We start from the raw sequence: 41043 nt of genomic DNA on the forward strand, positions 1-41043 counted from the left end.
GATCGCGTTCCGGACGGGCGTCGCGCGCCAGGATCACCTCGCCGTTGAACTCGATGACCCCCTCGTCGAGCGGGCTGATCCTGCGGGTCGCCGCCGCGTCGGCCACCACCGGGCTGCCGATGGCGAGCTCGACCCTGAGCCGGCTGGTGGAGGCCGCGCCGGAACTGCGCACACCGTGGCCGAGGCAGGCGCTCAAGGACCTCCTGGTGATGCTGGCGGCCGGCCAGCCGGCCGTGGCCACCATCGAGGCGCTCGACCGCACCGGTCTGTGGGGGCGGCTGTTCCCCGAGTGGGGCGCGGTGCGCGACCTGCCGCCGCGCGATGTCGTCCACATCTGGACCGTCGACCGGCATCTCGTCGAGACCGTCGCGCGCGCAAGCGCTTTCACGACCCGCGTGTCGCGTCCGGATCTACTGGTGCTGGGTGCGCTGGTGCATGACATCGGCAAGGGGCGCGGCGGTGACCACAGCGTCATCGGCGCCGAACTGGCCCACCAGATCGGCAGCAGGCTGGGGCTGTGGCCGTCGGACATCAAGATCCTGTCCACCGTCGTCCGGCACCATCTGCTGCTGCCGCACACCGCCACCCGGCGCGACCTGCAGGATCCGGCCACCATCGCCGCCGTCGTGGACGCCCTCGACGGTGATCTCGTGGTCCTGGAGCTGCTGCACGTCCTCGCCGAGGCCGATTCGCTCGCGACCGGTCCCGGGGTGTGGGGTGACTGGAAGGCATCGCTGATCGGTGAACTGGTCCGCCGGTGCCGCCTGGTCATGGCCGGTGAATCGCTGCCGCATCCGGATCCGATCGACCCCCGGTTCATCGAGCTGGCCCGCGACGCCGGCGTCCACGTCGAACTGACTCCGGGCGACAACTCGCACATCTACCACGTCACGATGATCGCTCCGGACGCCCGCGGGGTGCTGTCGAAGGCTGCCGGGGTGCTCGCGCTGAACTCACTGCGGGTGCACTCGGCCTCGGTGAACGGACACGAGGGCTCGGCCATCAACACCTTCGTGGTCTCCCCGCACTTCGGCGCTCCGCCCGCGGCCGAGCTGCTGCGCCAGCAGCTGATCCTCGCCATCGACGGCGACCTCGACGTGATGGGCGCGTTGGAGAAGAAGGAAGCCGAGAGCGTGGCCACCGCCCGCGCCGGTGAGATCCGCGCCGCCGTCCCGATCCACGCCCCGGCGGCTCCGCCGAGGGTGCTGTGGCACGACGGAGCGGGCGCGGGGCAGATGGTCGCCGAGGTCCGGGCCACCGACCGCGCGGGTCTGCTGGCGGTCCTCACGCGGGTCTTCGAACGCGCCGGGGTGGACATCGCGTGGGCCAAGGTCACCACGCTCGGATCGTCGGTGGTCGACGCGTTCGGGATCGAGCTTCCGCCCGAGGATGCCGCGATGCGCCAGAGGCTGGAACGAGAACTGTTCGCCGTGCTCCCCGCGCCGCCGGCCAAGCCCGCCGAGGTGGAGGCCAGCTAGTGACCAGCAGCGGCCCGAACCCGCCGCGCCGCCCGCGATAGGCTTGGCCACGTGTTTGAATCCCTGTCCGACCGGTTGACCGGAGCCCTCACGGGCCTGCGCGGCAAGGGTCGGCTCACCGACGCCGACATCGACGCCACCGCGCGCGAGATCCGACTGGCACTGCTCGAGGCGGACGTCTCGCTGCCCGTCGTGCGCGCGTTCATCTCCCGCATCAAGGACCGCGCCAAGGGCGCGGAGGTGTCGGCGGCGCTGAACCCGGCCCAGCAGGTCGTCAAGATCGTCAACGAGGAGCTCATCGGGATCCTCGGCGGCGAGACGCGCCGGCTGGCGTTCGCGAGGAACCCACCGACGGTCGTGATGCTGGCCGGCCTGCAGGGTTCGGGTAAGACCACGCTGGCCGGCAAGCTGGCCAGATGGCTCAAGGGGCAGGGGCACACACCGCTGCTGGTGGCCTGTGACCTGCAGCGGCCCGGTGCGGTCAATCAGCTGCAGATCGTCGGCGAGCGGGCCGGGGTGAGCGTGTTCGCGCCGCACCCCGGGGTGTCCCCGGACGGCGCGACGATCGAGCAGATGGGCGCCGGGGATCCGGTGTCGGTGGCCGCCGCGGGCCTGGCCGAGGCCAGGGCCAAGCACTTCGACGTGGTCATCGTCGACACCGCGGGCCGCCTCGGCATCGACCAGGAACTGATGGCCCAGGCCGCGGCCATCCGCGACGCGGTGAACCCCGACGAGGTGCTGTTCGTGCTCGACGCGATGATCGGCCAGGATGCGGTGACCACCGCGGACGCGTTCCGCGAGGGCGTCGGGTTCACCGGTGTGGTGCTGACCAAGCTCGACGGTGACGCCCGCGGTGGTGCGGCGCTGTCGGTGCGCGAGGTCACCGGTGTGCCGATCCTGTTCGCGTCGGCGGGGGAGAAGCTCGAGGACTTCGACGTCTTCCACCCGGACCGGATGGCCAGCCGGATCCTGGGTATGGGCGATGTGCTCACCCTCATCGAACAGGCCGAGCAGCATTTCGACGCCGCGCAGGCCGAGGCGACCGCCGCGAAGATCGGCAGCGGGGAACTCACCCTCGAGGACTTCCTCGAGCAGATGCTCGCGATCCGCAAGATGGGCCCGATCGGCAACCTGCTCGGCATGCTGCCCGGCGCGGGCCAGATGAAGGATGCGCTGGCCGCCGTCGACGACCGGCAGCTCGACCGGGTCCAGGCGATCATCCGCGGAATGACGCCGCAGGAGCGGGCGGATCCGAAGATCATCAACGCCTCTCGCCGGCTGCGCATCGCCAACGGTTCCGGGGTGACGGTGTCGGAGGTCAACCAACTCGTCGACCGCTTCTTCGAAGCGCGCAAGATGATGTCGCAGATGGCCGGCCAGATGGGTATGCCGTTCGGCCGCAAGAACACCCGCAAGGCCGCCAAGGGCAAGAACAAGCAGGCCGGGAAGAAGAAGGGTGGCCGGGGGCCGACGCCGCCGAAGAACCGCAATCCGCTCGGCGCCGGAATGCCCGGTATGCCGGCCGGGTTTCCCGACCTGTCGAACATGCCGAAGGGTCTCGACGAGCTGCCGCCGGGTCTGGCCGACATCGACCTGTCGAAGCTGAAATTCCCGAAGAACTAGCGATGAGCCCTTGCGCGAAGAGCGGAGCCTGATGCGGTTGCACGTTCGCGGTCGAGGCCTGCCGGACGGGGAACCTGTCGAGTGGTGGATCGTCGACGGGTTGCTGAGCGCGGAGCCGGTGGCCGACGCCCAGACGGTGTTCGGTGCCGACGGGGACGGCGGATGGATCGTGCCCGGCCTGGTGGACGCCCACTGTCACGTCGGACTGGGCCCGCACGGCCCAATCGAGACCGCCGAGGCGGTCGCGCAGGCCGAGACCGAACGGGGTGTCGGGGCGCTGCTGTTGCGGGACGCGGGCTCACCGACGGACACCCGCGGCTTCGACCACCGGCCTGAGCTGCCGCGGATCATCAGAGCCGGACGTCATCTGGCCCGTCCGAAGCGCTATCTGCGAGGATTCGCGATCGAGCTCGAGGACGAATGGCAGCTGCCCGACGCGGTCGCCCAACAGGCCCGGTGGGGAGACGGCTGGGTCAAGCTGGTGGGGGACTGGATCGACCGCGAAACCGGGGATCTGGCGCCGCTGTGGTCCGACGACGTCGTCAAGGCGGCCATCGACGCGGCGCACGCCAACGGCGCCCGGGTCACCGCGCACGTCTTCGGCGAGGACGCGCTGCCCGCCCTGATCAAGGCGGGCATCGACTGCATCGAGCACGGCACCGGCCTGACCGAGGACACCATCGACCTGATGGTCGAGCACGGCACGGCGTTGGTGCCCACACTGATCAACATCGAGAACTTCCCCGACATCGCCGCGGCGGCACACCGCTATCCGGTGTATCAGAAGCACATGCGTGCGCTGCACCAATCCTGTGCGGCCAGAATCGGTGCCGCGCACGAGGCCGGGGTGCCACTCTTCGCCGGCACCGACGCGGGCAGCACGATGGCACACGGCCGTGTCGCCGAGGAGGTGGATGCGCTCAAGCGCATCGGCATGACGCCGACCGAGGCCCTGGGCGCCGCGTGCTGGGACGCCCGCGACTGGTTGGGCCGTCCCGGACTCGAGCACGGCGCCTCGGCCGATCTGGTGTGCTTCACCGAGGACCCGCGCTCGGGGGCCGGGGTGCTGGGCAACCCGGCGCTGGTGATCCTGCGCGGGGTCGTCTACTGACGCACGGCCGCTACGGCTGGCTGAATCCGTAGTCCAGCAGGCGGATCGCCTGGCCGTAGAGGTCGCCGGTGCCGTACATCTGCACCACGACGAGGCGGCGGTTGCCGCGTTGTGCCGCGCCCACGTAGGTCTTGCGCGCCAGGTTGGTGAAACCGGTCTTCCCGCCGAGACTTCCGGGATATCGACTGAGCAACTCGTTCTGGTTGTGCAGCGTCTTGCCGGGGAACGGCGCCGACGGGGACCGCATGATCTGGACGATCAGTGGATATTTCAGCGCCGCACGCATGATGACGGCGAGATCGTGCGGCGTGGTGACCGACTCCCACCCGGGCCCGTCCAGCCCCGACGGCGAGGACGCCTTGGTGCTGCGTGCGCCGACCAGGGCCGCCTTGCGGTTCATCGCCGCGACCGCCACCCGTTGCCCGCCCAGCATGTCGGCGAGCATGTTCGCCGCGTCGTTGCCCGACACCATCAGGATGGCCGCGACCAGTTGCGCGGTGGTGTATGCCTGGCCGGGTTTGAGCCCGGCACAAGAACATTCGACCCGGGTGTGGGATTCGTTGGCGCGTGCGAAGTTGTCCGGCCGGAGGTGGTCGAGCACCGTCATCGCCAACAGCACCTTGATGGTGCTCGCCGGGGCGTACGTGCCGTAGGGGTCCTTGCTGGCCAGGACGCGCCCGGTGTCGAGGTCGGCGACCAGCCACGCCTTGGCAGGACCGTCCGGAAGTGGTTGTGCCGCAGCGGGTTCGGCGGCAGGTTGGGCCGAGGCCGGTGGTGCGACCGACAGCGGGGCGGTGGGCAGCACCGCGCTGAGGGCGAGCGCCAGCCCCGCGAGTCGTTTTCGCACGGTTGGCGACGCTAGTCGCGCCAGGACTCGCCCAGCGCGCGATCAGGTCTCCATCGGGTATCGAGACGGCCAAAACGCGATATCGCCGCAGTCTCGGCGATCGCGCGGTGTTCAATCGAGCCATGCTCAGCCTCGAAGAGATCTCGGACCGGTTGGAGATCCAGCAACTTCTGATCGACTACTCCACGGCGATCGACGGGCGGCGGTTCGACGACCTCGACGCGGTCTTCACCCCGGACGCCTACATCGACTACCGCGTCAGCGGCGGCGTCGACGGATCTTTCCCCGAGGTCAAGGCCTGGCTGAAGGAGGTGTTGCCGAACTTCCCCGCCTACTACCACCTGGTCGGCAACGCCGACGTCCGCGTCGACGGGGACACCGCGACCTCCCGGGCGATCTGCTTCAACCCGATGGTGCTGGGCGGGGACGACAAGCAGATCTATTTCGTCGGGATCTGGTACGTCGACGAGTTCGTCCGCACCGCGCAGGGCTGGCGGATGAGCAGGCGGGTCGAGGAGAAGTGCTTCGACAAGCTGGTGTGAACCCGGCTAGCGCGCCAGCCGGCGGCCCACGCGGCCCACGGTTCTCTTGATGCGGTCCGACACGTACACCGAGACAGCGACGTTGAAGATGTCCTCGCGCAGCCGGGTCAGCGTGGACGCGGTGATCAGCCAGCGGCCGTCGACCTTCTGGTAGGACTCCTGATAGTGGCCGTAGCCGCGCAGGTTGACCCCGGGCGCCAGGCGCACCACGTCCTCCAGCGCCCAGACCGCGGTCGCGGTCGTCGGCGACGACACCTCGATCTCCGGCGCGTGCACCTGATGCACGGTGGCGCGGTCACCGAGGCTCTTGCGGGTGAACGCGACGAACGCGTCGGCCCCGTCGATCACCTTGCCGCCGGCCCCTGCGGTGTCACTGTGGAAGTCGTCGGCGAACAGCGTGCGCCACGCGTCCCAGTCCTTGGTGTCCAGAAACCTGCAATAGCGCGCTTTCAGCTGCTTGATCGCCTCGATCTCCACCAGCCGGGCGGTGTCGTCCATCGAAGAAGCGTGACATCTTCCGCTGAAACTGTAAAGAACGTGGTAGGTCGGTCCCGTTGGTGAAGTCAGCCGTTCACCGCGATGGTGTAGAGGTATCCACGCCATGACAGACATCACCGCTCCACCCTCCGAAGCGCAGCTCAAGCCGATTCTGCGCGCCGTCGACGACCTCGACCTGCCGGCCCTGACCGCTGCGCTGCGGCCGCTGTCTCCGATCCAGATCGTCGACGTGCTGGAACGGCTGGACCGCCGGGAACAGGCGTTGCTCTACCGGGTGCTGCCGAAGGACCGGGCGCTCGAGGTTTTCGAGATCCTCGATCCCAGTCTGCAGGGCGACCTGGTGGGCGCGCTGCAGGACGACGCCGTCACCGCGTTGTTCGCCGACATGGATCCCGATGACCGGGTGGAGCTGCTCGACGAGTTGCCCGCGACCGTGGCGGCGCGACTGCTGCACGGCCTGCCGCCTTACGAGCGTGAGTTGACGGCTGCGGTGCTCGGCTATCCGCAGGGGTCGATCGGCCGCAGGATGAGCCCGCAGTTCGTCTCGGTGCGTCCGACCATGACGACGGCGGAGGCGTTGACCCGCGTGTCGGCCCGCTTGAGTGACGCGGAGACCGTGTACACGCTGCCGGTGGTCGACGGGCAGCGCGTACTCATCGGTGTGGTCAGCCTGCGCCGGTTGCTCGCCGCGGTGCCGGGGACCACGGTCGCCGAGGTGATGCGCCCGCCGCACTGGGCGCGAGCCACCGAAGCCGCCGAGACCGCGGCCCGGCGCTGTGCCGATCTGAAGATGCTGGCGCTGCCGGTGGTCGACAACGAGACACGGCTGGTCGGGATCCTCACGGTCGACGATGCGCTGCAGATACTGGAATCCGCCGAATCCGAGGACCAGGCCCGGCTCAGCGGTACCGAACCGCTGCGTCGGCCCTACCTCACCGCGCCGGTGCTCGGCCTGGTCCGGTCCCGCGTCGTCTGGCTGCTCGTGCTGGCCGTCGGTGCCACCCTGACGGTGCAGGTGCTTGAGGTGTTCGAGGCCACGCTGGCCGAGGTGGTCACGTTGGCGTTGTTCGTCCCGCTGCTCATCGGTACCGGCGGGAACACCGGGAATCAGGCTGCCACCACAGTCACCCGCGCGTTGGCGCTCGGCGACGTGGGTCCGCGCGATCTGGGCAAGGTGCTGTTCCGGGAGTTACGGGTGGGCTTGTTGCTGGGCCTGCTGCTGGGCGGGCTGGCGTTCGCGGTGACCAGCCTGGTCTACGACCGCTCGATCGGCACGGTGATCGGGCTGACGCTGGTGAGCCTGTGCACGATGGCGGCGACCGTCGGAGGCGCGATGCCGTTGATCGCCCGGGCGATCCGCGTTGATCCCGCGGTGTTCTCGAACCCCTTCATCTCGACGTTCGTCGATGCCACCGGGCTGCTGATCTACTTCATGATCGCCAGGGCGGTCCTGGGCATCTGAGCGCGATTTCCGCAGCGCCCAGGTGTTCTGGCACAATGGGCGGCTGTCCGCGTACGGCTTCCTCATCGGATGTGCCGTACGCCGGTCACACGCGTAAGGCAAAACCGGGTCCCGGCACCCCGCCGGGATCGCTCGAATTGCAAACGTGGCAATCACAGGAGAAATCGCTCAACCATGGCTGTCAAGATCAAGCTCGCCCGCTTCGGCAAGATCCGCAATCCCCAGTACCGCATCGCCGTCGCCGATGCGCGCAACCGTCGCGACGGGCGCGCCATCGAGGTCATCGGCCGGTACCACCCGAAGGAAGAGCCGAGCGTCATCGAGATCGACTCGGAGCGCGCACAGTACTGGTTGGGCGTCGGCGCCCAGCCCACCGAGCCCGTGCTGCAGCTGCTGAAGATCACCGGTGACTGGCAGAAGTTCAAGGGCCTGCCGGGTGCCGAGGGCACGCTGAAGACCAAGGAACCCAAGCCGTCCAAGCTGGACCTGTTCAACGCCGCGCTCGCCGAGGCCGAAGGCGGCCCGTCCACCGCGGCCACCACGCCGAAGAAGAAGAAGGCTCCGGCCAAGAAGGACGAGGCCGCCGAGTCGGCCGCCGAGCCGGCCGCCGAGCAGGCCGACACCGCCTCGACCGAAAGCTGACCCGGCTGTGAGCTCTGTCGTCGTCGACGCCGTCGAGCATCTGGTCCGCGGAATCGTCGACAACCCCGATGACGTCCGTGTGGACATGGTGACCAATCGCCGCGGCCGCACCGTCGAAGTTCACGTCCACCCCGATGACCTGGGCAAGGTCATCGGGCGCGGCGGTCGCACCGCGACCGCGCTGCGCACGCTGGTGGCGGGCATCGGCGGTCGCGGGATCCGCGTCGACGTGGTGGACACCGACCAGTAGCGTCGCGCCTGATGGACCTGGTTGTCGGGCGCGTCGTCAAAGCGCACGGCGTCACGGGCGAACTGTCCGTCGAGGTCCGCACCGACGACCCCGAGAACCGTTTCGTTCCGGGGGCCGTGCTGCGCGGCCGGCCGTCGCGAGGCGGTGCCGAACGCGACTACGTCATCGAATCGGTGCGTCCCCACGGTGACCGCATGCTGGTGCGACTGGCGGGCGTCGCCGACCGGGACACCGCCGACGCGCTGCGCGGCACGCTGTTCCTCGTCGACTCGGCGGACCTGCCGCCGATCGAGGACCCCGACGAGTTCTACGACCATCAGCTCGAGGGCATGGTGGTGGCCACCACCGACGGACGGTCCGTGGGCACGGTGGCCGAGGTGTTGCACACCGCGGCGGGCGAACTGCTCGCCGTCCGTGACGCCGACGGCGCCGAGGTGCTGGTGCCGTTCGTGTCGGCGATCGTGGTGTCGGTGTCGTTGGCGGACAACGCGATCGAGATCGACCCTCCCGAGGGTCTGCTCGACCTCTGAGGATGCAGAGCCCGTGAACATTGATGTCGTCACCATCTTTCCCGCATTCCTGGATGCACTGCGGCAATCGTTGCCCGGCAAGGCGATCGACGCCGGGATCGTGCGGCTGGCGGTGCACAATCTGCGTGACTGGACCCACGACGTGCACCGCTCCGTGGACGACTCGCCCTACGGCGGAGGCCCGGGGATGGTGATGAAGGCGCCGGTCTGGGGTGCCGCGCTCGACCAGATCTGTACGCCCGACACCCTTCTCGTGGTGCCGTCCCCGGCCGGGCGCCTGTTCGATCAGGCCACCGCGCAGCGCTGGTCGGGGGAACGGCATCTGGTGTTCGCCTGCGGCCGCTACGAGGGCATCGATCAGCGGGTGATCGACGACGCGGCCCGGCGGATGCGGGTCGAGGAGGTCTCGATCGGCGACTATGTGCTGCCCGGCGGTGAGTCGGCCGCGGTGGTGATGATCGAGGCGGTGGTGCGCCTGCTGCCCGATGTCCTCGGGAATCCGGCCTCCCACCAAGACGATTCGCACTCAGAACTCGTCGGAGGCCTGCTGGAGGGGCCGAGCTACACCCGGCCGGCGAGCTGGCGCGGGCTCGACGTGCCCGAGGTGTTGCTCTCCGGTGACCACGCGCGCATCGCGGCGTGGCGACGGGACCAGGGGCTGCAGCGCACGCGCGAGCGGCGCCCCGATCTGCTCGACGGGCGGGCCGACTAGATCCGGCCGCCGGGGAACATCGCCTTGACGGCGTCGGTGATGGTCCGGCGCGCCACCTCGTCGTCGGCCGCCTGCATCGACCCGATCACCATCACGTAGCGCCGGTCGGTGCCCACGACACCGGTCGACAGGTGCATCCAGTCGGCGCCGACGCAACACATCCAGCCCTGTTTGACTGCGACCGGTTCGTTGAACAAGCCCTCCGGGATGCCGAACCGCTGCGGATACACGCCGCCGGGCACCATCCCGTCCGGCGCCGTCGGCGTCGACGCGGCGAGGTTGGACAGCATGATGTTCACCTGTTCGGGCGGCAGGCCGCCGGCGCCGGAGAGCAGCATGTCGTAGTAACGGACGAGGTCGGTGGCGGTGCTGATGGTGTTGAACCACCGTCCGTTGCCCGGCCGGCGCGTCGACGAGAGCCCGTAGCGCTCGACCACCCGGTCGACGATCGCGGATCCGCCGCTGCGGTTCCAGAACACCTCGGCGGCGCTGTCGTCGGACGACCTCAGCATCACATCGAGGGAGTCGCGGTCCTCGGCGGACAACTCGGTCTGCCCTTCGGCGACCTGCAGCAGCAGGTCGTCGGCGATGAACAACTTGACCACCGATGCGATGGCGATCGTCATGCCGTTTCCGTTGGTCACCAGCTGGCCGGTGTTGCGGTCCAGCACCGCGGCGGTGATCTCGGCGCCGGCCTCGGCGGCCTGCGCGGTCGCTTGAACAGCGCGGTCGCCCAACCCGGTGAAGGCGGCAGGCGGTGCGTCGGGCGGAGCTTCGGGAAGCGGGGCCAGGGTGCCGAGCGGGGCGACGACCGTGAGGTGCGGGCCCTGCGAGACCGGTGGAGCGGTGTTGCCCATCGCCGTGCACCCGACCGCGGTCGCCGCGGCGACGGTCAGTGCGGCGGTGGTCTTGAACAGCCGTGACGGCCGTCGCATCGCGCTTCCTCCAGAATGTGTGGGCCGACGCCGTCCCCCGAATCCGGACAGCGTCCCGTGGCTGCCTGGTAGAGCCAGGGTAGCTGTTCTGGATCCTCGGCGCCTGCCGCGAACCCGACGTGGGCCGCGGGGGATGGCCACCGGATTTCGGGGATGGGGGCTGCGTCTGGCACAATTGGGCAGTTGTCTGTGCACGGCAGGTACGCCCCACGCCGCACGACCCGCCAAGACGTCCGAAACCCCATCGGTTGCGTGCGCGTCATCACGACGCCGACACGGAGCCGCGAACAGCAAGGAAGTGTCACCGATGAACACGCTGGATTTCGTCGACCAGTCGTCGTTGCGTGACGATGTCCCGGCCTTCGGCCCCGGAGACACCGTCAACGTCCACGTGAAGGTCATCGAGGGCTCCAAGGAACGCATCCAGGTCTTCAAGGGTGTCGTCATCCGCCGTCAGGGTGGCGGGGTCCGCGAGACCTTCACGGTGCGGAAGGAGAGCTACGGCGTCGGCGTCGAGCGCACCTTCCCCGTGCATTCGCCCAACATCGATCACATCGACGTCGTCTCCCGCGGCGACGTGCGCCGCGCGAAGCTGTACTACCTGCGCGAGCTGCGCGGCAAGAAAGCGAAGATCAAGGAAAAGCGCTGACGTGGCGCACCGCGCCGGCCGTGTCGGCGCGGTGGCTACGCTGATGCCGTGACATCCGCTTCCGACCCCTCAGGGCCTACGGGACCAACCGATCCCGACGATTCCTCCGCCGAGCGCACGCTCGAAAAGCCTGATCCCGTCGACGCGGTGGACGAGGAGAAGCCGGGCAAGAAGAAGCGTGGCGCCGTGCGCGAGGCGGCGATCCTCATCAGCATCGCGCTGGTGCTGTACTACGTGATGCTGACGTTCATCGCGCGTCCGTACCTGATCCCGTCGGAGTCAATGGAGCCGACCCTGCACGGCTGCAACGGGTGTGTGGGCGACCGGATCATGGTCGACAAGATGACCTACCGGTTCGCCTCGCCCCAGCCCGGCGACGTCGTGGTGTTCAAGGGCCCGCCCAACTGGAGCATCGGCTACCAGTCGATCCGCTCGGACAACACCGCGATCCGCTGGGTGCAGAACGCGTTGTCGGTCGTCGGTTTCGTGCCGCCGGACCAGAACGATCTGGTGAAGCGGATCATCGCCGTCGGCGGGCAGACCGTGCAGTGCCGGGTGGACACCGGGCTGACGGTCGACGGCAATCCGCTCGACGAGCCCTACCTCGATCCGCAGACGATGATGGCCGATCCCGCGGTGTACCCGTGTCTGGGCAACGAGTTCGGCCCGGTGACCGTGCCCGAGGGCAGGCTGTGGGTGATGGGGGACAACCGCACCCATTCGGCCGACTCCCGCACGCACTGCACCAACGTGCCCGCCGACGCGCAGCGCGGTCTGTTGTGCACCGGTGACCCGACGGCCGGGACGATCCCGGAGGAGAATGTCATCGGTAAGGCCCGGTTCATCGCCTGGCCGCCGGGGCGGTGGGGCGGCGTGAGCTCGGTGAACCCGCAGACATAACGGGAGGCATGGACTTTTGCCTGCTGCTTGGCCTCCGAGGACGGTCATCCGCAGATCGTCCGGCCTGCGCACCCTGGAATCGGCGTTGTACCGGGCCGGCCTGGGGCCGGTGGCCGGCGTCGACGAGGTCGGGCGTGGAGCCTGCGCCGGGCCGCTGGTCGTGGCGGCGTGCGTGCTCGGCCCGAACCGGCTGGAGAGCCTGTCGGCCCTCGACGACTCCAAGAAGCTCAACGAGGCCGAACGGGAGCGGCTGTTTCCGCTGATCCGCCGCTACGCGCTGGCCTATCACGTGGTGTTCATCCCGTCGGAGGAGGTCGATCGGCGGGGCGTGCACGTGGCCAACATCGAGGGGATGCGCCGCGCGGTCGCCGGGTTGTCGGTGCGCCCCGGGTACGTGCTGTCGGACGGTTTCCGGGTGCCGGGGCTGCCGATGCCGTCACTGCCGGTGATCGGCGGTGACGCCGCCGCGGCGTGTATCGCCGCGGCGAGTGTGTTGGCGAAGGTCAGCCGGGACCGGTTGATGGTCGCCATGGAGGACGAGCATCCGGGGTACGGTTTCGCCGAGCACAAGGGATACAGCACGCGCGCCCACAGCGCGGCGCTGTCCCGGCTCGGGCCGAGCCGTCAGCACCGGTATTCGTTCATCAACGTGCGGCGACTGGTGGTCGACGGGGAACCCGAGGAACATGCAGAACTGGTGTGCGGGAAAATACCCGTGGACATGCCGATGAACGGCGATCTACCCGAAGGACAGCTGAGCCGATGAGTGCCGAAGATCTCGAGAAGTACGAAACCGAGATGGAGCTCTCGCTCTACCGCGAGTACAAGGACATCGTCGGTCAGTTCAGCTATGTGGTCGAGACCGAGCGGCGGTTCTACCTGGCCAACAGTGTCGAGATGATCCCCCGCAACGCCGACGGCGAGGTGTACTTCGAACTGCGGCTCGGTGACGCCTGGGTCTGGGACATGTACCGGCCGGCGCGCTTCGTCAAGCAGGTCCGGGTGATCACGTTCAAGGACGTCAACATCGAAGAGGTCGACAAACCCGAACTGCGGCTTCCGGAGTAGTCAGCCGATCCGGGTCAGCGTGAACGGCATCCGGATGTTGAGCGACCGGTTCACCCCGCACGCCCCACTCGGCCCGATGATCTGATCCCAGCCGGTGAGCCGGTCATGGCGGTCGGGTGCGTCGAGACGCTCGGCCCAGAACGTGAAGGTCTGCTCACCCGGTGCGGTGGTACCGTCCGGGCACCGCTGCCACCCCTCGACGACGTGTGCCGCCTTCCACCGTTGGCTCTGATACACCAGCTCCGCGGTCCAGCCCTGGTCGCTGACCACCGTTCCGGTGCAGTCCTGGAACGTGGTGCACGACGACGTCACGGTCCAGGTGGCCACCACGTCGTCCCGGTAGACCATGATCTCGTTCGTCTTGGCCCACAAACCGTCCGACCGTGCCGAGAACGTGCCGTTGAGTGCCACCTCGGCCACCCCGTGCGCCCACGGGGCGCTGCAGAGGGACGACGCCGCGGCGACGAGCGCGCAGCCCGCGGCGCGCGCGCAGCGGTTCAGGGCTGTGCCGGCCACACCAGGTCCTTCCAGCTTTCGGCGGGCGACGCGAGGTCGGTCTGCTGCTGGACCGAACCGTCGGCCGTGGCGACCCGGCCGGTCACGGGGTCGTAGGTCGCGACCGCGGCCGGCGGGGGGAAGATGTGCTCGTCTCCGGTGACCCTGTCGTCGAGGGGCACGCCCTGACCGACGAGGTTCGGGTCGAACGGGGACGGACCCAACGCGTGCGGGCGGGCGGCGAGCGGCTGAAAAACCTTGTCGCTCTTGCACAGTTCGACGGTCGGCGCATACTTTCCGGGGGCGTCCATGCAGGGGAAGTTGCGTGCCCCGCGCACCGCGATCGGGGAGTCCTGGGGCAGTTTGCAGTACAGGCCGTCGGGGGTGTCGATGGTGGTGGTGTCGGCGGGCGAACGCCAGGCCGACGGGGGTAGGAACCCGACGGTGCACGCCGGCGGGTCGTCGACGGAGATGCGGAAGTCTCCGACCGGGATACCGGTCGCGTTGTTGGCGCCGACCGCGGATTGGTAGAACGCCGACGCGGGGGGGTAGCAGCACGAGTAGTTGTTCGAGGCCCGGCCGGTAGGTCAGCGCAACCTGTCCGAGCGAGGTGAGGTTGGCCAACAGGATCGGCAGCGTCGGCCGGACCTGCTCGAGAAGCTGTGAAACCTCCTGTGCTGCACCGGATCCTGTGGTGATGAGGTGGCGGATCTCAGGGTCGCGGACCACCAGCTGCCGGCTGACCGCAGCCAGCCGGGCCGACCATGTGGCCAGTGCGTCGGCGCCGGCGACCTGCCCGTCGAGCACCGGTGCGGTGTCCTCGATCAGCGCCGAGGTGCGGTCGGCGACCGCGTCGGTATCCCGCGCGATCCGCGAGGTGGACTCCACCAGGGTCTGCAGGTCGTAGCCGGCGCCGTCGAACGCGGTGAAGGACTCGTCGAGCAGCCTGCCCAGCCGGTCTTTCGGGATGCTGGTGACCAGCGCGCTCAGATGGTCCATCATCGGGGCGACCCGCTGCGGCACCGTCACGGCCGATGCCGGGATCACCGCGCCGTCGTGGAGGTAGGGCCCGGAGCGGCTGCGTGGTTGGAGGTCCACGTACTGTTCACCGACCGCCGAGACGCTGCGCACCTCGGCCTGCAGGTCCGCCGGGACCTGCGGTGAACTCGCCAGGGACAGCGTCGCGACGGCGCCGTCGCGGTCGACGTCCACGGCGGTGACCTTGCCGACCTGCACGCCGCGATAGGTGACGTTGGCGAACCGGTACAGGCCGCCGGCCTCGGGCAAGCGCAGCGAGACCTCGATGCGCGCCACCCCGAGCAGGGTGGGTACCCGGAGGTATTGCACCACCATCAGCGAGATGCCGACGACGGCGGCGACGGTGAAGAGCACCAACTGAACTCGGACCAGGCGCGTCAGCATCAGCCACCACCTGTGGGCAGGCGGTCGGGTCCCATCACCCCGGGCGGTGGCGCCACCGCCTCGCCCAGCGGGTTCTTCGAGTAGAACGTCTCGTAGCCGGGATCGCCGGGCGCCGGTACCAGTGGTGCGTTCTCGTCACCGAAGGATGTGCCGGCCAGGAGCCCGCGTTTGAATCGCCCCAGGTTCAGGTCGACGGTGACGAACAAGTTCATGTAGTCGCCGCGGATGCCGCGGTCGATGATGTTCTGGTTCATCGGGAACGTCAGCGCGTACCCGAGGCCGGTGTCGATGTCGGGTCCGATGTCGGCGAGGGCTCGGAACACCGGTTCCAGATTCGTGAGGTTGGCGACCACATCGCTCTGGACCGTGTCGATCACGCGGGTCGCGGCGTTGCTGAACCTGCGCAGCGCGTCGAGAGCTTCGACGAAGCGGGGCCGCTCGCGAAGCAGTGCGTCCAGAGCGGGCGGCAGGTCGCGCAAGGCCCGGGTGAGGATGTCGCGCTCGCCGGCCAACGTCGCGGAGAACCGGTTCAGTTCGGTGATCGTGGCGATGATGTCGTCGACCTGGGCATCGAGTGCGCCGACGAAGGTGTCGAGTCTTCCCAGCAGTTCCCGGATGTCGTTCTGGCGTCCGGTGAACACGTCGTTGAAGGAATGGATCACCTCGCCGATCTGCCCCAGACCGCCGGCGGTGACCACCGCGGACAGCGCTGCGAGCGTCTGTTCGGTCGACGGGTAGGTCGACGAGCGATTCAGCCCGATGGTGGAGCCCGGCGCCAACACCCCGATCGGGGGCTCACCGACGGCCGGGGCGAGTTCGAGGTGCATCGAGCCGAGCAGACTGGTCTGGCCGACAGCGGCGACGGCATTGCCGGGGATGCCGACGCCCGGTCTGACCCGTATCTTCACCTCGGCGTGCCGGTCGACTATCCCGATGCTGCCGATGCTGCCGACCACGACATCGTCGATGAGCACCGGTGAATTCGGTTCCAACGTGCCGACATTGACGAGCTCCACGGTGTAGGTGGATGCGGTGTCCTCTCGGCCGGCGGTGCCGGGCAGCGGTAACGAGTTGACGCCCTGGAAGCTGCAGGCCGTGACGCTGGTCAACACCGACACCGCCGCGAGCGCGCGGCGCCCCGCGGCCACGGGTGTCACGGGGCCGGCCTCTCGGCGGGCAGGAGCATCTGTGGCAAGGTCGGCGGTGATGCCTGGTAGGCCGAATCGGTGGGTGCGATCGCCATGAATCCCGACTGGGTGCCGGGTCCTCCCGGTCGCAGGTCCTGCTCGCTGTAGATCAGCTTGCTGTCGGAGGGGACCGGGGTCAGGAGCGGGTTGACCGGGAACGGAAGGTAGTTGAAGTTCACGGTGTCCAGGCCCGGCCCCAGATACTGTGCGCACAGTTTGGCGCTCTCGGGGGCGGTGACGTTGGCCAGGGCGCCGAGCATGCCGCAGATGAACGCCGTCGGGTCAGCCATGTTGTTGAGCACGAACACCCCGCTCGCGCCGCCGGTTCGCGGATCCATCATGTTGTAGGCGTTCGCGATCGCCGACGGCGCGACGTGCAGCACCTGCTCGAGGTCGGCGCGGTGATCGACCAGGTTCTGTGTCACGTTGACCAGTCGGGTTACCTGTTCGGACGTGCGATCCCGGCTGTTCGCGATGAAGCGCCGTACCTCGTCGACCGCTTCCGAGAGGTTGACCAGTGCGGCGTCCAGGTCGCCGCGGCTGCCGTCCAGGGCGCTGGACAGAGTGGCCAACCGGTCCTGGAACTGCACGATCTGCTCGTTGCTCTGCCGCAGCACACCCACGAACGTCTGCAGGTTGCCGATGATCTCGGTGATGTCACCGCTGCCGTCGGCGAGTACCCGGCTGATCCCCGCGAGCTGGTTGAGGGCGGTGCGGAGCTTCTGTCCGTTGCCGTCCATCGCGTCTGCGGCAGTGCCGATGAAGCGGCCGACCGAACTCCTCGACACCTCGCCGGTGGGGCCGAGGTCGACGGCCAGCCTGTCCAGTTGTTCCTTGATCTCGTCCCATTCGACGGGCACCGCGGTGCGTTCCCGGGGGATCACCTCGCCGTCACCGATGAGCGGTCCCGAACCGCCGCTCGGGGTGAGTTGGACGAACCGCGCCGAAACCAGATTCTGCGCGACCACAACGGCTTTGGCGTCGGCGGCGACCCGTACACCGTGATCGATCCGCAAGGTGAAGACCGCCTGGGTGGTATCGGGCTCGATCGCGGTGATGGTGCCCACCTTCACACCCGCGATGCGGACCTCGTCGCCGGGATAGATCGCGTTGGCGTTGGCGAACACCGCTCGGATCGTCGTCGGCGGGAACAGTCGCTGCACGGCGATGAACATGGTTGAGGCGCTCAGCAGCACAGCGAGGGCGCCGGCGGTCAACCGGGTCAGCGTCTTCCGTGTCATCGCGGCGGTCTCTCCGGAATACCGTTGCGCGGGAACGGCAATTCAGCACGTGGTCCCGCGTCGTCGGGTGGCTGGCCGGCGTCGACGCCGCGCCGGAACCCGAACGCGTAGTCCAGGAACGGCTGCAGGATCGGCGGCAGGTCGAGGTTGGGGATGTACGCCGAGTAGTACGGACCGCTGGCCACCGTCTCGCCGAGAGTGATCTGGTACTTCGCCAGTCGGGGCAGGGCCAGCGCGATGTTGTCGCGTTGACGTTCGAGCATCGCCAGTACCGTGTTCAGTTTCTCCAGCGTCGGTGCCAGCTCCTGCTCGTTGTCGTGCACCAGGCCGGTGATCTCGCGGGCCATCATTGAGGTGTGGGCGAGGAGCTCGACGATGGTCTGCCGTCTGTCCGAAAGCATCCCGACCAGGTGGTTGGCGTCAAGGATCAGAGCCGACACTTCTTCGCTGCGTTCGGCGAGTACCTCGGTGACGTCGCGCCCGCTCGCGAACAGCGACCCCAGCGTCGAGTTGCGCGCGTTGAGTGCCTCCGAGATCCGGGCCAGCCCGTGGAAGGTCGGGCCCAGCTGCGGCGCGATGTGGTCGATGGTGTCCGACAGCGTGTTCAGAGCTTCGTTGAGCGCCGCGGTGTCCGTGTCGGTGGTGTTCGCGGTCAGTTCGCCGATCGCGTCGGTGAGGGTGTACGGCGACGAGGTGCGGCTCAGGGGGATGACCTCCATCGGCGACATGGTGGTCTCACCGGCCGACACCAGCGTCAGAACCCGTTGCCCCAGCAGGGTTCCGGTGCGGATGTGCGCGGTCGTCCGCGTCCCCAGAGTGGTCTTGCGGTCCACGGTGAAGGTCACCAGCGCGTGCGGATCCTGAAGCGACACCGCGGTGACCTTGCCGAGTCTCATCCCCGAGACCGCGACGTCGTTGCCCACTGCCAACCCACTCAGATCGGCGAACACCGCCTGGTACCGGATCGCGGTGGCCCACCCGGTGATCCGCTCGGGCGCCAGACCGACCGCGATCACCAGCACGATGAGCACCACGCCGATGAAGCCCGCGCGGATGGTGCCCGGCCGCCGATATCTCAGCATCAGTTCTCAGCGCACCTTCCGTTGTCCTGGCGGAACACCGGGAACACCGCGGTACGCCCCTGCAGATCCGTGACGCGGACACCGAGCGAGCAGATGTAGTAGTTGACGAAGCTGCCGTAGGAGCCGATGCGAACCAGCTTGCGGTAGTTCTCGGGTGCCTTGGCGATGGCGGTCTCGACGCGGTCCAATTTGCTTTCGAGGTTGGGCGCCAGCCGGTGGAGTTCGTCGACGGAGCCGGCCAGCGGCGTGCGCGTGTCGGCGAGCAGATCGGAGAGTGCGGCGGTGCCCGCACTGAGCGAATCGACGGCGGCCCCGATCGGTTCGCGGTCCGCGGCCAGCTCGGTGACCAGTTGCTGCAGCCGTTCCAGTGCGCCGGAGAACTCGTCACGCTGGTCGCCGAGCGTGGCCAGCGTGGTTCGCAGGTTCCCGATCAGCTGATCGATCACCTGGTTCTTGTCGGCCAGCGCGTGCGAGAACGACGAGGTTTGGGTAAGAAGCGATTCCATGGTGCCACCCTGACCCTGGACGATCTGGATCAGGGAAGCGCTGAGCGCATTGACGTCCTGTGGGTTGAGTCCCTTGATGACGGGCTCCAGCCCGCCGAGCAGCAGGTCGAGGTCCAGAGCAGGGTAGGTCCGCTCGACCGGGATCTGTGCACCCTGGGGCAGGATCTGCGTCGCTCCTTCGGCGTCCACGAGCTCCAGGAACCGGTCACCGACCAGGTTCAGGTAGCGCACGGCGACACGGGTGCCTCCGGACAGCGCCATGTCACGGTCGGCGTCGAAGGTCACCACCACGGTCTTGTCGGGTTGCATCGCGAGCCCTTTGACCGTGCCGACGCGTACCCCGGCGAAGCGCACCGATTCTCCGGGCTGCAGGCTCGACACATCCTTGAACACCGCCGAATAGGTGTAGGTTGATCCGGCGCGGTACTGACCGAAAACGGCGAACAGAAACGCGGTCAGCGCCACCATCACCGCGACGAAGGCGCCGAACCTTGGCAGGGCACCGCGGCTTCGGTTCATGCCGGCCTCATCCGGGCTGCCCGATCTGTGCACTGTTGCGCGGGGGCCCGTCGATCGGTCCGAACAAGATCTGTTTGAGCAGGTCGGAGTTGACGATCGGACCGCGGTTGCCGTACTTCCAGGGGTTGGCGCCGGTGTCGGCGACGACGAAGGGCGGTGCCTTGCCGTACGGGATCTTCGGCAGGTCGGTGCACTGCGGCCCGCCGGTCGCGGCCACCTTGGGAAGATCCGACGGGTAGCGGTACCGGTCCTGGCCCCAGAAGAAGCCGGCGAGCACTTCGACGCCCGGGACGTTGAGCGGCGGGTTGTTCGCCATCACGGTCAGTGATCCCAGCCCGCAGGTCAACGCCGGGTGATAGTCGCGGACCAGCTCGATGGTCGGCGCCAGCAGGTGCAGCACGTCGGCGAGCGTCCCACCGTTGTCCTCGAGTACCCGGGTGCCGAGGTCGCCGAGGCCGATGGTGTTGAGCAGCAGCGCGTCCAGATCGTGTTCGGTGTCGACGATGCCGGCGCCGATGTGGGTCGCGCTGTCGACGATCGACAACAGATCCGGTGCTGCGTCGGCGTAGGCGGCCAGTACCGCCGGGGCGGCAGAAAAATCGCGCCGGAGGGCGTCGAGGTGTGGATTGATCTGTCCCAAAGCGGAATTCAGATCGGACAGACTCTGTCCGAGCATGCCGCCCCGGCCTCTCATCGCGGCGGCGATCGCTCCCAGGGTCTGGTTGAGTTTCTCGGGCTGGATCGTCGAGAGCACCGACACCAACTGTTCGAACAACGTGTTGGCCTCGATCATCACGCGTTCGGCGCCGAGTACCTGGCCGGGGTGCACCGGCGCGGTCGAGGGCGCCTCAGGCGGGACCAGGCGTACCACCTTGGCGCCGAACACCGTCGTGGATGCGATGTCGACGCTCACATCTTCGGGGATTATCGGCTGCCGCGACGGTTCGATCGCAAGGTGCAGTACCGCGGTGCCGTCGTCCCGGTAGTCGATCGAGTCCACCTTGCCGACCTGCACTCCGTGCAGTTGGACCTTGGCGTCGGGGTTCATCACCAGGCCTGCCCGCGGTGAGATCACCGTCAGCGGAACTGATTCGGAGAAACCGTCCCGGAACAGCAGGGCCGAGAGCACCGTCACCGCGGCGACGGCTGCGACGGAGATCAACCCGGCCAGCGGGCGTGCGACTACCGACTTCACGCCGCCACGGTCCCTTCGCTGCCGATGCCTCCGGTCGACCGGACGACAACATGATGGGTCCCTGTTGTCATGTGTCCCCCCTCCCGGATCGGTCGTGGTCGCGGGTGCGAACGGGCGGCGAATCGCCGAGGTGGACTGCGGAGAGAAGCCACGCAGCCACGGAGCGGCCTGCGTATCAGGGAAGCGGGGGCGGTATGCCGGTACCGGCTGTGCTGGGGTGCGTCATCGAATCCTCGAGTCAGCTGCGGGGGATGTGAACCTAACGTTTGCTCCGCGAAAGCTAACAGCTGCGGGTCCGGACGGTCAAGACTGCGAGAACCCATACGCGAAACAAAAGTTAGGTTAGTTTGAGCAGGTGTCTGCAGTGGGCGGGAATTGACGCCGATGTTCACCCTGCGGTTCGACCTGCGCGCACCCGAAGGCGCCGCTGTCATAACGGATCTGTACGCCGCGGCCGTCGACATGTGTGGGTGGGCGGAGAGCCGCGGGGCGGTGGCCGCGGTGCTTTCAGAGCATCACGGCACCGAAGACGGGCACCTCGCCGCCCCGCAACTGCTGGCGTCGGCGATCGCGGCGCGGACAACGCATCTGATGATCATCCTTGCCGCGGTGCCGATCCCGTTGTGGGATCCGGTGCGGCTCGCCGAGGAGATCTGTGCCCTGGATATCATCAGTCGCGGCCGGGTGGTGTGGGCGTTCGGGATCGGTCATCGGAACGAGGAGTACGACCTTTTCGGCGTCGACGCCCGGAATCGCGGTGTACTGGCCGACGAATATCTGACCGTGTTGCGTCCGCTGTTGCGCGGTGAACAGGTGCGACACCGCGGCCGTGAGGTACGGGTGAGCCCGTCGTGTGTCAGCGACGGCGGTCCGATGCTGTTGATCGCCGGCGGCAGCAGGCCCGCGGCGCGTCGCGCCGCCAAACACGGGCTCGGGTTCATCTCCCAGGTCGACTCCCCGCAACTGCGGGAGTACTACCTGTCCCAGTGCGAGGCGCACGGACATCAGCCCGGCCTTCTGCAGTTCCCCGAAACATCTTCGCCCACAACCATCTTCGTTGCCGAAGACGAGGACCGCGGCTGGGACGAACTCGGTCCGTACCTGCTGCACGACGCGGTCACGGCGGCGTCCTACCGGCACGGTGACGATTCAGTCGCCAGCATCTCGCCTGCGCGCACCGTCGACGAACTGCGAGAGGCCGGCGGGCCGTACCGGATTCTCAGCCCGGCCGAAGCCGCCGCGTATGTCGGGGAGGGAAGACCCCTGCCGCTGCATCCGCTGTGCGGCGGCCTTCCCCCGGAGCTGGCCTGGCCGTACCTCGAATGCGCCACGGAAGCGGTGCGTGGCGGCTGACGGCCGGAAGTGCGCGTGGAACGGAGGAACTCATGTCAGAACCCTGCCGACCCCTTCGCGTCGTCGTGTGGTCGACCGGCGGTGTGGGCTCCATCGCGGTGGATGCCATCGCGCGCCGACCCGACCTCGGGTTGGTCGGGGTGTGGGTGCATTCCGCCGAGAAGGAAGGCCAGGACGCCGGCACGCTGTGCGGCCGGGATCCGCTCGGTGTCGTGGCCACCCGTGACGCGGAATCGTTGATCGCGCTGCGGCCCGACTGCGTGGTGTACGCCGCCAGCGGGCCGGACCGCGACGCCGCGGCCGTACCGGACTACGTTCGCCTGCTCGAAGCCGGAATCAACGTCGTCTCAACGAGTTCCACCGCGCTGATCTATCCGCCCGCGTACTTCTCGCCGCAATGGCGGTCTCAACTCGCCGCAGCCGCCGAAACCGGCGGCGCGTCGTTCTACGGCTCGGGCATCTTCCCGGGTTTCGGGTCCGATCAGTTGGCCCTGTCGTTGTCGACGCTGTCGAAGTCGATCACGCAGGTCAAGGTCACCGAGGTCGCGCTCAACGACCACTATCCGGTGGCCGAGGTGATGATGGACGGTATGGGGTTCGCCCGACCGCTGGATTTCGAACCCATGCTCAAGACACCGGGATTCATCGAGATGGCCTGGAAGGCGCCCATCCAGCTCATCGCCGACGCCCTGGGGGTGCAGGTCAGCGAGGTCCGCGGCACGATGGACAGACGCACGACGCCCCGGGATCTCGAAGTGGCGTTCGGGACCGTCCCGGCCGGTACGTGCGGGGCGGTGTCTACCCGCGCGGCCGGGGTCGTCGACGGACGGGAAGCCATAGTCGTCGAACACATCATCAGGATGGCACGCGATGTGGCGCCGGACTGGCCCGCGTCGGACTGCGACGCGACCTACCGGGTGGACATCGACGGTGATCCGGACATCCACTGCGCGATGACTCTCGGTGCGGCCGAAGGGCACGGCGCAGGACGCGCCGCGATGACGGCCTCCGCGATGCGGGTGGTCAACGCTGTCCCGTTCGTGGTCGCCGCACCGCCGGGTCTGCTCAGTTCGCTGGATCTTCCGAACACTCTGCCACACAACGTGTTCAGCTGATGCCGCGCAACGTGGTGTCCACGCCGCGCCAGGATGCTCTCCGGAACCCATGTCAGGCCTATGACCGCACGGGCCGAAATGATCGCTCCACGCGATCACCAGACGGGTCTACCGTCAGGTCTTTCGGACTGCCACGCCCCGTAGCACGGTGTCCCTGGCCAGGATCAATGCCTTCCGCGTCCCGATCTCGCGCAGGATGTTCTCGGGGATCCACTGCTCGCCGATGATGCAGCGGGCCAGCATGTCCGCGGTCGGGCTGTCGACATGGATCTCACCGTTCCTGATTCCCTCGGTGAGTAGGGCTTTCATCTGCCGGATCCGGGTGGTGAACGACCACGCCGGGTTGGCCGAGTCGGGAGGTGACTGGCGCAGCCATGCCAGCTGGATGCGGAACTCGTCGGGGAACTGGTCGAGCGCGTTGACGTTGAGCCAGCTCAACGCGTCCAGCTTCTCCACCGTGGTCGAATCCGTCCGGACGATCTCGGACCACGCGCCACCGACCTTGCGGCCGAACTCCAACATGATCGACATCAGCAGTTCGTCCTTCGAACCGATGATCCGGTAGACGGTCCCGGTGCCCAGCCCCGCGGCGGATGCGATGTCACGAATCGTCGTCATCTCGTATCCGCGGCGCCCGAACTCCGACCGGGCCACTGCACGCAGGTGAGCGGCCTTCAGATCGGCGTCGTCCTCGTCGTCGATCCAGCTCCTGATGATCGACTCGGCGGCCGCGAAGGCGTCCGACCGGTCGAGGTCCGCATCCGAGGGCGCTTCCGTCGCCAGTCCGTGCAACGAGATCCGGCACTTGAGCGCGGCCAGGTCGTCGGACCTGGCCTTGTGCCTGATGACATCGAGGCCGGCGTGCAGCATGCTCTGGCAGAGCCGGTCGGCCAGCGTCGGCAGGTCCACATCGGAGCGGATCGCGCCGCTCCACCGTCCCGCGCGCAGCGCCTGCAACATCGCGGCCTGGATCTTCGCCGGCGGGCGGTTGGACAGTGCGAGCAGCTCGGGGTCATTGCTGGGTCCTTCGTAGAAGGACATCTGCAGCGCCGCGCGATGTTCGACAGCACAGCGCGCGATCGCCTGACCGAGCGAGGTGATCTGGGCCGACACCGGCTCAGGGTCGGGTCCGTCGAGCCGACGCAGGGCGAGTTCGCCGATCCGGTCCAAGTCGTCGTGATAGAGCCGGATCAGCTCGACCAGGATGGCTTCCTTGGATTCGAAGTGGTGGTAGAGGCTGCCCGCGAGAATCCCGGCGGCGTCGGCGATCTGCTGGAGGGAGCTGCGCAGGCCGCTCGTAGCGATCACGGTGTTCGCGGTCTTGAGAATCTCCGCGCGCCGGGTCAGATCGGCGGCGGGCGTCTCCGGGACGGCAGCGAGCTTGGCGCTGCCCGGGCCGGTCCTGCCCGTGCGACGACCGCGTCCGGGTTTCTGCCCTGCGGCCTCGGCGGCCATCGCCCCTCCTTCGTCGGTACCGGCACAGCCGGAAGCCGATGCTACCGGCCGGCGTCCGACCCGGGGCACCGGCATTGACTGCGGTCCAGCCGAACCTTACGGTGGAACAGATATTTGGTCAACGGCGACCGATGGTGTCAGAAGGAGTTGTGGGTGCCCAAGGGCGCTGGTGGTGAACAGTTTTCCGGATTGGTCATGTTGGCGTCCGCACTCGCCAACCGACCGCTGGCCGTGGACGCGGCCGTTCCGGGGAAGCCGCCATGGACCGACGGCGAGACCGTCTCCGTCGACGCGACGGCACCGATGCGCACGCAATACGAAACGGTGGCCGTCCAGGCATCGATGATCGCGGCCGGAAGCCTCGTCCCCGAGGTGGTCGGCGCACTGGTACGGCATCCGCGCCTGGCCAAGCGCTATCTCGCGGTCGAGGGGCACCGGGCGCTGCTGGCCAACACCGCCCTGCTGCCCGCGTCGCTGGCTGCCTCGGCGGATCCGGCTGCCGCGCAACGCAGCGACTCTGCCGAGAAGTCGCTGGCTCTCGCACGTGGACGCGAAAGAGCAGTGGCTGCTCCCGCGAGTTTCGGTGTCATCCAGGCCAAAAGGGTGCTCGCGGCGAGTGCGGCGGCCGCCAAGCAGGCGGATCGGGACGCGGTGGCCCACGTACCTCGCCGGCAGGGCGCGCTCGAAGAACTCGGTGACGAGGTCGACGACACCGATGACCCCGATCTGTTCTCCAGTCCCGTCGGCGGAGGCGGAGCCATCGGCGAACGGTTGAAGAAGCTGCTGTCCTCGGCACGTAAGACCGGCGGCGGAGGCGGTCCACCCGGGGCGGACGCGCCGACACACCGCACCGGCTCCACGACACGGGGGGTGCATGCGGTGTCGTCACTGGCAGCGGTGTCGTCCGAGCAGGTGGTCGACGTCAGGACCGACGGCGTGAGGTATCCGGAGTGGAATGCCGAGCGCGGGTTCTACCGACTCGACTGGTGCACCGTCCGGGAAGTGGACCCGGAGATCAAAGGGCATGCCACCCAACAGATCGAGGACGCCGTCAGCGTGCGTCGCCCGCTGGCACGCCTGGGGATGGGGCTGCACCGCCGTCATCGACAGGCCCAGGGCGACGACATCGACATCGATGCCGCGATCGAGGCGCGTGTCGAGGTGCGTGCCGGCTCGGTGCCCGACGAGGCTGTCTACCTCGACAGCCTGCGCCGGCGGCGTGACCTGTCGGTGCTGCTGCTGCTGGATGTCTCGGGATCGGCGGCGGAACCCGGAACCGTCGGGCGCACGGTGCATCAACAGCAGCGCACCGCGGCCGCCCATCTGATGGTGGCCCTACACGACCTCGGCGATCGCGTGTCGCTGTACGCCTACTACTCGCAGGGACGCTCGGCGGTGAGCATGGTCCCGGTGAAGCGGTTCGACGAGCACCTCGACGCTCGCATCATCAGGCGGCTGAACAGTCTGGAACCCGGTGCGTACTCGCGGCTGGGTGCCGCTATCCGGCACGGCTCGACGGTGCTGGAGGAACGCGGCGGTACGTCCCGGCGGCTGCTCGTCGTGTTGTCCGACGGGCTTGCCTACGACCACGGCTACGAGCGCGCCTACGGGGCGGCGGATGCCCGGCGCGCACTCACCGAGGCGCGGCGGCGGGGGACCGGGTGCGTGTGCCTGACCATCGGTGCGAGTACCGACGTCGATTCGCTACGGCGGGTGTTCGGTAGCACCGCACACGCCACGGTGTCGAACCCCGACCAACTCGCCGGGGTGATCGGACCGATGTTCCGGTCGGCCGTCCGATCCGCGGAAGTCCGTCGGCGGGTGTCCTGATGAAGGCGCGGCATTGACAGATGCAACGGAAGGGTTGTCCATGGCCATCGATTCCGGGTTCGCTCACAAGAACGGCGCCGGGTCACCGTCCGCCGGAGTGCGCCCCTACTACACGCCGGTCGGCAACGAGGAGACGGTGTTCAAGGCGGCCTACCGCCAGGGTCTGTCGATCGTGCTCAAGGGGCCGACCGGTTGCGGGAAGACGAGATTCGTCGAGGCGATGGCCCACGACCTCGGGCGGCCGCTGATCACCGTGGCGTGTCACGACGACCTGACCACGGCCGACCTCGTCGGCCGCTACCTGCTCAAGGGTGACGAGACGGTGTGGGTGGACGGTCCGCTGACGCGCGCCGTGCGTGAGGGCGCGATCTGTTACCTGGATGAAGTGGTCGAAGCCCGGCAGGACACCACCGTGGTGCTGCACCCCCTCGCCGACCACCGGCGCCAGCTGCCGATCGAACGCCTCGGCGTCACACTGTGCGCCGCGCCGGGCTTCGGCCTCGTGGTGTCGTACAACCCGGGCTATCAGAGCGTCCTCAAAGACCTCAAAGACTCGACGAGGCAACGCATGGTGGCCATCGAGTTCGGCTTCCCCGCACCGGAAGTCGAGGAGGGCATCGTCGTCCACGAGGCAGGGGTGGACCGGCGCACCGCTGCCGAGCTGGTGCGCTTCGGGCAGGCGATCCGGCGCCTGGAAACCGGGGGTCTGCGCGAAGTCGCCTCCACACGTGTGCTGATCGCTACGGGCCGTCTGATCGCAGAAGGTCTGCCCGTGGCCGAGGCGGCCAGGGTCGCGGTCGCGGGCCCGCTCACCGATGACGTTGCGGTCAGCCGCGGTCTGCACGAGTTGATCGACGTCTATCTCGGTGAACCGGCAACGGGTGATTGACGCTGTGTTCAGCCCCCGTTACTGTCTGAACAAATATTAGGTTTGCCACGGCGTACCCGCGGCCGGCGCCCGCCCTGGAGGTCAGATGTCCTACGAGAGCACCGCAGAGCCCATCAAGGTCGGCTACCTGATGGACTTCACCCTGCCGCCGGGATTCCCGGAGGAACTGCGGGCCTCGTTCACCCAGACCTTCGACCTCGTCTTTGAGGAGGCGGTGGAACAGGGGCTGATGGACAGGCCGGTGCAGATGATCTACCGCGAGGTCGAGGGCCTGCCGAAAGGCTCGGTCAAGGCGGTGATCGACGCGTACGGGGAACTGGTCGACGAGGGCGCACTGGTGGTGTTCGGACCGAACATCACCGACAACTGTGTGCCACTGCGGGAGGCGATCGAGGAACGCTTCAAGGTGCCGGCGATCAGCGTCACCGGCACCGACGACTGGCTTGGGGAGTGGACCTTCGCCTTCCCGCAGGGCTCGATGACCGACGAACCCATCTTCCTGATCGACCTGGTCGCCAAACGCGGCCTCAGAGAGATCGGTGTGCTGGTCGAGCAGAACCTGATCGGCGAGAGCTACCTGAAGAACCTGCGAAGCGCCGCGTCCCGCAAGGGGATTCGTATCGTGGCGGAAGCCGCGATCGCGCAGACCGCCCAGGACATCAACGAGGCGGTGCGCACATTGCACGACGCGAAGTCCGAGGCGATCGTCCACCTGGGGTTCGGTTTCGGGATCGTCTTCATCAACCCGGCGCTGGAAGCGGTCGACTGGGATCCGCCACGCTTCACCACCACCGCATTCCAGAACGCGTGGGTCAACCCGATCATGTGGAATGCGTTCCTGGGGTGGGTCGGGGTCGATCAGTACGACGAGGGCAACAAGATCGGACAGGCCTGGCTGGACCGCTACGCCGAGCGATACGACGGCAGCCGGCCGGAGTACTGCGTGTCGGTCGTCAACCACGACGTCGCCGCCACGCTGGTGCGGGCGTTCACCGACGCGCATCCACTGAGCCCCCGAGGCGTCAAGGAGGCACTGGAACGCGTGAAGATGATGCCCGCCGCCTCGGGCGCGCCCGGCACCCGGGTGTCGTTCGGCAAATGGACGCGCCGCGCGTGGATGGGCGCGGGGTACCTGGTGGCCCGCACCCTCGACGCCGACGGCGTCAACTCCCACCTGGTCGACCGCTTCGGAGAGGAAGCCTCATGACCACGGAGGAATCGGCACCGTCCGCCACGGTTCCGGTCTCCGGCGCCATCACCCCGAAGCGGAAGGGCCCCAATTGGGGACGGTGGGTCTCGGCATTCGCGTTGTTGGCGTTCTTCAGCTTGTTCATCGCGTTCGCGCGCACCGAAGTCCACCCCCGGGTGGCCAACCCGAACGTCACCGGTAGGCCCCGCCCGGTCGAGTTCCTGTTCGGCTGGGACGGCTGGCTGTGGGTGCACCAGATCGGCACCGTGGTGCTGCTGGTGGTGCTGGTGGTGATCTTCGTGCGGGGCTGGCGCCGGGACCCGGGCAGCCCGATCATGCTGATGTTCCTGTGCACCACCCTGATCGTGTGGCAGGACCCGATCATGAACTGGGCTCCGTTCGCGGTCTACAACCCGGAACTCATCCACTGGCCGGAGAACTGGCCGCTGATCATGCTGTCGCCGACGGTCGAACCGTTCATCGTGTTCGGCTATGTGGCGTTCTACTTCGCGCCGTTCTTCCCGGCGATCTGGTTGCTGCGCAAGCTGCAGGCCAGGCACGGACCTACCGCGTTCGTCTCGCGGCACCCGTTGATCAGCCTCGGCTCGATCACGCTGGTGATCGGCTTCGTCTTCGACGCCATTCTGGAAGTGAGCCTGGTCCGCACCGGCTTGTACATCTACTCGCAGGTGATCCCGTTCGGATCGCTGTTCCCGGGCACAACGTTCCAGTTCCCGCTGATCTGGGAGTCGTTGGCGGTGACCTTCGTGATGGTTCCCGCGGCGGTCCTGTGCTATCGCGACGACACCGGAAAGTCCGTGGCCGAGAAGCTCGCCGCGCGGGCCAGGTTGTTCCCACGCAAGCCCGTGCTGGGCACGTTCCTGGTGATGTTCTTCATCATCAATGTCGCCTACTTCGCCTACGGCTCGTGGTTCGCCGTGATCAAGGCCAGCGGACTCGCGACCGCGGTGGCTTGCCCGTGGCCGTACCCGGAGGCGAAAGTGTATGACCCGCAAGGGTATTACGAACAGGAAGGCGCCGAGGGGCCGTTCTCGGTCGGTAAGTGGGCGACCTGGCAGAGTGGGCTCCCGAACGGACGACCCGATGTCGAACCGCCGCCGCCCGGTGAGGGCGACTGTGCGTCCGGGAACGCCGATGGCTGAGCCGCGCAGTGTCGTCATCACAGGTGCGTCGCGGGGATTGGGCTTCGCGTCGGCGGTGCGGCTCTACAACGAGGGTTGGCGCGTGGTCGCGGCGATGCGGGCACCGGACCGCGGAATGCCGCTGTTGCGCGCCGCGACGGGCGCACCGGAGTCCGGTGACCGGTTGATCGGCGTCACCCTCGATCTGCTCGACCACGCGTCCATCGCCGCGGCGGCCAAGGAGATCGAAGAGGTGGTCGGCGCACCGTACGCGCTGGTGCACAACGCCGGCATCTCGGCCGCCGGCATGGTCGAGGAAGCCGACATCGCGTTGTGGCAGGACATGTTCGGCACGCATGTGCTGGGCCCGGTCGCGCTGACGAAGGCGTTGTTGCCGTCGATGCGGGCGGCCGGGGAGGGCCGCATCGTGCTGATCTCCAGCGCGGGGGGAGTGCGTGGGCAGCCCGGCATCGCAGCGTATTCGGCGGCCAAAGGGGCGCTGGAGCGGTGGGGCGAGTCGATGGCCGGCGAGATCGCGCCCTTCGGACTGGGTGTGACGGTGCTGGTCACCGGCACGTTTGACACCGACATCATCACCGATGCGGGCACCGTCGACGACCGGGTGCTCGACGGCCCCTATGCCCGGGTGCACGACACCATGGACACCCGGGGGCGGTACGCGATGAGCTTCGCCCGTCCACCGGAGAAGTTCAGCGACGGTCTGCTGGAGGCGCTGGCGGATCGGGCGGCGTTCCGTCGCCGGGGCGTCGGCGCTGAGGCGTCGATGTTGTTGGTGATGAACAGGATCCTGCCTGCGGCGGGGATGCACCATATGTCCCGGCTCGTGCTCGGCATACCGAGACAGGGTGCGATGCGTGGCGGTGCGGTCCCGCTCACCGCCGCCCAGCGCGGGATGGTGCTGGCAGCCAAGGTGCTGCCACAGCCGGTTCTGCAACGCCTCGCCGCGGTGGCGATGCGTCGCCGGGTGGCCCGACAGGCCCGCGAGCAGAAGGACGGGACGAATGGCTGAGGTCCGGACCGTGACCCACGAGCCCAGGATGCTCGTCGACGGAAAGCTCGTCGACGGTGAAGCCGGCACGTTGCGCAACACCAACCCGGCCACCGAGGAAGTGCTCGGGGAGGTCGCCGACGCGTCGAAGGCGGATATGCGCCGCGCCATCGACGCGGCCCGTCGCGCGTTCGACGAGACCGACTGGGCCACCAACCGACAACTGCGCAAGCGCTGCCTGGAACAGCTGCACGACGCCATCGACGGTGAGCGAGAAGAGTTGCGGGAGGAGCTCATCCGGGAGGTCGGTGCGCCCAGGGCCGTGACGCACGGTCCACAGCTGGACGCCCCCCTCGCCGACGGGCTCAGGTACCCCGCCCGCCTGATCGAGACGTTCCCGTGGGAAACCGATCTCGGCGACACGGTGGTGTCGGTGACCGGTGTCAACACCACCCGCAAGGTGTGGCACGAACCGGTCGGCGTGGTCGGTGCGATCGTTCCGTGGAACTTCCCGTTCGAGGTCAGCATCAACAAACTCGGACAGGCACTGGCGGCGGGGAACACCGTCGTGCTCAAGCCCGCACCCGACACCCCGTTCAACGCCACCCGGCTGGGACGGCTGATCGCCGAGAAGACCGACATCCCGCCCGGGGTGGTGAATGTGGTGACCGCATCCGATCACCTCGTCGGCGAAGAGCTGACGATCTCGCCGAAGGTGGACATGATCTCGTTCACCGGGTCCACCGGGGTCGGCAAGCGGATCATGGAGAAGGGCGCCGCGACGATGAAGCGGCTGTTCCTCGAGCTGGGCGGCAAGTCGGCGACGATCGTGCTGGACGATGCCGACCTCGACACCGCGTGCCTGATCGGCATCGGGCCGCTGATGCACGCCGGCCAGGGCTGCGCGGCGCCGACCCGGATGTTGCTGCCCCGCTCCCGGTATGACGAGGGCGTCGAGATCCTGCAAGGCATCTACCAGAACATCGCCGCAGGGGATCCGCAGGATCCGGGCACGCTGTGCGGTCCGGTGATCTCGGCCCGGCAGCAGGCACGCATCCTGGGTTATATCCGCAAGGGCGTCGACGAGGGAGCGACGCTGCTGGTCGGCAGCACTGAGGCACCGGCACGGTTCGACAAGGGATTCTGGGTCGATCCAACGCTTTTCACCGACGTGGACAACAAGATGACGATCGCTCAGGAGGAGATCTTCGGGCCGGTGCTGGCCGTCATCCCGTACGAGGACGAGGACGACGCCGTCCGCATCGCCAACGACAGCGCCTACGGGCTTGCCGGCAACGTGATGTCCGCATCATTGGACCGTTCGCTGGCCGTGGCGCGGCGCCTGCGTGCGGGCTTCATCGGATTGAACGGCACCACGGGCTACGGCGCCGACACACCGTTCGGCGGCTACAAGGAGAGCGGTGTCGGCCGTCAGAACGGCGTGGTCGGCTTCAGTCAGTACACCGAGGTGAAATCGGTGGCCTACCCGGCTCAGAACGTCTGAAGGAGAGCAGTGGAACAGCTTTTCGACGACCTGGAGGATTTCGGGTCTTTCGACGACGCGATCTCCGGTGACGTGCGAGACCCGTACACCGAGCTGGCGAGGCTGCGCCGGGAGGAGCCCGTGCAGCGGCTGGAGACCTCCGGTGCGCTTCCCCACGAGGAATCGCTGCCGATGTTCATCGTCTACCGGCACGAGGAAGTCCAGCAGATGCTGCGCGACAACGAGACGTTCTCGTCGTCGAGCGTCATCGCGGCGTTCGGCCCGGTGCTCGGCGAGCGCGTGATGCTCGGCATGGACGAGCCCGTCCACGGCCGCCTGCGGGCGCTGGTGCAGAAGGCGTTCACCCAGAAGGCGTTGGCGCGCTGGGAGAACGAACTCGTCGGGCGGGTCGCCAACAGCTTGATCGACGACTTCGCCGCCAACGGCAGAGCGGATCTGGTCAAGGAGTTCACCTTCGACTATCCGAGCCGGGTCATCGCAGGCCTGCTCGGTCTGCCCGAAGAGGATTACCCACAGTTCCAGCGGTGGTCGATCTCGCTGCTGAGCTGGCTGATGAACCCCGAGCGCGGGCTCGCCGCGTCGGCGGCACTGTGCGACTACTTCGCGCCGATACTGCAGGCCCGCCGGACCGAACCCCGCGACGATCTGATCAGCGCACTGGCCGCCGCCGAGATCGACGGCAACAGGCTCGAGGACGAGGAGATCTTCTCGTTTCTGCGGCTGTTGCTTCCCGCCGGCGTCGAGACGACCTACCGCTCGCTGGGCAGCCTGCTGTTCGCGCTGCTGTCGGATCCGACGCAGCTGGAGGCGGTCAAGGCCGACCGGTCGCTGCTGCCGCAGGCGATCGAGGAGGCGGTGCGCTGGGAGTCACCGCTGCTGACGATCACCCGGGTGGCCACCCGCGACACCGTGCTCGGCGGGGTGCCGATTCCGGCAGGGGCGACGGTGATGCCGATGCTGGGCGCGGCGAACCGGCAGGAGGACCGCTATCCAAACCCGGACCGCTTCGACATCTTCCGGCAACCGAAGGCGAATCTCGGCTGGGGACACGGTGTGCACGTCTGTCTGGGCATGCATCTGGCACGGCTGGAAATGCGCACGGCGGTCAACCTGCTGTTCGACCGGCTGCCGAATCTGCGGCTCGACCCGGACGGCGACGACCCGCACATCCGTGGGCAGGTGTTCCGGTCGCCGACATCGTTACCCGTTCTGTTCGATCCACCCGGGAGTCTCGGATGACCGACTCGTGCGACTACGACACCGTCGACTATTTCACCGACGAGTCCCTGGTCCCGGACCCGTATCCGTACTTCGACCACCTGCGTTCCAAATGTCCTGTGGCCAAGGCGACTCCGTTCGGGGTGCTGGCTGTCACGGGCTACGACGAAGCCCTGTCGGTGTACAAGAACCCCGCGTTCTCGTCGTGCAACTCGGTGGCCGGACCGTTCTCGGGCATGCCGTTCGGGCCGGGGGACAGCGACGATGTCTCCGATCTGATCGAGGAACATCGGGGCGCGGTTCCGATGGCCGAACACATCACCTCCCAGGATCCGCCGCTGCATACCCGCACCCGCGGCCTGCTGAGCCGGTTGATCACGCCGAAGCGCCTCAAGGAGAACGAGGACTTCATGTGGCGGCTGGCCGACCAGCAGCTCGACACGTTCATCGAATGCGGCAGTGCCGAATTCCTCGCCGACTACGCCAAGCCGTTCTCGCTGCTGGTGATCGCCGACCTGCTCGGGGTACCGGCCGAGGACCACGAGCAGTTCAAGGCGGCGTTCGCGCTGGAGACCGTCGGGGAACTCGGCAAGGAGGCGCCGACCACCCACAACCCGTTGCAGTGGCTCAACGACAAGTTCCACGCCTACATCGAGGACCGCAGGCGGTCGCCACGCGAGGACGTGCTGACCGAGCTGGCGCTGGCCAAGCACGAGGACGGCTCGACCCCGGACATCGACGACGTGATGAACCTGTCGACGTTCCTGTTCGCCGCCGGCACCGAGACCACCACCAAGCTGGTCAGTTCCGCGGTGCGGTTCATCGCCGACAATCCGGGCTTCGAGGCGATGCTGCGCCGGGACCGCAGCAGGATTCCGGCTTTCCTGGAGGAGACCCTTCGATTGGAAAGCCCGGTCAAATCGCACTTCCGGATGGCGCGGACCACGACCACCATCGGCGACGTCGAGGTGCCCGCCGGTACCACCGTCATGGTGCTTCCCGGAGCGTGCAACCGCGATGCGCGAAAGTTCGAGAACCCCAATGAGTTCCATCCCGACCGGGCCAACGTACGGGAACAGATCGCGTTCATCCGCGGGGCGCACTCGTGCCCCGGTGCACCGCTGGCCCGCGCCGAGGGGCGCATCTCGTTGGAACGGATCCTCGACCGGATGACCGACCTCGCGATCTCCGAGCAGCACCACGGGCCCGCCGGCGCGCGCCGCTACGACTACGAACCCACGTTCATCATGCGTGGGCTGTCCGAACTGCACGTCACGTTCACCCCTGCCGGGTGAGAAGGAGCCACGAATGGCCGGAAAGCTCGAGGGCAAAGTCGCGTTCATCACCGGTGCCGCGCGCGGTCAGGGTCGCGCGCACGCGATCGCGATGGCGCGGGAAGGTGCCGACATCATCGCCGTCGACATCTGCCGCGACATCCCTTCCAACCCTTACCCGTTGGCCACACCTGACGATCTCGCCGAGACCGAGCGGTCCGTCAAGGAGATCGGCCGACGGGTGGTGGCGCGGATCGCCGACGTGCGGGAGCGCCATGAACTCCGCGAGGCGGTGGAGGCGGGCCTGGCCGACCTCGGCAGGATCGACATCGTCGTCGCCAATGCCGGCATCCTGCCGATGGCGATGGGCAACCCTGATCCGATGGGATTCGTCGACGCCTCCGACGTCGACCTGCTCGGCGTGATGAACACCTTCGCCGTCACGATCCCGCACCTGCCCGACGGGGCGTCGATCATCGTCACGGGATCGACCGCCGGCATGATCCGGGGGACCACCACCAGCCCGGACATGGGTCCGGGCGGTGCCGGCTACGGGTGGAGCAAGCGGGTGGTGATCGAGTACGTCGAGGAGATGAGCCTGCACCTGGCGCCCAGGATGATCCGCGTCAACGCCATTCACCCGACCAACTGCAACACCCATCTGCTGCAGAACGAGGGCATGTACGGGGTGTTCCGGCCCGACCTCAAGATGGAGGGCAAGACGCCGACCCGCGAGGACGCCGAACCGCTGTTCAGTCTGTTCCAGGCGATGCCGATCCCGTACATCGAACCCGAGGACATGGCCAAGCTCGGGGTGTTCCTGGCCAGCGACGACAGCCGCTACATCACCGGACAGCAGATCCGGGTCGACGCGGGCTCGCTGCTCAAGTGGCCCAACGGTCCCGGGGGATAGCAGTTCTAGTCGGTGCGGTGCAGGAAGCCGTGCAGGATCGCCTGCACGAGTTCGTCGACGATCGCTTCCCGCGGAGGCGGCGTGCTGCCGAAGAAGGTCGACCGCAGCGCCACCATGCCGACGATCATCGCCACGGTCGAGTGTGCGGGCAGGTCGGGCTGGCGGGAACGCTTGCCGCGCAACTGCATCCCCTCGGCACTGATCTCGCCGAGCACGTTGAGGGCTCGCCGGATGTCGGCGATGCCTGCCGCCTCGATGTCCTCCTCGCTGAGCCCGTCGGCGGCGACCAACGTGAGCAGCAGACCCTGGTGTTCGACGAGCACGTCGTAGAGCCGCCCGACGAACTCGCGGGAGAGTTCGTCCTCGTCGGTCTCCTCGGGGACGACGGATCGCCAGGTGTCGCGGAACTCGTCGACGAACGTGGTGAACGGCAGGACCAGGGCTTCACGGAACAGGCCGGCCTTGGCGCCGAAATGCCGGAACAGCAGGTATTCGCTGACACCGGCCGCCTCGGCGATCTCCCGCGTGGTGGTGGCTCGATAGTCCTTGCGGGCGAACAGATCCTGTGCCGCATCGAGTAGCAGACGGCGCGCCTCACCGCGGGGGCGACGGGTGGGCCGCGCCTCGTCGGCGCTTTTTCCGGGGGACGAACGTGGCTGGGGCACTGGGCTTCACCATAGTCGGGTCTTGACCGGCCACGTTGTAATAGTGTCCACTATTAAAGTTGTCCGCGACGGAGAGGAGCGGGTGTGGGAGCGCTCATCATGGTCGGCACGCTGCTCGGGCTGGCCGCGCTGATCTTCGGATTGGTGCTGTACTTCGACCCGGCGGCGCGGCGATGAGCGCTTGCGCGAAGAGCGCGGGGTGGGACCGCTGATGGACCCGGGAATGCCCACGGCGCTGGTGGTCGGCCAGGCCTTCGCCTACATCGGCGGCATCGCGTTCCTGGCGTTCGGGGTCTACCTCAGTATCCGCCGCGGCCGCCTGCATCCGCTTCTGCTGGTGTCGATCTCGGCGATCTCGTTCTCGTGGATCGAAGCGCCGTACGACTGGGCCGTCTACGCCCAGTTCCCGCCCGAACTGCCGCGGATGCCGTCGTGGTGGCCGCTGAACATGACCTGGGGCGGCGGACTGCCCTCGGCCGTCCCGGTCGGCTACATCGCCTACTTCGTGTTGCCCGCGGTCATCGGTGCGGCACTGGGGCGCAGGGTGGTCGCTCGCTTCGGCTGGCGCCGTCCGCAGACGCTGCTGGTGGTCGGCTTCCTGGTGGGCTTCTTCTGGGCGCTGGTGTTCAACGGGTTCTTCGGTCCCCGGTTCGGTGTCTTCTACTACGGCTACGTCATCGACGGGCTGGCGCTGTTCCAGGGCAGCAGGTACCAGTATCCGGTGTACGACGCGGCCGCGATGGGCTTGCAGATGATGGTGTTGACCTATCTGCTCGGCCGCACCGACGAACAGGGCCGCAACGTCATCGAAGCGTGGTCGGACAGACGTTCCTCGACCAAGGTCGGCTCGGCACTGTTGTCCGTCGCCGCGGTGGTGGTCGTCGGCCACGTCATGTACGGCGCGGTGTTCGCACCGCACCTGGTGACCAAACTCGGGGGATACGTGACCGAGGGGCCGAGCGAGCAACTCTTCCCGCACATCGAGAACCAGCCGAGGTAGGGGTGCGCACCATGGCGACGAATCACACGGCCGAGCTGTACTACGACCCGTTCGACCACGCCATCGACGACGATCCCTATCCGGTGTGGCGGCGAATGCGCGAGGAAGCGCCGCTGTACCACAACCAGACCTACAACTTCTACGCGTTGAGCCGTCACGACGATGTGGTCAAGGCCCTCCCGGACTGGGAGACCTACCGGTCCGGTAAGGGCACCACCGCCGACATCCTGTTCAACAACATCGAGGTGCCGCCGGGGATCCTGCTGTTCGAGGACCCCCCGCTGCACGATCTGCACCGCCGGCTGCTGTCGCGGGTCTTCACGCCGCGCCGGATGCTCGCCGTGGAGGATCTGGTGCGCGGATTCTGTTCTCGCGCGCTGGATCCCCTTATCGACACCGACGGGTTCGACTTCGTCGCCGATCTCGGGGCGATCATGCCGATGCGCACCATCGGCTACCTGCTCGGCATACCGGAGGAGGGGCAGGAGCAGATCCGGCGGCGCACCGACGAGAACATCACACTCGGCGACGACGTCGGTGACGTCAGCGCCACGGTGTTCGCCGAGTCGCTGGCCCTGTTCGCCGAGTACATCGAATGGCGGGCGACGCACCCGTCCGACGACCTGATGACCGAACTGCTCAACGCCGAGATCGAGGAGCCCGACGGCACCCGCCGACCGCTGGAGCGCACCGAGGTGCTCGCCTACACCGCGATGATCGCCGGCGCCGGGGGTGAGACCACCGCGCGGCTCATCGGATTCATGGGGGAGTTGCTCGGTACGCATCCCGACCAACGCCGTGAACTGGTCGCCGACCCGTCGCTGATCCCGTCGGCGGTCGAGGAGACCCTGCGATTCGAGCCGCCGTCCCCGGTGCAGGCCCGGTATGTGGCCCGCGATGTCGAGTGGTACGGACACACCGTCGCCGAGGGCTCGTTCATGTTGTTGCTCAACGGTTCGGCGAACCGCGACGACACGCGCTACCAGGATCCCGACCGCTTCGACATCCACCGCAAGGGCGGTCACCTCAGTTTCGGTCAGGGCCTGCACTTCTGCCTCGGCTCGGCGCTGGCCCGGCTGGAGGCCCGGGTGGCCTTCGAGGAGGTTTTGAAGCGGTGGACCGACTGGGAGGTCGACTACGCCAACGCGAGCCGGGCCCGGACGTCGAGTGTGCGGGGCTGGGCCCGGATGCCGGTGCGCACCGGGTGAACAGCCGCCGGGGGTTGCCCCGGCTGCCACACTGGAGGGCGTGCGCTCCACACCGCAGTGCTGGCTGACCGACATGGACGGTGTGCTCGTCCGCGAGGAACACGCGCTCCCGGGCGCCGCAGAGTTCCTTCAGCGTCTCATCGACCGCGAGCGACCTTTCCTGGTGCTCACCAACAACTCGATCTTCACCCCGCGCGATCTGGCCGCCCGGCTGGCCCGTTCCGGGCTGGCCGTCCCGGAGGCCGCCATCTGGACCTCCGCACTGGCCACCGCGGCGTTCCTGGCCGACCAGTTGCCGGGCGGCTCTGCCTACGTGATCGGAGAGGCGGGCCTGACCACGGCGCTGCACGAGGCCGGTTACACGCTGACCGACACCGCGCCGGACTTCGTGGTGCTCGGCGAGACCCGCACCTACTCGTTCGAGGCCATCACCAAGGCCGTGCGGCTCATCCTGGGTGGTGCCCGGTTCATCGCGACCAACCCCGACGTCACCGGTCCGTCGGCGGAGGGCCCGTTGCCGGCGACCGGATCGGTGGCCGCGATGATCACCAGAGCCACGGGGCGGGAGCCGTACTTCGTCGGCAAGCCCAACCCGATGATGTTCCGCAGCGCGCTGAACCGCATCGAGGCGCACTCGGAGAGCACCGTGATGGTCGGGGACCGGATGGACACCGACGTCGTGGCGGGTATCGAGGCGGGTCTGGAGACGATCCTGGTACTGACCGGGTCGACCACGATCGAGGACGTCGAGCGGTACCCGTTCCGGCCCAGCCGGGTGCTGCCGTCCATCGCCGAGGCGATCGAACTGGTGTGAACCGGCGCTTGCTAACTTGAGCGGATGACCGAAACAGCCCCTGATCCGGCGCGGCCGCTGGCAGGAGTGCGGATCGTGGAGATCTCGAGCTTCGTCGCGGTCCCGTTGGCGGGCATGACATTGGCGCAGCTGGGCGCGGAGGTCGTGCGTGTCGATCCGGTCGGCGGGGCCGCGGATTACCGCCGCTGGCCGCTCACCGAGTCCGGCGACAGCATCTACTGGGCCGGGCTCAACAAGGGCAAGCGGTCGCTGGCGGTCGACATGCGCTCGGACGGCGGGCAGGAACTCGTCACCCGGCTGATCGGCGAGAGCGGCGTGTTCATCAGCAACGTCGCTGGCCGCCAATGGCATTCGTACCAGACGCTAAGCCGGGTGCGGCCGGACCTTATCCACGTCGAGGTGTCCGGACGCCACGACGGCGGCACCGGCGTCGACTACACGGTCAACGCCGCCATCGGGTTTCCGTTGGTGACCGGCCCCGCCGACCTGACCACGCCGGTCAACCACGTGCTGCCCGCATGGGACGTCTCGTGCGGCCTGTACGCGGCGCTGTCGGTGGTCACCGCACTGCGTCACCGCGACGCCACCGGAGCCGGCCAGCAGATCAGCATCCCGCTGGAGAACGTGGCGCTGGCGACGGCGGGCAACCTCAGCCTGCTCACCGAGGCGATGGTCAACGGCACCTCCCGCCAACGCATCGGCAACGCGGTGTACGGCACCTACGGGCAGAACTTCACCAGCAGCGACGGGGTCTCGTACATGGTCGTCGCGCTGACCGGCCGCCACTTCCGGGACCTGACCTCTCTGACCGGCACCGCCGAAGCCGTTGCGGCGCTGGAAAACTCACTCGGTGCGGATTTCTCCGACGAGGGTGAACGGTACCGGCACCGGGATGCGCTGAGCGCGTTGTTCGCCGAATGGTTCAACACCCACACCGGAGCCGAGATCGCGGCGGCGCTCTCGGCGACCTCGGTGCTGTGGGAGCGCTACCAGACCTTCGCCGAGACCGCCGCCGACCCACGGGTGACCGACAACCCGCTGTTCACCGAGCTCGACCAGCCCCGGGTGGGCCGTTACCTCGCGGCGGGACTGCCGGTGTCGATCGACGGTGCGTACCCGTCCGCCGTGCCCGCTCCGGCGCTCGGCGACGACACGGCCGGGGTACTGGGGGATTGGTTGTCCCTGGACCGCGGTCAGATCGACGATCTGTACGGGTCGGGCACGGTCGCGTGAGCACGCTGGGCGACCTGCTCGACGTCACCGGGACCGGGCCGCAGCACTGGCGGGGCCGGGCCGGCGGACCGGCGGGGAAGCGGGCCTACGGTGGACAACTGGTGGCCCAGAGTCTGGCCGCCGCCGCCCGCACCGTCGATCGCGCCAAGGCGCCGACCGCGATGCATCTGCAGTTCCTGCGCGGCGGCGAAGCCGGTGAACCCGTCGACTACCGGGTACAGCTCGATGCGGCCCGAGCCGAAGTCGCTGCTGACGACGATCTCGACGATCACCGCATCCGGGGTGGACGGGTCCTCCGACGGGCTGATGCGCAGCCAGGTGTCCTTGACGTCGGCGCG

Annotated in this window: 39 protein-coding genes and 1 pseudogene; 29 read left to right on the top strand and 11 right to left on the bottom strand. The window is 68.0% G+C overall.

The genetic code is table 11. The annotated features are described in order from the left end of the window. Nucleotides 1-71 precede the first annotated feature (71 nt). The 3 genes and pseudogenes from ASJ79_RS09965 to ASJ79_RS09975 all read left to right on the top strand — a co-directional run. A pseudogene (locus tag ASJ79_RS09965) lies at nucleotides 72-1478 on the top strand ([protein-PII] uridylyltransferase); the annotation flags it as partial. Nucleotides 1479-1529: 51 nt separating this feature from the next. Next, on the top strand, nucleotides 1530-3101 hold the full coding sequence (gene ffh, locus ASJ79_RS09970; RefSeq protein ID WP_067954659.1) for a signal recognition particle protein: 1572 nt from the start codon (nucleotides 1530-1532) through the stop codon (nucleotides 3099-3101). A gap of 31 nt (nucleotides 3102-3132) precedes the next feature. After that, complete coding sequence (locus ASJ79_RS09975) at nucleotides 3133-4212, top strand: amidohydrolase family protein (RefSeq protein ID WP_067954661.1); 1080 nt, start codon at nucleotides 3133-3135, stop codon at nucleotides 4210-4212. Between the two features lie 10 nt (nucleotides 4213-4222). Here the strand turns inward: ASJ79_RS09975 and ASJ79_RS09980 are convergent, their stop codons facing one another. After that, a complete protein-coding gene (locus ASJ79_RS09980) occupies nucleotides 4223-5059 on the bottom strand; it encodes a D-alanyl-D-alanine carboxypeptidase family protein (protein ID WP_067954664.1) in 837 nt (278 codons plus the stop codon). 122 nt (nucleotides 5060-5181) lie between these two features. Here ASJ79_RS09980 and ASJ79_RS09985 point away from each other — a divergent pair, with 122 nt between their 5' ends. Continuing rightward, nucleotides 5182-5601, top strand: a complete 420-nt coding sequence (locus ASJ79_RS09985; RefSeq protein ID WP_067954666.1) for a nuclear transport factor 2 family protein — start codon at nucleotides 5182-5184, stop codon at nucleotides 5599-5601. 6 nt (nucleotides 5602-5607) lie between these two features. Here the strand turns inward: ASJ79_RS09985 and ASJ79_RS09990 are convergent, their stop codons facing one another. Next, nucleotides 5608-6099, bottom strand: coding sequence for a nuclear transport factor 2 family protein (locus tag ASJ79_RS09990; RefSeq protein ID WP_067954668.1), 492 nt, complete (start codon nucleotides 6097-6099; stop codon nucleotides 5608-5610). A gap of 103 nt (nucleotides 6100-6202) precedes the next feature. Here ASJ79_RS09990 and mgtE point away from each other — a divergent pair, with 103 nt between their 5' ends. From mgtE to trmD, 5 genes are all read left to right on the top strand, one after another. Continuing rightward, nucleotides 6203-7561 (top strand): magnesium transporter, encoded by a 1359-nt coding sequence (gene mgtE, locus ASJ79_RS09995; protein ID WP_067954671.1) that lies wholly within the window; start codon nucleotides 6203-6205, stop codon nucleotides 7559-7561. A gap of 174 nt (nucleotides 7562-7735) precedes the next feature. Beyond that, a complete protein-coding gene (rpsP, locus tag ASJ79_RS10000; RefSeq protein WP_067954673.1) occupies nucleotides 7736-8203 on the top strand; it encodes a 30S ribosomal protein S16 in 468 nt (155 codons plus the stop codon). A gap of 7 nt (nucleotides 8204-8210) precedes the next feature. Beyond that, entirely contained in the window at nucleotides 8211-8453 is a 243-nt protein-coding gene (locus tag ASJ79_RS10005) for an RNA-binding protein (protein WP_003928628.1), read from the top strand. Nucleotides 8454-8464: 11 nt separating this feature from the next. Continuing rightward, complete coding sequence (rimM, locus tag ASJ79_RS10010) at nucleotides 8465-8983, top strand: ribosome maturation factor RimM (RefSeq protein ID WP_067954675.1); 519 nt, start codon at nucleotides 8465-8467, stop codon at nucleotides 8981-8983. Nucleotides 8984-8996: 13 nt separating this feature from the next. Next, nucleotides 8997-9695, top strand: a complete 699-nt coding sequence (gene trmD, locus ASJ79_RS10015) for a tRNA (guanosine(37)-N1)-methyltransferase TrmD (RefSeq protein WP_067954677.1) — start codon at nucleotides 8997-8999, stop codon at nucleotides 9693-9695. Here the strand turns inward: trmD and ASJ79_RS10020 are convergent. After that, a complete protein-coding gene (locus ASJ79_RS10020; protein WP_067954679.1) occupies nucleotides 9692-10630 on the bottom strand; it encodes a hypothetical protein in 939 nt (312 codons plus the stop codon). The genes trmD and ASJ79_RS10020 overlap by 4 nt on opposite strands. Before the next feature lie 307 nt (nucleotides 10631-10937). On the opposite strand from ASJ79_RS10020, the gene rplS reads away from it, so the two are divergent. The 4 genes from rplS to ASJ79_RS10040 are packed head-to-tail and all read left to right on the top strand — an operon-like array spanning nucleotide 10938 to nucleotide 13247. Next, nucleotides 10938-11279 (top strand): 50S ribosomal protein L19, encoded by a 342-nt coding sequence (gene rplS / locus ASJ79_RS10025; RefSeq protein ID WP_067954681.1) that lies wholly within the window; start codon nucleotides 10938-10940, stop codon nucleotides 11277-11279. A gap of 48 nt (nucleotides 11280-11327) precedes the next feature. After that, a complete protein-coding gene (gene lepB, locus ASJ79_RS10030; protein ID WP_067954683.1) occupies nucleotides 11328-12179 on the top strand; it encodes a signal peptidase I in 852 nt (283 codons plus the stop codon). Between the two features lie 16 nt (nucleotides 12180-12195). Beyond that, nucleotides 12196-12945 carry a ribonuclease HII gene (locus ASJ79_RS10035; protein ID WP_067954685.1) on the top strand — a complete coding sequence of 250 codons (750 nt, stop codon included), beginning with the start codon at nucleotides 12196-12198 and terminating at the stop codon, nucleotides 12943-12945. Beyond that, complete coding sequence (locus ASJ79_RS10040; protein ID WP_011779423.1) at nucleotides 12942-13247, top strand: DUF2469 domain-containing protein; 306 nt, start codon at nucleotides 12942-12944, stop codon at nucleotides 13245-13247. Before ASJ79_RS10035 ends, ASJ79_RS10040 begins: the two co-directional genes overlap by 4 nt. On the opposite strand, the gene ASJ79_RS10050 is transcribed toward ASJ79_RS10040, so the two are convergent. Genes ASJ79_RS10050 through ASJ79_RS10075 form a run of 6 tightly spaced genes read right to left on the bottom strand, consistent with a single transcriptional unit; the run spans nucleotide 13248 to nucleotide 20894 of the window. Continuing rightward, a complete protein-coding gene (locus ASJ79_RS10050; RefSeq protein WP_369803646.1) occupies nucleotides 13248-15164 on the bottom strand; it encodes an MCE family protein in 1917 nt (638 codons plus the stop codon). It lies immediately after the preceding gene. Next, nucleotides 15164-16321 (bottom strand): MCE family protein, encoded by a 1158-nt coding sequence (locus ASJ79_RS10055; RefSeq protein WP_067954686.1) that lies wholly within the window; start codon nucleotides 16319-16321, stop codon nucleotides 15164-15166. Before ASJ79_RS10055 ends, ASJ79_RS10050 begins: the two co-directional genes overlap by 1 nt. Then, complete coding sequence (locus ASJ79_RS10060; RefSeq protein ID WP_067954688.1) at nucleotides 16318-17592, bottom strand: MCE family protein; 1275 nt, start codon at nucleotides 17590-17592, stop codon at nucleotides 16318-16320. The genes ASJ79_RS10055 and ASJ79_RS10060 overlap by 4 nt, the downstream gene beginning before the upstream one ends. After that, nucleotides 17589-18674 carry an MCE family protein gene (locus ASJ79_RS10065; protein WP_067954690.1) on the bottom strand — a complete coding sequence of 362 codons (1086 nt, stop codon included), beginning with the start codon at nucleotides 18672-18674 and terminating at the stop codon, nucleotides 17589-17591. Before ASJ79_RS10065 ends, ASJ79_RS10060 begins: the two co-directional genes overlap by 4 nt. Then, complete coding sequence (locus tag ASJ79_RS10070) at nucleotides 18674-19699, bottom strand: MCE family protein (protein WP_067954723.1); 1026 nt, start codon at nucleotides 19697-19699, stop codon at nucleotides 18674-18676. Before ASJ79_RS10070 ends, ASJ79_RS10065 begins: the two co-directional genes overlap by 1 nt. Nucleotides 19700-19706: 7 nt before the next feature. Continuing rightward, on the bottom strand, nucleotides 19707-20894 hold the full coding sequence (locus tag ASJ79_RS10075; RefSeq protein WP_067954691.1) for an MCE family protein: 1188 nt from the start codon (nucleotides 20892-20894) through the stop codon (nucleotides 19707-19709). Between the two features lie 384 nt (nucleotides 20895-21278). Between ASJ79_RS10075 and ASJ79_RS10080 the strand changes: the two genes are divergently transcribed. Next, nucleotides 21279-22247 (top strand): LLM class flavin-dependent oxidoreductase, encoded by a 969-nt coding sequence (locus tag ASJ79_RS10080; protein ID WP_067954695.1) that lies wholly within the window; start codon nucleotides 21279-21281, stop codon nucleotides 22245-22247. 32 nt (nucleotides 22248-22279) lie between these two features. Then, nucleotides 22280-23362 carry a dihydrodipicolinate reductase gene (locus ASJ79_RS10085; RefSeq protein WP_067954725.1) on the top strand — a complete coding sequence of 361 codons (1083 nt, stop codon included), beginning with the start codon at nucleotides 22280-22282 and terminating at the stop codon, nucleotides 23360-23362. Nucleotides 23363-23476: 114 nt separating this feature from the next. Here ASJ79_RS10085 and ASJ79_RS10090 read toward each other — a convergent pair whose 3' ends face one another. Further along, complete coding sequence (locus ASJ79_RS10090) at nucleotides 23477-24817, bottom strand: TetR/AcrR family transcriptional regulator (protein ID WP_067954697.1); 1341 nt, start codon at nucleotides 24815-24817, stop codon at nucleotides 23477-23479. A 195-nt stretch (nucleotides 24818-25012) separates the two neighbouring features. Between ASJ79_RS10090 and ASJ79_RS10095 the strand changes: the two genes are divergently transcribed. The 9 genes from ASJ79_RS10095 (at nucleotide 25013) to ASJ79_RS10135 (ending at nucleotide 35785) form a co-directional block, all read left to right on the top strand. After that, nucleotides 25013-26647 (top strand): nitric oxide reductase activation protein NorD, encoded by a 1635-nt coding sequence (locus ASJ79_RS10095; protein WP_067954699.1) that lies wholly within the window; start codon nucleotides 25013-25015, stop codon nucleotides 26645-26647. Between the two features lie 40 nt (nucleotides 26648-26687). Then, entirely contained in the window at nucleotides 26688-27536 is an 849-nt protein-coding gene (locus tag ASJ79_RS10100; RefSeq protein ID WP_067954700.1) for a CbbQ/NirQ/NorQ/GpvN family protein, read from the top strand. An 85-nt stretch (nucleotides 27537-27621) separates the two neighbouring features. Further along, nucleotides 27622-28743: an ABC transporter substrate-binding protein gene (locus ASJ79_RS10105; protein ID WP_067954702.1), complete on the top strand. Its 1122-nt coding sequence runs from the start codon at nucleotides 27622-27624 to the stop codon at nucleotides 28741-28743. Next, nucleotides 28740-29888 carry a spirocyclase AveC family protein gene (locus ASJ79_RS10110; protein WP_067954704.1) on the top strand — a complete coding sequence of 383 codons (1149 nt, stop codon included), beginning with the start codon at nucleotides 28740-28742 and terminating at the stop codon, nucleotides 29886-29888. The genes ASJ79_RS10105 and ASJ79_RS10110 overlap by 4 nt, the downstream gene beginning before the upstream one ends. Continuing rightward, nucleotides 29881-30897 carry an SDR family oxidoreductase gene (locus tag ASJ79_RS10115; protein ID WP_067954727.1) on the top strand — a complete coding sequence of 339 codons (1017 nt, stop codon included), beginning with the start codon at nucleotides 29881-29883 and terminating at the stop codon, nucleotides 30895-30897. The genes ASJ79_RS10110 and ASJ79_RS10115 overlap by 8 nt, the downstream gene beginning before the upstream one ends. After that, nucleotides 30890-32380 carry an aldehyde dehydrogenase family protein gene (locus tag ASJ79_RS10120; protein ID WP_067954707.1) on the top strand — a complete coding sequence of 497 codons (1491 nt, stop codon included), beginning with the start codon at nucleotides 30890-30892 and terminating at the stop codon, nucleotides 32378-32380. Before ASJ79_RS10115 ends, ASJ79_RS10120 begins: the two co-directional genes overlap by 8 nt. Nucleotides 32381-32389: 9 nt before the next feature. After that, nucleotides 32390-33619: a cytochrome P450 gene (locus tag ASJ79_RS10125; protein WP_067954709.1), complete on the top strand. Its 1230-nt coding sequence runs from the start codon at nucleotides 32390-32392 to the stop codon at nucleotides 33617-33619. Further along, the gene (locus ASJ79_RS10130; RefSeq protein WP_067954710.1) at nucleotides 33616-34893 is read left to right on the top strand and encodes a cytochrome P450; all 1278 of its coding nucleotides are present in this window, start codon (nucleotides 33616-33618) and stop codon (nucleotides 34891-34893) included. The genes ASJ79_RS10125 and ASJ79_RS10130 overlap by 4 nt, the downstream gene beginning before the upstream one ends. A 13-nt stretch (nucleotides 34894-34906) precedes the next feature. Continuing rightward, complete coding sequence (locus tag ASJ79_RS10135; protein WP_067954712.1) at nucleotides 34907-35785, top strand: mycofactocin-coupled SDR family oxidoreductase; 879 nt, start codon at nucleotides 34907-34909, stop codon at nucleotides 35783-35785. Nucleotides 35786-35790: 5 nt separating this feature from the next. Here ASJ79_RS10135 and ASJ79_RS10140 read toward each other — a convergent pair whose 3' ends face one another. Continuing rightward, the gene (locus tag ASJ79_RS10140; RefSeq protein ID WP_067954714.1) at nucleotides 35791-36450 is read right to left on the bottom strand and encodes a TetR/AcrR family transcriptional regulator; all 660 of its coding nucleotides are present in this window, start codon (nucleotides 36448-36450) and stop codon (nucleotides 35791-35793) included. A 223-nt stretch (nucleotides 36451-36673) separates the two neighbouring features. On the opposite strand from ASJ79_RS10140, the gene ASJ79_RS10145 reads away from it, so the two are divergent. The 5 genes from ASJ79_RS10145 to ASJ79_RS34990 form a co-directional block, all read left to right on the top strand. Further along, the gene (locus tag ASJ79_RS10145; protein ID WP_197420156.1) at nucleotides 36674-37450 is read left to right on the top strand and encodes a spirocyclase AveC family protein; all 777 of its coding nucleotides are present in this window, start codon (nucleotides 36674-36676) and stop codon (nucleotides 37448-37450) included. A gap of 11 nt (nucleotides 37451-37461) precedes the next feature. Continuing rightward, nucleotides 37462-38658 carry a cytochrome P450 gene (locus ASJ79_RS10150; RefSeq protein WP_067954733.1) on the top strand — a complete coding sequence of 399 codons (1197 nt, stop codon included), beginning with the start codon at nucleotides 37462-37464 and terminating at the stop codon, nucleotides 38656-38658. 40 nt (nucleotides 38659-38698) lie between these two features. Beyond that, the gene (locus ASJ79_RS10155; protein WP_067954717.1) at nucleotides 38699-39472 is read left to right on the top strand and encodes an HAD-IIA family hydrolase; all 774 of its coding nucleotides are present in this window, start codon (nucleotides 38699-38701) and stop codon (nucleotides 39470-39472) included. Nucleotides 39473-39496: 24 nt separating this feature from the next. Beyond that, on the top strand, nucleotides 39497-40705 hold the full coding sequence (locus ASJ79_RS10160) for a CoA transferase (protein WP_067954719.1): 1209 nt from the start codon (nucleotides 39497-39499) through the stop codon (nucleotides 40703-40705). Beyond that, nucleotides 40702-41043 (top strand): acyl-CoA thioesterase domain-containing protein (locus ASJ79_RS34990; RefSeq protein ID WP_369803647.1); only part of this gene is annotated, 342 nt, incomplete at its 3' end. The genes ASJ79_RS10160 and ASJ79_RS34990, both read left to right, overlap by 4 nt.

Origin of the sequence: Mycobacterium sp. NAZ190054 (genome assembly GCF_001545925.1) — a bacterium.
GTDB lineage: Bacteria > Actinomycetota > Actinomycetes > Mycobacteriales > Mycobacteriaceae > Mycobacterium.

What these genes read in the sequence shown, in the direction of transcription:
- ASJ79_RS09975 (WP_067954661.1), top strand. Translation starts at nt 3,133, where the DNA reads ATGCGGTTGCACGTTCGCGGTCGAGGCCTGCCGGACGGGGAACCTGTC.
- ASJ79_RS09985 (WP_067954666.1), top strand. Translation starts at nt 5,182, where the DNA reads ATGCTCAGCCTCGAAGAGATCTCGGACCGGTTGGAGATCCAGCAACTT.
- ASJ79_RS09990 (WP_067954668.1), bottom strand. Translation starts at nt 6,099, where the DNA reads ATGGACGACACCGCCCGGCTGGTGGAGATCGAGGCGATCAAGCAGCTG.
- mgtE (WP_067954671.1), top strand. Translation starts at nt 6,203, where the DNA reads ATGACAGACATCACCGCTCCACCCTCCGAAGCGCAGCTCAAGCCGATT.
- rpsP (WP_067954673.1), top strand. Translation starts at nt 7,736, where the DNA reads ATGGCTGTCAAGATCAAGCTCGCCCGCTTCGGCAAGATCCGCAATCCC.
- rimM (WP_067954675.1), top strand. Translation starts at nt 8,465, where the DNA reads ATGGACCTGGTTGTCGGGCGCGTCGTCAAAGCGCACGGCGTCACGGGC.
- ASJ79_RS10020 (WP_067954679.1), bottom strand. Translation starts at nt 10,630, where the DNA reads ATGCGACGGCCGTCACGGCTGTTCAAGACCACCGCCGCACTGACCGTC.
- rplS (WP_067954681.1), top strand. Translation starts at nt 10,938, where the DNA reads ATGAACACGCTGGATTTCGTCGACCAGTCGTCGTTGCGTGACGATGTC.
- ASJ79_RS10040 (WP_011779423.1), top strand. Translation starts at nt 12,942, where the DNA reads ATGAGTGCCGAAGATCTCGAGAAGTACGAAACCGAGATGGAGCTCTCG.
- ASJ79_RS10050 (WP_369803646.1), bottom strand. Translation starts at nt 15,164, where the DNA reads ATGCTGACGCGCCTGGTCCGAGTTCAGTTGGTGCTCTTCACCGTCGCC.
- ASJ79_RS10060 (WP_067954688.1), bottom strand. Translation starts at nt 17,592, where the DNA reads ATGACACGGAAGACGCTGACCCGGTTGACCGCCGGCGCCCTCGCTGTG.
- ASJ79_RS10065 (WP_067954690.1), bottom strand. Translation starts at nt 18,674, where the DNA reads ATGCTGAGATATCGGCGGCCGGGCACCATCCGCGCGGGCTTCATCGGC.
- ASJ79_RS10070 (WP_067954723.1), bottom strand. Translation starts at nt 19,699, where the DNA reads ATGAACCGAAGCCGCGGTGCCCTGCCAAGGTTCGGCGCCTTCGTCGCG.
- ASJ79_RS10080 (WP_067954695.1), top strand. Translation starts at nt 21,279, where the DNA reads ATGTTCACCCTGCGGTTCGACCTGCGCGCACCCGAAGGCGCCGCTGTC.
- ASJ79_RS10085 (WP_067954725.1), top strand. Translation starts at nt 22,280, where the DNA reads ATGTCAGAACCCTGCCGACCCCTTCGCGTCGTCGTGTGGTCGACCGGC.
- ASJ79_RS10090 (WP_067954697.1), bottom strand. Translation starts at nt 24,817, where the DNA reads ATGGCCGCCGAGGCCGCAGGGCAGAAACCCGGACGCGGTCGTCGCACG.
- ASJ79_RS10095 (WP_067954699.1), top strand. Translation starts at nt 25,013, where the DNA reads ATGTTGGCGTCCGCACTCGCCAACCGACCGCTGGCCGTGGACGCGGCC.
- ASJ79_RS10100 (WP_067954700.1), top strand. Translation starts at nt 26,688, where the DNA reads ATGGCCATCGATTCCGGGTTCGCTCACAAGAACGGCGCCGGGTCACCG.
- ASJ79_RS10105 (WP_067954702.1), top strand. Translation starts at nt 27,622, where the DNA reads ATGTCCTACGAGAGCACCGCAGAGCCCATCAAGGTCGGCTACCTGATG.
- ASJ79_RS10110 (WP_067954704.1), top strand. Translation starts at nt 28,740, where the DNA reads ATGACCACGGAGGAATCGGCACCGTCCGCCACGGTTCCGGTCTCCGGC.
- ASJ79_RS10115 (WP_067954727.1), top strand. Translation starts at nt 29,881, where the DNA reads ATGGCTGAGCCGCGCAGTGTCGTCATCACAGGTGCGTCGCGGGGATTG.
- ASJ79_RS10120 (WP_067954707.1), top strand. Translation starts at nt 30,890, where the DNA reads ATGGCTGAGGTCCGGACCGTGACCCACGAGCCCAGGATGCTCGTCGAC.
- ASJ79_RS10130 (WP_067954710.1), top strand. Translation starts at nt 33,616, where the DNA reads ATGACCGACTCGTGCGACTACGACACCGTCGACTATTTCACCGACGAG.
- ASJ79_RS10135 (WP_067954712.1), top strand. Translation starts at nt 34,907, where the DNA reads ATGGCCGGAAAGCTCGAGGGCAAAGTCGCGTTCATCACCGGTGCCGCG.
- ASJ79_RS10145 (WP_197420156.1), top strand. Translation starts at nt 36,674, where the DNA reads ATGCCCACGGCGCTGGTGGTCGGCCAGGCCTTCGCCTACATCGGCGGC.
- ASJ79_RS10150 (WP_067954733.1), top strand. Translation starts at nt 37,462, where the DNA reads ATGGCGACGAATCACACGGCCGAGCTGTACTACGACCCGTTCGACCAC.
- ASJ79_RS10160 (WP_067954719.1), top strand. Translation starts at nt 39,497, where the DNA reads ATGACCGAAACAGCCCCTGATCCGGCGCGGCCGCTGGCAGGAGTGCGG.